This is a genomic window from Agromyces sp. C10 (assembly GCF_023217995.1).
GTDB lineage: Bacteria > Actinomycetota > Actinomycetes > Actinomycetales > Microbacteriaceae > Agromyces > Agromyces indicus.
Genome location: NZ_JALPSX010000010.1, coordinates 1 through 57,671 on the forward strand (window position 1 = coordinate 1; position 57,671 = coordinate 57,671).

The following is a 57,671-nucleotide window of genomic DNA, read 5'->3' on the forward strand; positions in this document are numbered from 1 at the left end:
CCGGGTCTCGGTACGCGCGCTTCGCGTCCTACTCGACCACCGGGCCGTCCGCGAGGCGCTCGAGCAGGGCGACGAGGGCGTCGAGCTCGGCGGCCGGCGGGGCGTCGACCCCGAGCTCGGGGTCCTGCCCGTGGAGCGCCGAGTCGTAGTACAGCCCGTCGCCGATGAGCGTGATCGCGAGCGCCACGGTCGGGTCCGCGACGTGCCGCCGCACCGCCTCGAGCCAGCGTTCGCGCACCGCGCGGATGGTGCGGGCGGCCGACTCGTGCCCGGCCTGGGCGAGCCGCGTCGCCGCGACGGCCGCGCGGTCGAGCGGGGATCCGACCGCCACCGACGACCGCACGTAGTAGGCGATCGCGCCTTCGGGGGCTCGCTCGAGCACGGCGATGTCGTCGTCGACGAGCCGGGCGAACCGCTCGAGGACCCCGTCGACGAGCGCCTCCCGGTTGGCGAAGTGGTAGAGCAGGCCGCCCTTGGAGACCCCGGCGGCCTTCGCGGTCGCGTCGAGCGTCGCCGCGCGCTCGCCCGCGTCGATGAGGATGCGCTCGAAGGCATCGATGACGGCGTCGCGGGCGGCGGGTGGGCGGCTCATGGCTCCGATGGTATCGAGCGACCCGTGTCGGCGGGATCTGATACTCTACCGTCCAGACGGTACAGTAATAGGAACCCTGAAATGACACACGAGACCAACGGCACGAGCACCATTCCCGCGCGAGCGGATGCCGCGGCATCCGTCGTCACCCGCGTCGACCCCGGCCGGCCGCGCGCGTCGCGCCGGCAGTGGCTCGCGCTCGCGGTGCTCATGCTGCCCGTCCTGCTCGTCTCGGTCGACAACACCGTCCTGAGCTTCGCGCTCCCGGCGATCGCGCGCGACCTCGGCCCCACGGGCGCCCAGCAGCTGTGGATCATCGACGCCTACCCGCTCGTGCTCGCCGCACTCCTCGTGGCCATGGGCAGTGCCGGTGACCGCTTCGGTCGCCGACGGATGCTGCTCATCGGCTCCGTCGGCTTCGCGCTGGTGTCGATCGCCGCCGCGTTCGCACCGACGGCCGAGGCGCTCATCGCCGCCCGCGCGGCGCTCGGGTTCTTCGGTGCGATGCTCATGCCCTCCACGCTCTCGCTGCTGCGCACCGTCTTCGCCGACCGCGAGCAGCGACGCCTCGCGATCGCGATCTGGGCCTCCGGCTTCGCCGCCGGCAGCGCGCTCGGACCCATCGTCGGCGGGGTGCTCCTCGAGCACTTCCACTGGGGGTCCGTGTTCCTCCTCGCCGTTCCGGTGCTCGTGCCGCTCGTCGTGCTCGTGCCGCTCCTGATCCCCGAGAGCCGCGACCCCGCGCCGGGCCCGATCGGCGTGCCGAGCATCCTGCTCTCGTTCGCCGCCATGGGCGCCGTCGTCTACGGCATCAAGCACGTCGCCACCGAGGGCATCGACGTCGTCGGCGTCGCCGCCGTGCTCGCGGGCGCCGCCCTGGCGATCTGGTTCGTGCGCCGGCAGCTGCGGGCGGCGACCCCGATGCTCGACATGCGGCTGTTCCGGCAGGGCTCGTTCGGCGGGGGCGTGCTCGTCAACCTGCTGAGCGTCATCGCGCTCGTCGGCTTCCTCTTCTTCGTGTCGCAGCACCTGCAGCTCATCGCGGGCCTGTCACCCGTGCAGGCGGGCCTCGCCCTCACCCCGGGCCTTGTCGCGATGATCGCCGCCGGGCTCTCGGTCGTGCCGATCGCCCGACGCGTGCACCCGCGCGTGCTGGTCCCGTCGGCCGTCGCGCTCTCCGCGGCGGGGTACCTCGTGATCGCCCTCACCGCCGGCGACGGCGTCGCGGGCGTCGCCATCGCGTTCGTCCTCCTCGGCATCGGCATCGGCGTGGCCGAGACGGTCTCGAACGAGCTGATCCTCTCGAGCGCGCCGCCGGCGAAGGCGGGCGCGGCATCGGCCGTGTCCGAGACCGCCTACGAGCTCGGCGCGGTGCTCGGGACCGCGGTCCTCGGCAGCATCCTCGCCGCCTGGTACCGCACCGCCATCGAGCTCCCGGCCGAACTGACGGCGGGGCAGGCGGATGCCGCGCGGGAGACGCTCGCTGGCGCGATGGCGCTCGCCGAGACGCTGCCCGCCTCCGTGGGCGCCGAGCTCGCGGCATCCGCTGCCACCGCGTTCGGCGGCGGCGTGACGGTCACCGCGTTCATCGGCATGCTGCTCATGGTCGGCGCGGGCGTCGTCGCCGCGACCACCCTGAACGAGCCGCGGGGCGCCGCCTCGGAGTGAGGTGGCGCCCCGCGGGGGTCGAGTTCGATGACCGTCAGAGCGTGGTGCCGTCGTCGGGCCGCGACGACTCGGCGCGCGTGACGCGCTCGCCGGTGGCAGGGTCGACCATCGTGCGCGACGTCGAGACGGAGCTCCGGCGCCGGGCGAGGAGGACGATGCCGAGGATGATGACCACCGCGCCGGCGATCATCAGGATGTAGCCGACCATCTGCAGGTTGATCCACTCCACGGAGACGTTGAGCGCGAACGCGAACACCGCGCCGATGGCGAAGAGGACGATTCCGAGACCGAGACTCATCTGGTAGTGCCTTTCACTCGGGCGGCGGCGAGCGCCGCACATGCGGGGGTGGGGTATACCGCTCCCTGAGGCCGAGTGTAGTGAGCGGCCACGTCGGCGGACAGTACTCTTGGAGGGCTGGCGGACGAAGGAGGCTTCATGGTAACGACGGTCAGGCTCGCGGTGATCCCGGGCGACGGCATCGGCCCCGAGGTGGTCGGTGAGGCGCTCAAGGTCCTCGACGCGGTCGCCGCCGACGCCGGCCTGGCCTTCGAGCGCACCGAGTTCTCGCTCGGTGCGGGTCGGTACCTCGAGACGGGCGACGTGCTGACCGTCGACGACCTCGAGGCGATCAAGGCGCACGACGCGATCCTGCTCGGCGCGGTCGGCGGCGTGCCCGGCGACCCGCGCCTCGCCGGCGCGAACATCGAGCGCGGCCTGCTGCTGAAGCTGCGGTTCGAGCTCGACCACTACGTCAACCTCCGTCCCTCCGTCCTGCACCCCGGCGTCGCGAGCCCGCTCGCGAACCCCGGCGACGTCGACTTCGTCGTGGTCCGCGAGGGCACCGAGGGCCCCTACGTCGGCAACGGCGGCGCCATCCGCGTGGGCACGCCGGCGGAGGTCGCGAACGAGGTGTCGGTGAACACCGCGTACGGGGTCGAGCGCGTCGTGCGGTACGCCTTCGCCGCGGCATCCGCTCGCGCCCGGAAGCGGCTCACGCTCGTGCACAAGACGAACGTGCTGGTCTTCGCGGGCTCGCTGTGGAAGCGGACCGTCGACGCCGTCTCGGCCGAGTACCCGGACGTCGCGGTGGACTACCTGCACGTCGACGCCGCGACGATCTTCCTGGTCACCGACCCTGCGAGATTCGACGTCATCGTCACGGACAACCTCTTCGGCGACATCCTCACCGATCTGGCCGGCGCGATCAGCGGCGGCATCGGACTCGCGGCCTCGGGCAACATCAACCCCGACGGCCGGTTCCCCAGCATGTTCGAGCCCGTGCACGGTTCGGCTCCGGACATCGCCGGGAAGGGCATCGCCGATCCCACCGCCGCGATCCTCTCGGTCGCGCTGCTCCTCGACCACCTCGGCCACGGGGCGGCAGCCGAGCGGGTGCGCGACGCGGTGGCCGCCGACGTCGCCGAGCGCGGCGACGCGAACCGGTCGACCACCGAGATCGGCGACGCCATCGCCGCCCGCCTCGGCGCCACCGTCGGCGCCCACTGACCCGCTTCGAAGGAGACCACCGTGACCACGACGAACCTCACCCTCCAGACGCCGTCCCCGGCCGGCCTGACCTGGCAGGTCACGCGCAACGAGGACGCGAAGTCCGACGCCGAGCGCGAGGCGATCCTCGCCGACCCCGGCTTCGGCAACCACTTCACCGACCACATGGTCGACCTGTGCTGGTCCGAGAAGGGCGGATGGCACCGGCCCCGCGTCTCGCCGTACGGTCCGATCCAGCTCGACCCCTCCGCCGCCGTGCTGCACTACGCGCAGGAGATCTTCGAGGGCCTCAAGGCGTACCGCCACGGCGACGGCTCGGTGTGGTCGTTCCGTCCCTACGAGAACGCCGCCCGCATGCAGCGCTCGGCGCGCCGGCTCGCCCTGCCCGAGCTGCCCACCGAGTACTTCATCGACTCGCTCAAGCAGCTCATCGCGCTGGATGCCGCGTGGGTGCCGTCCGCCCCCGAGACGAGCCTCTACCTGCGGCCCTTCATGTTCGCGAAGGAGGCGTTCCTCGGCGTGCGCCCCGCGAAGAAGGTCGCGTACTACCTCATCGCGAGCCCCGCGGGCGCGTACTTCCACGGTGGCGTGAAGCCCGTGTCGATCTGGCTGTCGACCAAGTACGCGCGGGCCGGCAAAGGCGGCACCGGCGCGGCGAAGACCGGCGGCAACTACGCCTCGAGCCTCCTGCCCCAGGCCGAGGCGGCCGAGCACGGCTGCCAGCAGGTGCTGTTCCTCGACGAGGGCACGTACCTCGAGGAGCTCGGCGGCATGAACGTCATCCTCGTGTACCGCGACGGCCGGCTCGTCACCCCCGAATCGGACTCGATCCTCGAGGGCATCACGCGCGACTCGGTGCTGCAGCTCGCGCGCGACCGCGGCCACGCGGTCGAGAGCCGGCGCGTGACCATCGACGAGTGGCGCGAGGGTGCGGCATCCGGCGAGATCGTCGGCGCCTTCGCGTGCGGCACCGCCGCGGTCATCACGCCCATCGGGCGCCTGCTCGCCGAGGACTTCGAGATCGTCCACAACGGACCCGAGGCGTCCGAGCTCGCCATGTCGCTGCGCGACGAGCTGACCGGCATCCAGTACGGACGCGTCGAGGACCGCCACGGCTGGATGCTCCGGCTCGACGCGTGACGGGCGCGGGCCCGCTCGGGTCCCCGCCCCGTCGGCGCCGTCCGCGCGGCGGCGCCGAATAGGCTGGGCGCATGAAGGTCGCGCGCTTCTCCCACGGTGAGTCCATCTCGTTCGGCATCGTCGACGAGGAGGAGCACGAACTCGTCGTGCTGAAGGCCGACCCGATGTTCGCCGGGTACGACCCGACGGGGGAGCGCGTGCCGCTCGCCGAGGCGAAGCTGCTCGCGCCGGTCATCCCGCGGTCGAAGGTCGTCGCGGTGGGCAAGAACTACCACGACCACGCTGCCGAGATGGGTGGCGAGGCGCCGACCGAACCGCTCCTCTTCTTGAAGCCGAACACCGCGGTGATCGGCCCGGGCGACTCGATCGTGCTGCCGCCGGAGAGCTCGCAGGTCGAGTTCGAGGGCGAGCTGGCGGTCGTGATCGGACGGATCGCGCGTCGCGTGAGCGAGGCCGACGCGGCATCCGTCGTGTTCGGCTACACGATCGCGAACGACGTCACGGCCCGCGACCTGCAGCGCAGCGACGGCCAGTGGACGCGAGCCAAGGGCTTCGACACCTTCTGCCCGCTCGGGCCGGTGATCGACACCGACCTCGACCTCGAGCGCGGCACCATCGAGACCAGCGTCAACGGCGAACGCCGACAGGAGGCGCGCCTCGCCGACATGGTGCACTCGATCCCGGCGATCATCGCCTACGCCTCGAACGTGTTCACGCTGCTGCCGGGCGACGTGATCCTCACCGGCACCCCGGCGGGCGTCGGGCCGATCACGACGGGCGACACCGTCGAGGTGAGTATCTCCGGGCTCGGCTCGCTCGCGAACCCCGTGCGCTCGGCCTGATCGTTCAGCGGCCGAGGGCGCGTGCGGCCAGGTCGACGTCCTCCGCGTCGTTCCAGAGGTGGAACGCGACGCGCGCCCGGCCGGCACGCCCGGACGCGGTGAGCCCGGCGGCGGTCAGCGCGGCGAGGTCACGGCCCTCCGCGTCCGGCCAGCTCACGATCGCGCTCGCCGACGGCGGCAGGCCGAGGCGCTCGCGGAACGCGTCGGCGAGGGACACGTCGTACCGGCGGACGGCCTCGAGGTCGAGCCCGGCGGCGAGCTCCAGCGCGGCTTCGGCCCCCGCCCACGCGTGCCATGCCGGCGAGACGTCGAACCGGCGAGCGCCCGCGGCGAGGTGCAGGTCCGGGCCGTAGCACGACGACCACGGATCCTCGCCGGAGTACCAGCCGGCGGTGATCGGCACGAGCTCGTCGAGCGCGCGATCGCTCACGGCCATGAACGCGGCCCCGCGCGGCGCCGAGAGCCACTTGTACGCGTGGCAGACGACCAGGTCGGCGTCGAGGTCGGCGGTCGGCATCCACCCCGTGGCCTGCGTGGTGTCGACGAGCACGAGCGCGCCGGCGGCGCGTGCGGCGGCGATGACGGATGCCGCGTCGGCGATCTCCCCGGTCGCGGACTGCACGAGCGAGAATGCGACGAGCCACGTCGACGGCGTGATCGCGTCGGCGAGGCGAGCGAGCGGCACCGGACGCACGTCGAGGTCGCCGCGGGCGAGGAACGGCGCGACGACCGAGCTGAAGTCGCCGTCGACGCAGGCGATGCGAGCGCCGGCCGGGGCGGACGCCGCGGCGAGGGCGACGAACGCGGACACCTGCGATCCGACCGCCACGCGGTCGGCGGCGGTGCCGAGCAGCGTTGCGGCGTGCCCGCGGGCGCGTTCGACGATCGCGCTGTACTCCGCGGCCGAGGCCTCGCCGGCGCGCCAGCGTTCGAGGTCCCGCGAGATCGCCTCCGCCGTCGCCGTCGCCGGGATGCCGAGCGTGCAGGCGGCCAGGTAGCCGCGTCCGGCGGTGAATCGCGGGTCGGGGAGGCCGAGGGTGCTCGCGGTCGATGCGAGGTCGATGGAGAGGGCCATGGCCTCAGCCTCGTCCGGTGCGAGCGATACGTCGAGAGCCGGTGTTGCATCCGATGCATAAGACGTGCTTATGCTCAGTCATGGACGCGATGCCCGAGCCCGATGCCGAGCCCGGGTCGCGCACCGCACCCGGCGACGACGCCGGCCCTGCCGGCCTGCCGAGCACGGTGGATGCCACGAGCCTGCTCGTCCTCCGGGCCATCGCCGACCACGGCTCCATCACGGCCGCGGCCTCCGCACTCGGGTTCAGCCAGCCCGCGCTCAGCCAGCAGGTGCGTCGCGCGGAGGCACGCGCGGGCACCCCGCTCGTCGAGCGGACGGGACGCGGCATCCGCCTCACCCCGGCCGGGCGCGTGCTCGCCCGGCACGGCGCGGCGGTCGCCACCGCGCTCGAGGCCGCGCGGGGTGAACTCGCCGACCTGCGCGGCCTGCGCTCCGGTCGCGTCCGGCTGACCGCGTTCCCCTCGGCCTCGCCGACGCTCGTGCCCGCGTTCATGGCCGGGATGGCGGAGCGCCATCCCGGCGTGCGCGTGAGCTTCGTCGAGGCGGAGCCGCCCGAGGCGGTCGCCGCCGTGCGCGAGGACCGCGCCGACCTCGCGCTCACCTTCAGCTACCCCGGCGACCGCAGCGACCCGCACCGGGCGAGCGCGCGCGGGCTCGAGGTGGCGACGATCGGCGGCGATGCCATGCACGTGGTGCTCCCGGCGCGGCATCCGCTCGCCGAGCACGAGGTCGTCGACCTCGCCGGCCTCTCGAGCGAGCCCTGGATCGCCGGCTGCCCGCGCTGCCGCGGGCACCTGCTGGAGCTCTGCGACGCCGCCGGGTTCGCGCCGCGCATCGCCGTCGAGACCGACAACTTCGTCGCCGTCGAGGAGATGGTGGCCTCCGGGCTCGGGGTCGCCGTGCTGCCGGGACTCGCCATCCAGTCGGCGGGGACCCGGGCCGGCGTCGCCGTGCGTCGCACCGCCAACGCCGACCGGCGGACCCTGCACCTCGTGACCGCGCGAGGCGGGCTCGGCGTGCCGGCCGTGGCCGTCGCGGCGGAGCTCCTGGCGGGCCTCGTCGCGCGACCGGACGAGGGATCCCGGGCCCGTAACATTGAGGGCGATGCCTGACACGACCCACCCCACCACGACCGCGACCGGCACCGACATCCGCGTGCGGTTCTGCCCGTCGCCCACCGGAACCCCGCACGTCGGCCTCGTGCGCACGGCCCTGTTCAACTGGGCGTACGCGCGCCACACCGGGGGCACCTTCGTCTTCCGCATCGAGGACACCGACGCGGCCCGCGACAGCGAGGAGAGCTACGCGCAGATCATCGACGCGCTCACCTGGCTCGGCCTCGGGTGGGACGAGGGCATCGACGTCGGCGGCCCCCACGGGCCGTATCGGCAGTCGCAGCGCGGCGGCATCTACGCCGACGTCATCGAGCGTCTGAAGGCCGCGGGCCACGTCTACGAGAGCTACTCGACCGCCGACGAGATCGACGCGCGCAACGAGGCCGCCGGGCGACCCAAGCAGCTCGGGTACGACAACTTCGACCGCGACCTCACCGACGAGCAGCGCGCCGCCTTCCGCGCCGAGGGCCGCGAGCCAGCCCTGCGCCTGCGCGTGCCCGACGTCGACCTCGGCTTCGACGACCTCGTGCGCGGCCGCATCGACTTCGCGGCCGGGTCCACCACCGACTTCGTCGTGGTGCGCCCGAACGGCGCCCCGCTGTACACGCTCGTGAACCCGGTCGACGACGCGCTCATGGGCATCACGCACGTGCTGCGCGGCGAGGACCTGCTGAGCTCGACGCCGCGCCAGATCGCGCTCTACCACGCCCTCATCGACATCGGCGTGACGACTTTCGTGCCGCGCTTCGGCCACCTGCCCTACGTCATGGGCGAGGGCAACAAGAAGCTCTCCAAGCGCGACCCCGAGTCGAACCTCTTCCACCACCGCGACCGGGGCTTCATCCCCGAGGGCCTCGTGAACTACCTGGCGCTGCTCGGCTGGGGGTTCTCGGCCGACCGCGACGTGTTCAGCCGCGACGAGCTGGTCGAGCGGTTCGACGTGGCCGACGTGAACCCCAACCCCGCGCGCTTCGACCTCAAGAAGGCCGAGGCGATCAACGGCGACCACCTGCGGCAGCTCGAGGTCGCCGACTTCGCCGCGCGCACGGTGCCGTACCTGCAGGCGGCGGGCGTCGTCGAGACGCCCATCGGTCCGGCGCACGAGGCGATCCTCGCCGAGGCTGCGCCGCTCGTGCAGGAGCGCATCGGCCTGCTGGGCGAGGCGCCCGCGATGCTCGGGTTCCTCTTCACGGATGCCGCGGAGCTCGAGTACGACGAGTCGGCGGTCGGGTCGCTGCCGGCCGACGCCCCGGCCGTGCTCGCCGCCGCGCGCGAGGCGCTCGAGCGCATCCCGGGGGAGTCGTGGACCCACGCCGAGATCGAGGAGGCGCTGCGCGACGCGCTCGTCGACGGGCTCGGCCTGAAGCCGCGCGTCGCGTTCGGACCGGTCCGCGTCGCGGTCTCCGGCCGGCGCGTCTCGCCGCCGCTGTTCGAGTCGATGCAGATCCTCGGCCGCGTCGAGTCGATCGAACGCATCGACCGCCTCGCGGCGCTCATCGGCTGACGCGCCCGGGCGGTCCCGCCGTTTTGGCGAGGATCGCCCCCCTAGGCTAGAGTTACATGTCGGCCCGGGAACCTCGGTTCACCGGCCTTGGGGTATGGTGTAATTGGCAACACGGCTGATTCTGGTTCAGTTGTTCTTGGTTCGAGTCCAGGTACCCCAGCAGTGAGACCCGCGAGAGATCGCGGGTCTTTTCGCATCTGCGGGCGCCGCCGCCCGCTCCGCAGGTCACGGGATGCCAACGCCGTGACGACAGCCCTTTACATCGCGAACCCGCTGAGGTTGCATTGACCCAGGCCGCTCGGCCCGGGACCGAACACCGGAGCATCCGAGGCGGTCCACCGGGAGATCGGGGGGTTCGTCGGTGGTGCATCGCAACCTGCGGAATCGCGACTTCGCCGAGACGCGCACGCCTCTCGGGGTCGTGGGGGGCCTGGCCGGCCTCGTCGCCGGCAGCGCCGCCGCCGCGATGCTCGTGACGGTCGCGGTGACGCCGGGGCTCGCCGCCGCCGGCGTGGCCGCGTCGAGCACGATCTCGATGTTCGAGAACCTGCCGAGCTACCTCGAGATCGGCGAGCTCAGCGAGAAGAGCAACATCTACGCCAAGCGCGCCAACGGCGACCGCGTCCTCCTCGCCTCCTTCTACGACCAGAACCGCGTGGAGGTGGGATGGGACCAGGTCAGCCAGTACGTGAAGGACGCCGCGATCGCCGGTGAGGACCCGCGGTTCTACGACCACAACGGCGTCGACCTCCAGGGCACCATCCGCGCCGCCGCGACGACCGCGACCGGGCGCGACACGCAGGGCGGCTCCTCGATCGCGCAGCAGTACGTCAAGAACGTCCGCGTCCAGGAGTGCGAGCGGCTCGCGGCCGACCAGGAGGAGCGGGACGGCTGCTACGACGCCGTCACCGAGACGACCATCGATCGGAAGCTCAAGGAGATGCGCCTCGCGATCGGCGTCGAGAAGCGCTACACCAAGAGCGAGATCCTGCTCGGCTACCTGAACATCGCCGGCTTCGGCGGAACCGTGTACGGCATCGAGGCCGCGTCGAGCTACTACTACAACACCACCGCGGCGAACGTGACCCTCGCGCAGGCCGCGTCGCTCATCGCGATCGTCAACAACCCCGGCAAGTTCCGGCTCGACCGACCCGACGATCCGGCCAACGGCGCCGAGAACGGGTACGCCGCCAACACCGCGCGGCGCGACTACATCCTTCGCGCGATGCTGACGGAGGAGAAGATCACGCAGGCCCAGTACGACGAGGCGGTCGCCACGCCCGTCGAGCCGGTCATCACCGAGCCCAGCACCGGATGCCAGACCGCGGGCGCGAGCGCCTACTTCTGCGACTACGTCAAGAACATCCTCCAGAACGATCCCATCTTCGGCGAGGACGAGGCCGAGCGGATGCTCAACTTCCGCCGGGGCGGGTACGAGGTCCACACGACGCTCGACCTCGACCTGCAGCTCGCGGCGTCCCAGGCGGTCACGACCCACGTGCCGGCCACGTTCCCGGGCTGGGACGTGGGCGGCGTCATCTCGTCGGTCGAGGTGGGCACCGGGCGGGTGCTCGCGATGGTGCAGAACCGCACGTACAGCCAGGACCCGGCGGTGCTCGCGAAGGGACCGCAGTACACGAGCATCAACTACAACACCGACTTCGCCTACGGCGGATCGCGTGGATTCCAGCCGGGATCGTCGTACAAGGTGTTCACGCTCGCCGAGTGGCTGAGCTCGGGTCGCGGACTGGGCGAGCGCGTCGACTCGCGACCGAAGAGCAACTGGGGCACGTTCCAGGACTCGTGCCTCGGCCCGCACTTCGCCGGCGACTGGAACCCCCGGAACGACGCCAACGAGTCCGGCTCCGCGTACAGCGCCATGGAGTCGACGATCGCGTCGATCAACACGGGCTTCATCGGCATGGCCAAGCAGCTCGACCTCTGCGGCATCCGCAAGCGTGCCGAGGCCTTCGGCGTGCACCGGGCCGACGGCAACGTGCTCGACCAGGGACCCGCGTCGGTCATCGGCACCAACGAGGTCGCGCCGCTCAGCATGGCCGTGGCCTTCGCCGGCATCGCGAACAACGGCGTGACCTGCTCGCCCATCGCGATCGACCGCATCATCGGCCGAGACGGCCAGGATGTCACGCCCCCGAAGTCGGAGTGCACGCAGTCGGTGGTCCCGGAGGTCGCGGCGGCGATGCACACCGCGATGGGCGCCGTGATGACGAGCGGTACGGCCCAGGCGTCGAACAACGCCACGCAGCCGTCCGTGCCCCTCATCGGCAAGACCGGCACGACCGATGGCGCGAAGGACACCTGGATGGTCGGGGCGAGCTCCAAGGTGGCCACCGCCGCGGCCGTGGTCAGCGTCAACGGCGACGCGAACCAGCGGGGGATCTCCTTCGCGACCGGGCAGGCGGCGACGGCGCGTCACCGGATGTGGCCCGCGGTGATGTCGGTGGCCGCGGCCAAGTACGGCGGCGACCCGTTCACGCAGGCGGGCATGGGTCCGGTCGTGCCGCGCGTGGACATCCCGGGCGTCGAACCGCCGCCGACACCCCGAGACGACTCTGGGCAGGATGCGAATGCCAATGCCTCGCCGCGACCGGCTCCGCAGCCGGAACCGGCCCAGGCGCCGCCCGCACCGGCCCCGCCGCCTCCACCGCCGGTACCCGAGCCGCAGCCGGTACCCGAGCCGCAACCGCAGCCGCCGCCGGGGTGGCCCTTCGATCCCGGGTCGGGGTGGCCGTTCGACACCGGTCCCGGCGGCTGACCTTCGCCGACCGCCGCGAACCGTCCCGCGACCCCGTCCTCAGACCGCGGCTCCGGGGAGGCGGCTGTGGCGGACGCGGTGAACCGCCCAGGCGGCCACCGCGGCGAGCGCGAGCGCCCCGAAGACCACCAGCCAGGGAAGCAGTGCGCCGGGCGCGACTCCTGCGGTCCCGGCCGCGAGCTGGGCTGACCCGGTCGCGAGGCGGGTGTTGCCGTCGCTGAGTTCGGCGGCCCCGCCGGCGAGGTCCCCGGCGCCCGAGGCGAGCACGATGCTGCCGTCGGCGAGGGTCTGCGTCCCGACCGAGAGGTCGCCCGCTCCGGTGGCGAGTTCGTCCAGCCCGGCGGCGAGGTCCATGGCGCCCTGCGAGAGGGTGCCGGTCCCGGCGGCGAGGTCGCCCGCTCCGGTCGAGACGCGCTGGGCGCCCGCTGCGAGCTCGTCCGACTTCGCGGCCAGCTCCTGCGTGCCCGACACGAGGGCGGCGACGCCGGCGTCGAGGGAGGTCGTCCCGTTGCTGACGGCGACCGCACCCGCGCTGACCTTCGCGGCGCCGCCGGAGACCTGCGCCGCGCCCTGTGCGACCCGGTCCGTGCCCTCGGCGAGGCGGGCGTTGGCGGTGGCGACCTGTCCGGCGCCGCCGGCGAGCTGCGTCGTGCCGTCGGCGAGGCGTGCCGACCCGGCGGACACGGCGGCGGCCCCCTGGGCGAGTGCCGCTGCGCCGTCGGCGAGGGAGCGGGATCCGATCGCGGCCGAGCTGATGCCGCCCGCGAGGTTCGCCATGCCCGCGCGGGTCGCCTCGGCACCGTCGGACACTCCGGCCGCGCCGACCGCCGTGCGGGCCGCGCCATCGGCGAGGGCGGCCGCCGCATCGCGCAGGGCCGTGGCCTGCGCGGCGAGTTCCGGGCTCGCGCCGCCGGCGACGAGCGCCGCCCGGAACTCCTCGAGCTTCGCCGCGAGGTGGGCGCTCCCGCCCGAGACGTTCGCGGCGCCCGCGCTGACGTCGGCGGCACCGGCGGCCAGCCCGGTCGCGCCCGTCACGAGGGCGCCCGCTCCGCGATCGGCGGCCGCGAGACCGGCCGCCAGGTCCTCGACCCCCTGTCCGACCCCGGATGCCCCGGCCGCGACTCCCGCGGTGCCCGCGGCCAGCTCGGCGGCGCCGGTGGCCGCGATCGACGCAGCCTGGCTGAGCCTGGCGGCCCCGTCCGCCGTGGCGGCGGCGCCGCCGGCCAGCGTCGCCGCGCCGCCCGCGACGTCCGTCGCCCCCGCCGCGGTCCGGCCGGCGCCGTCGGCGACGGCGGCCGCTCCGGCGTTCGCCCGTCCGATGCCGTCCGCGAGCGCGCCGGTGCCCCCGGCGATCCGCTCGGCGCCGTCCGACAGCCGGTTCGATCCGTCCGCGGCCCGGGCGGCGCCGGAGGAGAGCTCGGCGGCACCGGCGGCGGCCTTCGCCGCGCCCGTCTCGAGGCGCTCGGCACCGGCCGCGGCCGAGGTCGCGCCCGCGGAGACCCGGTCGGCGCCGTCGGCGGCGGCGGCCGCTCCGTCACGGAGTTCGCCGGATCCGTCGGCGATCCGCTCGGCGCCGGCGGCGAGTTCCGCCGAGCCCTCCCCGGCGAGTCCCGCGCCGTCGGACAGGCGTGCCGCGCCCGCGGAGATGGTGTTCGTCGTGAGCAGGAAGAACGCCGCGAGCGCGATGAGCGCCACGGTCACGGCGACGGCGGCGATGCGCACGCCGATCCCATGGCGGTGCACGGCAGGGTCGGTTCTCGTCATTGAGGCTCCTGTGTTCCGGGCGCGACGACGCGCCGAGGTTCGGGTGCGGTGCAGGACACCCGGCGCGCGGGAGGTGCGGGGGCGCCGGTGGTTCCGAGCGAGCACCGGCCGAGGGGTCGCATCGTCGCGACTCCGGCGCGACGTCGCGTCGAAAGTGGCCCGAATCTGTCAGGCGGACTGCGGTTCCGTCAACGGACAGCGCCGAAGTCGGGAGCTTCCCTCCAACGCGAGGTGGCGGCGCGAGGCCTCCCGTTGTCGCTCCGCCACAGCCGGGGGCCGACGCCGGGCCGCGGCATCCGCCGGGCGTTCAGAGATCGAACGAGTCGCCCGGTTCGAGCGCGAGGTACTCGCCGCCGCCCTGTTCGGTCGCCCACTGGAGGCGCGCATTGGACAGCGACTTGCCCGCTCGCGAGAGCACCATCTCGTGCGTGGGGAACGCACGACGCGGCTTCACGGCCATCACGTAGTCCATGGACTCGGCGATCTTCATCCACGGCGCCCCGGCGGGGGCGGCGAGCACGTCGACGTCGACGCCCTCGGGAATCGCGAACGAGTCGCCCGCGTAGTAGAGGGCGTCGTTCACGAGCACCCCGACGTTGTCGATCACCGGGATCGAGTCGTGGATCACGGCGTGGCGCCCGCCGAAGAACCGCAGCCGGAACGGCCCCACCTCGACCTCGTCGCCGGGCTCGACGCGCTCGACCTCGATGCCCGCCTCGCCGGCGGCCCGGACCACGCCCTCCGGGCCGAGCAGGCGCACGTCGGGGCTGCGGTCGCGGATGCGGCCGAGCTGCTCCGGCGTCCAGTGGTCGTCGTGCAGGTGGGTGATCACCACGGCTCGCGCGCCGGACGCCTCGGTGATCGGCGTCGTGAACTTGCCCGGGTCGACGAACAGGCGGTCGCCGGAGTGCTCGACGACGAGGGCGGCGTGTTCCAGCTTCGTGACGCGCATAGTTCGAGCCAACACCGTGTGCGCACGTCGTGCAACCGGTCGGGCTGCCACAATCGCACCATGAGTCACCGTTCCCCCCGGCGACTGCTGCTCGCAGTGAATCCGTCCGCGTCGTTCGGACGCAACCGCGCGGTCGGTCCGGCCGCCGCGCGACGCCTCGCCGATGCCGGGTACGAGGTGACGCTGCTGCGGGAGGCGAACTTCGAGCTGCTGCGACGTGAGACCCAGTCGGCGTTCGAGCAGGGAACCGACGGCCTCGTCGTCGTGGGCGGCGACGGCATGGTGTCGCTCGGCGTCAACATCGTCGCGCGGACCGGCGTCCCGCTCGGCGTCATCGCGGCCGGCACGGGGAACGACCTGGCCCGGGCCCTCGGGCTGCCGCACGACGACCCCGAGGCGGCCGTCGAGGCCCTGGTCGACGCGCTCGCCCGCCCGCCCCAGGTGGTCGACCTGGGCCTCGCCCGCCACGGCGAGCTCAGCACCTGGTTCGCGTGCGTGCTGTCGGCGGGATTCGACGCGGTCGTCAACGAGCGAGCCAACCGGATGACGCGGCCGCGAGGTCCGAGCCGCTACACGCTCGCGCTCCTGCGCGAGCTCGCCACGTTCCGCCCGCTGCGGTACCGGCTGACGCTGGACGGCTCCCCGCGCGAGCAGTCGGCCATGCTGGTGTCGGTGGCGAACACCCCGTCGCTGGGCGGCGGCATGCGCATCGTCCCGCACGCGGATCTCTCGGACGGCCTGCTCGACGTGTTCGTCGTGCATCCGCTGTCGCGGGTCGGGCTGCTCAGCGTGTTCCCGCGCGTGTTCGCGGGGGAACACGTCAACCACCCCGCCGTCGAGTTCGCGCCCGCGCGCCGTGTGCGCATCGAGGGCGAGGGCATCGTCGCCTACGCCGACGGCGAGCGGTTGGGGTCGCTTCCGGTGGAGGTGGAGGCCGTTCCCGGGGCGCTCGCCGTGTTCGTCTGAGGGCGCCGGCCGGTGCCATCCGCTCGATTTGGAATGCGCCGGAGACGTGTGCCATACTCTTCAAGTCGTCAACGAGGCCCCATCGTTTAGCGGCCTAGGACGCCGCCCTCTCACGGCGGTAGCGCGGGTTCAAATCCCGCTGGGGTCACCACGACCGTCGAACGCCCTCGCAGCATGCGGGGGCGTTCGTCGTTTCCCGGCACGGTGGCATTCGTCGGCACCGGTGCACCGGGTTCGGACGGTCCCGGCGCGGGCTCGCCCGACGCCCGCTAGACTCGTCCGAGCGAAGGGGAGTATCCCGCCGGGGCTTCGCGCCTCGGGCCACGATCGTCAATACGAGCGCCGTCGACGCCGCTCCGGGCGTGGCGGCGCACGCACGTGCTGCCGGGAGAGACTTTCGGATCTCCGTCGCACCCGATCGCACACCTCCCGAAAGGCGTCACGTGACCGCATTGCCCGTCTGGTTCGAAGTCGGCTCGCTCGTCGTGCTGACGCTGATCCTGGTCGCCGACCTGCTGCTCGTGATCAAGCGGCCGCACGTGCCCTCGTTCCGGGAGTCGACCCTCTGGGTCGTGTTCTACATCGTGCTCGCCCTGATCTTCGCCGGCCTCATGTTCGTCATCGGCGACGCCGAGCACGGTGCGCAGTTCCTCGCTGGCTGGCTCACCGAGTACAGCCTGTCGATCGACAACCTGTTCGTGTTCGTCATCATCATGGCCAGGTTCGCGGTGCCGAGGAAGTACCAGCAGGAGGTGCTCATGGTCGGCATCATCCTGGCGCTGATCCTGCGCGGCATCTTCATCCTGCTCGGCGCCCAGCTCATCGAGAACTTCAGCTGGGTGTTCTACATCTTCGGCGCGTTCCTGCTCTGGACCGCGTACAACCAGGCGTTCGGCGACCACGAGGAGGAGGGCGGCGACACGTTCCTCATCCGCATCCTGCGTCGCCGGCTCGCGATCACGAACGACTACGACGGCATCAAGCTGCGCACCACGATCGACGGCCGTCGGTTCTTCACGCCGATGCTCATCGTGTTCGTGGCGATCGGCACGACCGACCTCATCTTCGCCCTCGACTCGATCCCGGCGATCTTCGGCATCACGCAGAGCCCGTTCATCGTGTTCACGGCCAACGTGTTCGCCCTGATGGGCCTCCGCCAGCTCTACTTCCTCCTCGGCGGGCTCCTCGAGCGCCTCGAGTACCTCAAGTACGGGATCGCGTTCATCCTCGGGTTCATCGGCGTGAAGCTGGTCCTCCACGCCATGCACGAGAACGAGCTCCCCTTCATCAACGGCGGCGAGCACATCGAGTGGGCGCCGGAGATCTCGACGTGGGCCTCGCTCGGCGTGATCGTGGCCGCGATGGTCGTCGCCACCGTGGCGAGCGTCGCGAAGGCGAACCTCGACGCGCGCCGCCGTGGCCACACCCTCGGCGAGGAGATCCCGCACTTCACCGAGGAGGGCGACCGGGCCGAGCGCGACGAGTCCCGCGTCGAGCGCTGACCCCCGCCTCGATCGGCGGTCGCCGCGCACGACGGTCGCCGAGGGCTTGCTACCGTTGAGCCACCCGCGCCTCCGCGCCGCCCCTACCCCGCAGAGAGGACCCAGCCAGTGACGTCTGATGGCAGCGGTGTCGTCGAGATCCCGAGCGGATCCGCGCGCATCGCACACAGTGCACGAACGCACGTCGGCCGCGTCAGGTCGGTGAACGAGGACGCCCTCCTCGCCCACGCGCCCGTGTACGTCGTCGCCGACGGCATGGGCGGGCACGCGCGGGGGGATGCCGCGAGCCGGGCGGTGGTCGACACGTTCCGCCGCCACCTCGACACCGGCGCCCCGTCGCGGCCCGAGCAGGTGCTCGATGCCATCCACAGCTCGAACGAGGTCGTCCGGTCGCTCTCGACCGAGGGCGACGAGGGCACGGCGGTCGCCGGCACGACCGTCGCGGGCATCGCGCTGGTCGACGCGGGCGACGGTCGCGGCGTGCACTGGATGGTCTTCAACGTGGGCGACTCCCGCGTGTACCTGTGGGACGGCCGCCGCCTCGAGCAGGTCACGGTCGACCACTCCGCCGTGCAGGAGATGGTCGACGCCGGCCTGCTGCACGCCGACGACGCCGAGCGGCACCCCGATCGCAACGTGATCACCCGCGCCGTCGGCGCCGACGACGTGGTCGAGCCCGACGTCTGGCTCATCCCAGCGGCGGGGCGGCAGGTGTTCCTGCTCTGCTCCGACGGCCTCTCGAAGGAGGTCGGCGACGAGGCGATCGCGGAGATCCTCACCGGCGGATCGGCGCACGCCGCCGGGCTTGCCGGAGAGCTCGTCGAGGCGGCGCTCGCGGCGGGTGCGCGCGACAACGTGACGGCGGTGGTCGTCGAATCCGACCTGGGCGGCGACGCGGCCGATGACGACGAGGCGACGCGGGACCGCGATGACGCGCTCCCGCGCGCGGCGGAGCAGACGTGGCCCAGGGGAGCGGGGGATCAGGGTGGCGGACTACCGGCGTGACCCGAGCGGCGGCTGGCTGGCCGCGCTGCGGGCCGATGCGCTGCTCGTGCTCCCGGCCGACCGTGCCGACGATCTCGTGGGGCTGTGGCCGGCGCTCGGTGCAGCGGATGCCGCGGCCGTCGTCCTCGACCGGCTCACCGCCGGCGGGGTGACGTCGGCCCCGGGCTTCGCCCTCGTGGTCCGCGAACGCGGGTCGGTGCGCGTGGTCGCTCGCGGCCCCCTGACCGTCGAGGTCGGAGCCGACACGGTCTCCGGCGCGGGCGTGTCCACGTGGAGCGAGCGCGCCTTCGACGGCGCGCCCGACGTCCGCGTGACCGTCGCCGGGGATTCGGCGGATGCCGCGGAGCCCGTGCTGCCGATCGTCGAGGGCGTCGTGGCGGCATCCGCCGTCGACTGGCCGGGCGCCGCCGCTCGGACCGCGGCGTCGGAGGCCGCTGCGCCGGAGCCCGCTGCGCCGGAGCCTGCGTCACCGGAGCCAGCGGCGTCGGGGCCCGCCGCGCCACCGCCGACGGTCCGGATCGAGCCGGTGCCGGCGACGTCCCAGGGCGCCGCCGACGTCCCCGACGAGCGGACGATGGTACCCGACGAGGACACCGTCGTGGGATTCTCGCGCACCGAGCGCCCCCGCATCGACGTGTCCTCCGGAGACACAACGATCGTGCCGCCGCCCGGCCTCACCGACGCTCCCGTGCTCGGCGACCACGACGGGCTCACCGTCGCGGCCGCCGACATCCGCCAGCTCAGGGAGGCGCGCGACGCCGACCGCGCCGCGGCCGTCGCCGCGCAGCCGCCGCGTTCCGGTCGAGCCGACGACCGGCTCGCGCTGCGCATGCCCGACGGGTCGTTCGAGCCGATCACGGGCGAACTCGTCCTCGGCCGCGCTCCCGCGATCGGGCGGGTCACCGGTTCGCGCGTGCCGCGCCCCGTGGTGGTCGGCGCGGGCGACCCGGACATCTCCCGCACGCACCTCCGGGTCGCGGTCGAGGGCGGCACGGCGGTCGTGACCGACCTCGAGTCGCGCAACGGCACGCACGTGGTCGCTCCGGGACAGCCGCCCATGCGGTTGCGGCCGTCCGAGCCCACGCCCGTGCTGCCGGAGACCGTGATCGACCTCGGCGGCGGCTGGTCGATCCAGGTGGTGGTGCGCTGATGCGCCGCACGCCCTCGTCGCCGCCGGACCTGCCCGGCTACACGCCGCTCGGGCTGCTCGGCTCCGGCGGGTTCGCCGACGTGTTCCTCTACGAGCAGAAGCTCCCGCGCCGGAAGGTCGCGGTCAAGGTACTGCTCGCCGACGACATCGACCAGGGCACGCGCGCGCAGTTCGTCGCCGAGGCGAACCTCATGGCGCGACTCTCGGCGCACCCGTTCATCGTGACGATCTTCCACGCCGACGTCTCGGCCGACGGCCGGCCGTACTTCGTCATGGAGTACTGCTCGGGCCCCAGCCTGTCGGAGCGCTACAAGCGGCAGCCGCTCACCGTCGAGGACGCGCTCCGCACCGGCATCCGCCTGTCGGGCGCCGTCGCGACCGCGCATGCCGCCGGGATCCTGCACCGCGACATCAAGCCCGCCAACGTGCTCACCAACGACTACGGCTGGCCCGCGCTCAGCGACTTCGGGATCTCCTCCGACCTCGAGGGCGACCTGCCCGTCCACACCATGTCGTTCACCGCCGACCCCGCGGCGACGGGCTCTGGCACGGGGTCCGACCGCGCCGCGGTCGGCATGAGCGTGCCGTGGTCCCCGCCGGAACTGTTCGAGGACGACCCGCGCCCCGACACCCGGAGCGACGTGTTCGCGCTCGCCGCGACCGTGCACACCCTGCTCGCCGGGCGCACCCCGTTCGAGGTCCCGGGTCGGTCGAACGGCCCGCTCGACCTCATCGGCCGGATCGAACGCGGCCGGGTCACGCCGATCGACCGCGACGACGTGCCGCCGACCCTGCAGGCCGTCCTCGCCACCGGCATGGCCCCGCGACGCGAGGACCGCTACCAGAGCGCGGTCGAGTTCGGCCGCGCGCTGCAGCGCATCGAGCTCGAGCTGGGGTACTCGGTGACGGGGATCGAGGTGCCCGCGATTCCGGCGGCCGCGCCGTCCGACGCCGAGGCGACGGACGTCGCGAGCGAGGTCGCGCCCGGCCCGGACGCCGAGGCGGCGACGCGAGCACGCTCGGTCCGCGTCGTGCAGGCCGACGCGCCGGCGGCGCCGGCCGGACCCTGGTCGGCCGACGCCCCGCGGCCCGTGCCCGCGACCGGCGGGAGCAGCGACGACGCCACGCGCGCTCGCGGGGTGCGCGAAGTACGCGCCCAGGCGCCGGAGCCCGCCGCGCCCTCCGACCTCGTCGACGACGGCACGGTCCTCCGCGGCGCGTCGCCGGCCGCGCGCCGCGCCGAGCCCGCGGGCCACGCCCGCGTCGAGGCGGCCGAGCAGGGGGGTGCCGACGCCGTCGCGGCCGACGTCGACCCGGCCCCGCCGGGCGTCCGGCGGCGGCGCGTCGTCGCTGCCACCATCGGCGCCGCGGCATCCGTCGTCGTCGTCGCCGCGGTCGGCGCGGCCATCGCGCTCGGCGGCTCGCTGGGGAGCCCCGCCGAAGGCGTCGACGCCGGCCCCGGCACCGGGGAGGACGCCGTCGTGGCTGCGACCGTGCCGACGCCCGAGGTCGATCCGGGGGAGCCCGCCGGCGACGGCCGCGTGGTCTTCGGCGTGCGACACGACGGCGCCGAGGAGGGCGACCGCTACCGGTGGCGCAACGTCGACGGCACGGGCGGCACGGCGATCGCCGACGGCCCGGAGATCGTCGTCGACGGCGTGGCCGACGGCCGCCCCGTGTGCATCGAGGTCCAGGTGCAGCGCGGCAGCAAGACCTCCGAGCCCGTCACGGGATGCACGGCATGAGGCCGCTCCGGGTCGAGTACTGCGGCGAGTGGTACACCGTCGAGTCCGGCCGGACGTTCGGCATCGGCCGGGAGTCCGACCTCACCATCGACGACAACCCCTACCTGCACCGCACCTTCCTGACCCTCTCGAGCGAGTTCGGCCTGTGGTGGCTGTCGAACGTCGGACAGCTGCTGTCGGCGACGGTGTCGGATGCCACGGGCAGCGTGCAGGCGTGGGTCGCGCCGGGCGCGAAGCTGCCGCTCGTCTTCCAGACCGTGCATGTGATGTTCAGCGCGGGCGCCACGACGTACGACTTCACGGTGCACGCCGAGGAGGACTTCTACAACACGTCGCTCACCGCCCGCCCCGTCGACGGCGGGACGACCATCCTTCCCGTGACCCTCACGACGAGCCAGCGGCTGCTCGTGGTCGCGCTCGCCGAGCACGTGCTCGCGCAGCCCTCCGCCGGGCGGGCGACGGTGCCGAGCTCGGCCGAGGCGGCGGCGCGCCTGGGCTGGAGCATGACGACGTTCAACCGCAAGCTCGACAACGTGTGCGAGAAGCTCGACAAGATCGGCGTCGACGGGCTGCGCGGCGGGAGAGGCCGGCTCGCGACGAACCGCCGCGCGCGGCTCGTCGAGTACGCCGTGGCGACGAGGCTCGTGAGCGCCGACGACCTGCCGCTGCTCGACCGCGCGGCCGAGGAGCGTCCGGAAGCCTGACGACGCCCCGAATCGCCGTCGAGCGGACGCCCGGCTCGGCGGAGGGCGTTCTCCGATTCATGCGTCCGAATGGGCACCGCTCCCCATTCGGCGGCTCCGGAGGACCGTGTTAGCGTGATGCCCGGCCACCGGACTCGGGGGCCCGGGCCGCCGGTCTCCGGCGGCGACATCCGACGCCCTATCGACGGAACGCACGCGGGGAGACGAGCTTGGTCACGTTGAGGTCCTGGGTGCGCACGCGCCGCAAGACGGCCTCGGTCGTCGCGCTCGCCGTGCTCGCGGGCGTGCCCGTCGGGATCGCGGCACTCCATCAGGGCTTCCCGGTCACCGACCCCGACCTGCGGGCCCGCGAGGTCTGGGTGACGAACGCGGAGGAACTGCTCGCCGGCCGGCTGAACCGGCAGATCGAGGAACTCGACGCCGCGGTCGCCGCCGCGACCAACGACATCGACGTGTTCCAGCACGGCGACGACGCCTTCCTGTACGACCCCGGCGTCGGGTCGGTGGAGCGCATCGACCCGTCCTTCACGACGCTCGTCCAGCGCATCGACGTGCCACCCTCGTCGCAGCTCGCCTACGGCGGCGACGTCATCGCCGTGCTCTCGCCCGAAGGCGAGCTGTGGCGCGTGCCCGCCGCGGCGGACCTGGCCTTCGACTACCGGGGCACCGATCCGATCGCCGAGCTCGGCGACGACGCGCAGGTCGCCGTGAGCGGCGACGGCACCATCTTCGCCACGGCGCCGGGCGACCGCGAACTGGTCAGCATCCGACGCGACGCCGACGAGCCGCAGCGGACGGAGCTTCCCCGGCTCGGGCGGCACCAGATCGCCGCGGTCGGCGAGCGCGCGGTCGTCCTCGACGTCGAGGCCGACGTCGTCATCGCCGACGGCCGCGAGATCGACCTGCCGGAACCCGCGCTGCGGATCCAGCAGTCGGGACCCGAGCGGGACCGCGTGGCACTCGCCACGTCGACGGGCCTGCTCGACGTGCCGCTCGGAGGCGGCGACATCCGCGTCATCGACAGCGGCGCCGAGGTGCCGTCGGCCAACGCCGGCGAGGTCGCCGCGCCGGTGCGCCTCGGGTCCTGCCTCCACGGCGCGTGGGCGCCGGGGCAGCGCTACCTCGCGGCGTGCGACGACGCCGACCCCGAACCCCACTCCATCGACCAGCCGACCGCCGGGTCGCGGCTCGAGTTCCGGGTGAACCGCGACGTGATCGTGCTGAACGACCTCGCGAACGGCAACGCGTGGCTCGTCGACTCCGACCTGCGGCTCGTCGACAACTGGGAGGAGGTCACGCCGCCCGAGGAGTCCGACGAGCTCGAGGGCGACGAGAAGTCGTCGCAGCAGACGTTCGAGGACACGCTCGCCGAACGCACCGACGTGAACCGGCCGCCCGTCGCGCGCGACGACGACTACGGCGTGCGTCCCGAGCGGACGACGATCCTCGAGGTCCTCGAGAACGACACCGACCCCGACGGCGACGTGCTCACCATCGCCTCCGTCTCCGACGTGCCCGAGTCCGCCGGGCGGCTCGAGCTCATCGACGGCGGCCGGGCCCTGCAGTTCTCGCCCGCGGAGGGCGCCGCGGGCAGCGTGTCGTTCCGCTACGGGGTGAACGACGGACGCGGCGGGGTCTCCGAGGCGTCCGTGAACGTCCGCATCGTGCCCGACAGCGAGAACGCCGCACCCACGTCCATGCGCAGCGGCGCGATCAGCCTCGAGCAGGGCCGTCAGCTGTCGTACAACGTCCTCGCGGACTGGAACGACCCCGACGGCGACGACCTGTACCTCGTCAACGCATCGCCCACCGGCGGCGACACCGTGCGCTTCAGCCCCGACGGCTACGTCACCTTCGAGCACCGCTCGGCCGAGCTCGGCACCAAGGAGGTGCAGTTCACGGTCTCCGACGGGCGCACCACCGCGGCGGGGACCCTCACCGTGGAGGTCAAGCCGACGGGCACGCTCAACCCCATCGGCACGCCCGACTTCGCGCAGGCGTTCGTCGGCGAGACCGAGCTGATCGAACCCCTCGTGAACGACCTGTCGCCGTCCGGCGCCGGCCTCGAGCTGCTCGGCATCGTCGATCCGCCCGACGGGGCGACCATCACGCCGAACGTCGAGCGCGGCACGATCGCATTCTCCGCGAACGCCCCGGGGGAGTACGTCTTCCTCTACGACCTGGGCGCGGGCGCGGCCGTGAGCAAGGGCCTCATCCGGGTCCAGGTCGTCGATCCGCCCGGCGAGGCGCCGCCGCCCATCGCCGTGAAGGACACGGCCTACCTCCGCGCGGGGGAGCCGCTGACCGTCCCGGTGCTCGCGAACGACGTGTCCCCGTCCGGCCGCGTGCTCGCGGTGCAGTCGATGGACGACTCGGCAGCCGAGGGCCTGGTGTCGGTCGAGATCCTCACCAACACCGTGCTGCGCATCACCGCCTCGCAGGCGGTCGACGAGCAGCTGCAGGTCGCCTACACCGTCTCCGACGGCGTCAACGCCTCGACCGCCACCGTCACGATCGTGCCGGTGCCACCGCTCGTGAAGCACCAGCCGCCCGTGGCCGTCGACGACGGCGCCATCGTCCGGGCAGGCGACATCGTGACCGTGCCGGTGCTCGAGAACGACTACCACCCGGACGCGGCGAAGCTGCACGTCGAGCCGGAGCTGCTCGACGTCGAGGTCGGCGACGGGCTGGCGTTCGTCGACGGCGACACCGTCCGCTTCCAGGCACCCGAGGCGCCCGGCGCGTACAGCGCCGTGTACACGATCGGCGACGACCACGACCAGTCCGCTCGCGCGGCGGTGCGGTTCACGGTCGTCGCGCGCGACGCGGGCGAGAACCGCGACCCGCTGCCCACGCCGCTCACCTCGCGCACCTTCGCCGGCTCCGCCGTGACGGTCGACGTGCCGCTCGACCAGCTCGACCCCGACGGCGACTCCGTCACCCTCACCGGCATCCGCTCGGCCCCCACCCTCGGGCGGATCATCGAGCGGACCAGCACGTCGTTCACCTACGAGGCCCTCTCCGGCTCCGCGGGCACCGACAGCTTCACGTACGAGGTGCGCGACACGTTCGGCGCGACCGCCGAGGGCACCATCCGGATCGGCGTCATCCCGCGCCCGGCCGTGCAGCTGCCGCCCAAGGCCGTCGACGACGTGATCGAGATGAAGCCGGGCCGCACCGCCTCCGTCGAGGTGCTGCTCAACGACTCCGACCCGAGCGGGTACCGGCTGCGCGTGGTCGACCTGCCCGAGGTCGACGACGGCATCGAGGCCGAGATCCGCGACCGTCGACGGATCGTGGTCACCGCACCCGAGCAGGAGGCGGCGTACACGATTCGCTACGAGATCTCCAACGGCCGCGGCGGCGCCGACACCGCGTTCCTCCAGGTGGCCGTGACGGACGACGCGGTGATCGACCCGCCCACCGCGAAGGATCAGGTCATCGAGCCCGAGCAGGTGGTGGACGGCGAGTCCGTCACGGTCGATCCGCTCGCCGACGCGACGAACCCGGGCGGGCTCGTCGACGACCTCGAGGTGACGCTCGAGGGCCCGAACGCGGGGCGCGCCGAGGTGGCATCCGACGGCACCATCGACGTCGAGCCGGGACGCGAGCGCTACGCCGTCGCCTACAAGCTCACCAACACCCTCGACGACCTGTCGGCCACGGCGTTCGTCATCGTGCCCCCGGTCCCGTCGGGCGACGACACCGTCGAGGAGACCCAGCGACCCAAGACGCCGGAGGAGCTGCTCGCGGAGGAGAAGGCCAAGTTCCCGGCGCCGTACCTCAAGGAGCTCGGCGAGATCATCGTGCCCATGAACGGGCGCATCAGCTGGAACGTCGACGACCTCGTCGTCGTGCCGTCGGGCAACCCGGCCACGATCCTGTCCGCCTCGGCGACGAACTCCGGCGAGGCGCCATTCGTGAGCGGCACCGCGCTCCAGTTCGTGCCCGCGCGCGACTACCGCGGACCGGCGTCGGTGACGTTCGAGGTCACCGACGGCAAGGGCGCCGACGACCCGGTCGGCCGCAACGCGATCCTCACCATCCCGATCACCGTCGGCGATCCGAACTTCAACGACGCGCCGCCGGCGTTCACGCCCCGCAGCGAGACCATCGAGGCGGGCGAGGCGCCGCTCACGGTCGACCTGCGCTCGTCGACCGACCACCCGAACCGCGACAACATCGAGCGGGTGTCGTACCAGAACCTGTCGGGTTCGACCGCCGACATCCGCGGCGAGCTCGTCGAGGGTTCCCTGCTGCGGCTCTCCGCTCCGCTGGGCGTCCAGCCGGGCACGAAGACCCGCATCACGTTCGACGTGGTGTTCAACGAGTTCCGCGTGCCGGGCTACGTCGACGTCGCCGTCGTGTCGTCGACGCGCGCCATGCCGAAGGCGAACGACGACGGTCCGGTCGAGATGGTCCGCAGCGAGACGCGCACGATCGACGTGCTCGCCAACGACTTCAACCCCTTCGCCCCCGACGCGCCGCTCCGCATCGTCGCGGCGCAGATCGACCAGGCGGATGTCGGCGCGAACGCGTCCGTGAGCCACACCGCCTCCGACGTGACGGTGCGCACCGGCGCCGCGTTCACGGGCACGCTCAGCGTGATCTACCGCATCCAGGACGGCACTCGCGATCCCGCGCGCGAGTCGCAGGGGCGCGTGACGGTCGTCGTGCGCGACCGGCCCGACCGCCCCGCCGCGCCGGCGATCATCGGCTCGGGCGACCGCACCGTGACGATCCGCTGGGCGGCACCGGCGAACAACAACTCGCCGATCACCGCCTACCAGGTCGACGTCAACGGGCAGGCGCGCGACTTCGGCGCGAACGCCGCGGGCGTGAACCAGCAGATCGGCAACCTGACCAACGGCACCGCCTACCGGTTCATGGTGCGCGCACAGAACGCCAAGGGGTGGAGCGAGTGGTCGCCGGTGTCGGCGTCGGCGACGCCGTACGGCACGCCGACGGCACCGCGGAACGTGAACGCCCAGGTCAACGGGAACGCGCCGACGAGCGTCGACGTGTCGTGGGCGGCGCCGAGCGACACGGGCGGGGGCAGCGTCCGATACGAGGTGCGCCTCGACTCGGGGAGCTGGACGAACTCGGGAACCGACCGCGCCCACCGATTCACGGGCGTCGGCGCCGGCAGCCACACCGTGCACGTTCGCGCGGTGAACGAGGGCAGCAACAAGACCGGTCCGGCCGAGTCGCGGAACTTCACCGTGCAGGACCCGCCGCCGCCGCAGGCGGGCGCGACGGTGCGCAAGGGCGGTCCCGCCCCGTACTGCAACGGATGCCGCTACGTCATCGGCGACTACCAGAACTTCCAGCCCGGCAACTACCAGATCACCGTGCAGTACAAGGAGTGGAACACCGACGCCGCCTGGCAGAACCTGTCGACGTCGTCGTACAACCTCTCCGCGAACGGGAGCGTGCAGACGCTGAGCGGCCTCGGCACCGCGAACCCCGACCAGTACCCCGCCGTCCGCATCCGCTTCGTCGGACCGAGCGGCACCGTCTACAGCCAGGTCGCCCACTGGGGCCGGCTCTGACCCACCACCATCACGAGGACGACACACCATGACCGTGACCCAAGACCAGGCCCTGTGGTTCCAGGACGCCTTCTCGAAGCTCGTCGACAACGTCGACCGCGCCATCCTCGGCAAGCGCGAGGTCATCGAACTCGTCGTGACCGCGATGCTCTCCGACGGGCACGTGCTGCTCGAGGACTTCCCGGGCACCGGCAAGACCGTGCTCGCGAAGGCGCTCGCGAACACGCTCGACGGCACGCACTCCCGCATCCAGTTCACGCCGGACCTGCTCCCGTCGGATGTCACGGGGGTGACGATCTACGACCAGGGCAAGGGACAGTTCGAGTTCCACCGCGGGCCGATCTTCGCCTCGATCGTGCTCGCCGACGAGATCAACCGCGCGAGCCCGAAGACCCAGTCGGCGCTGCTCGAGGTCATGGAGGAGGGCCGGGTCACGGTCGACGGCGTGAGCTACGAGGTCGGCAGCCCGTTCATGGTCATCGCCACGCAGAACCCCGTCGAGCAGGCCGGCACGTACTCGCTGCCCGAGGCGCAGCTCGACCGGTTCCTCGTCAAGACCTCGCTCGGCTACCCCGACCACGACACGGCCGTGACGCTCCTGCTCGACTCGGCCAACCGCGCGCGCGCCTCGAAGGTGTCGCCGATCATCGCCTCGAGCTCGGTCACCACCATGGCGCACCTCGCCTCAGAGGTGCACGTCGACGCCGCCGTGCTGTCGTACCTCAACCAGATCGTGTCGGCGACGCGCGAGCACGCCGACTCCGCCCTCGGCGTGAGCATGCGCGGCGCCCTCGCGCTCGCCCGCACCGCGAAGACGTGGGCCATCTCGCGGGGCCGCACGTACGTCACGCCAGACGACGTGCGCGAGCTCGCCGTGCCCGTCCTCGCCCACCGCATCATCGTCGACCCCGAGTCGGAGTTCTCCGGCGTCACCGCGGAGGACATCGTCACGCGCGTGGTCGCCGACGTCGCGCCCCCGGCGTACCGGGCGGCATGACGGCCGGAACCGGCGCGCCCCCGGCACCGAAGGTCCCGTCGCAGGCGCGCATCGCTCTGCGGTCCGTGCGGCGCTCGGCCGCGGCATCCGTCGCCTCGACCGCCGCCCGGCTGCGTCGCCTCGGCGCGCGCGCAGCCGCGTTCGCCGAACCCGTCACGAGCGTCGTCTCGGCGACCGGATGGCTCGTGCTCGCCGTCGCCGCCGCCTCGTTCGCAGTCGCGTGGGCGCTCGGCTGGATCGAGCTCGCGTTCGTCGGTGCGACGCTGCTCGCCGCACTGCTCGTCGCGATCCCGTTCGTGTTCGGGCGCGTGCGCTACCGCGTCGGCGTCGAACTCCAGCCGCGCCGCGTCGTCGCCGGCGAGCGCGCCCTCGGGCGGCTGGTCGTCGAGAACATCTGCGAGGCGCCGTCGGTGCCGTCGCAGCTCGAGCTGCCGGTCGGCGCCGGGCTCGCCGAGTTCGTCATCCCCGCCATCGGTCCGGGCGACGAGCACGAGGAACTGTTCGCCGTGCCCACGCAGCGTCGCGCGGTGATCGTCGCCGGCCCCGCGGCATCCGTTCGCGGCGACCAGCTCGGACTGCTGCGCCGCGAGGTGCGCTGGACCGACCCGGTCGAGCTGTTCGTGCACCCCGCGACCGCGCGGCTGCGCCCCTCGGCGGCCGGCCTCGTGCGCGACCTCGAAGGCGAGATCACCAAGACCATCACGAACAACGACATCTCGTTCCACGCGCTGCGCGCGTACGAGCCGGGCGACGCGCTGCGCAACGTGCACTGGCGCACGTCGGCCCGCACCGGCCAGCTCATGGTGCGGCAGTACGAGGAGACGCGGCGCTCCCAGCTGCTGCTCGTGCAGGCCACCCGCGCCGACCACTACGCGTCCGAGGAGGAGTTCGAGCTCGCGGTGTCGGTGCTCGCGTCGCTGGGCGTGCAGGTGATCCGCGACGCCACGCGCCTCGCCGTCGCCACCGACCGGCTGACGCTGAACACGGCGACGCCCACGGCGCTCCTCGACGACACGAGCCGGATCGAATCGGCCGCCGCCGTCGGGGAGTCGCCCGCGGTCGGCCTCGCGCCCGCGGCGTCGCTGCGCGACCTCGTCCGCGAGGCGGCGCGCCGCGTGCCGGTGCCGAGCGTCGTGATCGTCGTCGGCGGGTCGCTGGCGCCGCTCGCGGAGTTCCGCGCGGTCGAGACCGTCTTCGGCTCCGACACCCAGGTCATCGCGTTCCGGGCCGAGGTCGGCGCGGCCTCGCGCATCGCGCGCGTGGGGGAGTCGACCGTCGTCACCGTCGGCGCGCTCGACGAACTGTCGCGCCTCGTCCGGAGGGTGCGCCCGTGACCCGCCCGCCCCGCTCCGCCCTCGTCGACCTCGGCGTGCTGTCGCTGCTGTCGCTACTCGGTGTCATCGGCTACGAGACGAGCTTCGGCGGGCTCGACTTCCTGGCCGCGGCGCTCGCCGGCATCGCGGTGGGCACGCTCGCGGCGGTCGCCGGGACGATGCTGCGGCTCGACGTCCTCACGACCGTGCTCCTCGGCATCGTGCTGTACTTCCTCGTCGGCACGCCGTTCGCCATGCCCGGCGCGGCCTTCCTCGGGGTGCTCCCCACGCTCGAGTCCCTCGCCGGGCTCGCGGTCGGCGCGGTGCACGGCTGGGCCGACATCCTCACCATCCAGGCCCCCGTCGAAGCCCCGGCGTACGTCGCCGTCGTGCCCTACGCCGCCGCCACCGTGGTGTCGCTCGTCGGCGGACTGCTGGTGCTGCGGTGGCTGCCGTCGAAGCGCACGCCGCTGCGCGCGGCCGTCGTGCTCATCGGCCCCGCCCTGCTGCTGCTGTCCGGGATCCTGCTCGGCACCGACGAGGCGTTCCTCGCGGCGGTGCGCGGGGTCGCGTTCGCCGCGATCGCGCTCACTTGGATCGCGTGGCGTCGCGGGGCGACCGTCGAGGCGTCCGGCGAGGGCGCCGCGCGTCTGCGGCGCCGGCGGCTCACCGGCGCGACCGCGGTCGTCGCCGGTGCGGTCGCCGTGGGCGCCGTCGCCGGGCTCGCCCTCGCCCCCGTCGCCCCCGACCGCTTCGTCCTCCGCGACGAGGTCGTGCCGCCCTTCGATCCGCTGGAGTTCCCGAGCCCACTGGCCGGGTACCGCACGTACACCAAGGACCTCGCCGAGGAGCCGCTCTTCCGCGTCTCCGGCCTGCAGCCCGGCGACACGCTGCGCCTCGCCGCGATGGACTCGTACTCCGGGCGGCTCTGGAACGTCGCGGGACCCGACGAGGCAGCCGGCGACGGCGGGTACTCGATCGTGGGCCGCACGCTGCCGCCGCCCGCGCTCGCCGACCTCGGCAGCGCCCGCGCGGTCGACGTCGAGGTGCTCGGGTACGACGACGTGTGGCTGCCGACCGTCGGGTACGGCTCAGAGCTGGAGCTCCGGGGCGACGCCGCGACGTCCAGCGCCGGCGACCTCCGCTACAACGCCGACGCCGGCACGGCCGTGCTGACGAGCGGGGTCGGTCCGGGCACGGCGTACCGGCTCGAGTCGCGCATCCAGCGCGAGCCCGACGACTCGGCCCTCGTGGACGTTCCGGTCGCGCAGCTCACGCTGCCCGTCGTCGAGAACCTGCCCGACGTCGTCGCCGCGAAGGCCGAGGAGTACGCCGGCGATGCGGCGAGCCCGATCGAGCAGCTGCGCGCGATCGAGCGGGGCCTGAAGACCAACGGCTTCCTCAGCCACGGCCTCGCGAGCGACGCGGTGCCCTCGCGGGCCGGCCACGGCGCCGACCGCCTCATCGAGCTGTTCACCCGCACGCAGATGGTCGGCGACGAGGAGCAGTACGCCGCCGCGATGGCGCTCATGGCCCGCCACCTGGGGTACCCGGCCCGCGTCGTGATGGGCTATGCGCCGGAGGTCGGCGAGGGCGGCGACGAGGTCGAGGTCGTCGGGTCCGACGTGACCGCCTGGGTCGAAGTGCCGTTCGAGGGCGTCGGCTGGGTCCCGTTCCGCCCCACCCCCGACAACATCGACGTGCCCCAGGAGCAGACGCCGAAGCCCAAGTCCGAGCCGCAGCCGCAGGTGCGCCAGCCGCCGCGAGCCGAGCAGGCCGACGACGAGCTGCTCACGACCGTCGAGATCGACGACACCGACGACGAGGACCGCGATCGTCCGTTCCAGCTGCCGGCCTGGGCGTGGATCGTCATCGCGAGCGTGGGCATCCCGGCGGCCGCGCTGCTGCTGCCGATGCTCGTCGCGATGCTCGCCCGCCGCCGACGCCGTCGGCTCCGCCGCAGCGGGCCGACGGATCGGCAGGCGGCCGGAGCCTGGGAGGAGCTCGTCGACCGCTACGCCGAGCTCGGGTTCGACCCGCCGGAGCGCGCGTCGCGGCTCCAGACCGCACGCGACCTCGAGCGCCAGCTCGACGAGCAGGGCCTCGGGTCGGTCCGGCTCGCCGACGACGGCGTGCGGCTCACGTCGCTCGCCGCGACGGTCGACCGCGACGTGTTCGGCGGCGGCGACGTCGAGTCGGGTGCGGTCGAGCGTCGGTGGTCCGAAGCGGATGCCGCGGCCGCGGCCGTCGCGGCGGCGGCCGGCCGACTGCGACGCCTGATCGCCCGCTACCGGGTGCACCGACGGCGCTGAGCGTGGTTAAGGTGGGGGCGTGAGCGACTTCATCGTGCCCCCGCCGGGACTCGTGCCCGACGCGCCCGCGCCGGCCGAGCCCGAGCGCACGGTGCGGGTGCCCGATCGGATCCCCGCCTTCCGGCCGCCCGCGCCGGCCACACCGGTCCCGAGCGCGCCGCCGGGCGCCGCCGCGCCGCCCCCGGTGCCGGCCCCGCCGATCCGCCCGCACGGGCCGCGGACGGCCTGGCGCCTCCGGTCGGACGGCGGCCACGACGTCACGGTGCGGGGCCGCGTCGTGGTCGGCCGCGACCCGAGGGCGACGGATGCCGCGGCCGGGGCCGAGCCGGTCGCGATCGACGACGCGGCCCGGTCGCTGTCGAAGACGCACGCGCTGCTGGAGGTCGTGGACGACCGGCTCCTCGCCACCGACCTCGCCTCGACCAACGGCGTCCGCATCTGGCCCGAGGGCGAGGACGCCGTCGAACTCGAGCCGGGCCGGCCCACGTCCGTGCCCGAGGGAGCCGTGCTCCTGCTCGGCGACGTCGCGTTCCTCGTGAACCGGGCCCCCGACGCGACGGTGTAACCTGAGGATCGTGCGCGTACCGTTCCGCCTCCTCCTTCGGTGCCGCGACGGGGCCTAGTTCGACCGGCCGCCCCCGTCGCGGAGTCCGTCGTCGGCTGATCCCCCACGATCCGAGAGAGACGTTCATCGATGAATCCGCCCACTGAGCCGCAGGCCCGCCCGCGCACCCTCGCCGAGAAGGTCTGGGATGCGCACCTCGTCGCGAAGGGCGAGGACGGCACCCCCGACCTCATCTACATCGACCTGCACCTCGTGCACGAGGTCACCAGCCCGCAGGCCTTCGACGGCCTCCGGCTGGCCGGTCGCCCGGTCCGCCGTCCCGACCTGACGATCGCGACCGAGGACCACAACACGCCCACGCTGAACATCGACCGGCCGATCGCCGACCCGACCAGCCGCACGCAGATCGAGACGCTGCGCCGCAACGCGGAGGAGTTCGGCATCCGCCTGCACTCCCTCGGCGACGTCGAGCAGGGCATCGTGCACGTCGTCGGCCCGCAGCTCGGCCTCACCATGCCGGGCATCACGGTCGTCTGCGGCGACAGCCACACGTCGACCCACGGCGCGTTCGGCGCGATGGCGTTCGGCATCGGCACGAGCGAGGTCGAGCACGTGCTCGCCACCCAGACGCTGCCGCTGAAGCCGTTCAAGACGATGGCGATCAACGTCGAGGGCACGCTCCGGCCCGGCGTCACGGCCAAGGACATCATCCTCGCCGTGATCGCGAAGATCGGCACCGGCGGCGGACAGGGCTACGTGCTCGAGTACCGGGGCAGCGCCATCCGCTCGCTGTCGATGGACGGCCGCATGACGATCTGCAACATGTCGATCGAGGCGGGCGCACGGGCCGGCATGGTCGCCCCCGACGAGACGACGTTCGCCTACCTGCAGGGCCGCCCGCACGCCCCGCGCGGCGCCGACTGGGACGCCGCGGTCGACTACTGGAAGACGCTGCCCACCGACGAGGGCGCGACCTTCGACGCCGAGGTGTTCATCGACGCCGACGCGCTCGAACCGTTCGTGACCTGGGGCACGAACCCCGGCCAGGGCGTCTCCCTCAGCGACGTCGTGCCCGACCCGGCGTCGATCGACGACCAGCACGAGCGCGCCGCCGCCGAGCGCGCCCTCGAGTACATGGACCTCGAGCCGGGCACGCCGTTGAAGCAGATCCCGGTCGACGCGGTCTTCATGGGGTCGTGCACCAACAGCCGCATCGAGGACCTGCGGGCCTTCGCGTCGATCATCCAGGGTCGGAAGAAGGCCGACGGCGTGCGCGTCATGGTCGTGCCCGGGTCGGCGCGGGTGCGCCTCGAGGCCGAGGCCGAGGGGCTCGACAAGGTGTTCGAGGAGTTCGGCGCCGAGTGGCGCTTCGCCGGCTGCTCGATGTGCCTCGGCATGAACCCCGACCAGCTCGCCCCCGGCGAACGGTGCGCGTCGACCTCGAACCGCAACTTCGAGGGCCGCCAGGGCAAGGGCGGCCGCACGCACCTCGTGTCGCCGCTCGTCGCCGCCGCGACGGCCGTCCGCGGCACCCTCTCGAGCCCGTGGGACCTCGAGCAGGAGGGAGCGGCCGGGTCCGACACGGCCGTACCGGCGTACTCGACCGGCGGAGCGAAGGGGAACTGACGATGGAGAAGATCAGCACCGTCACGGGCGTCGCCGCACCGCTGCGCCGGTCCAACGTCGACACCGACCAGATCATCCCCGCGGTCTTCCTCAAGCGCGTCACCAAGACGGGCTTCGAGGACGCCCTGTTCCACGGCTGGCGCCAGGACCCCGAGTTCGTGCTCAACGACCCCGCCTACGCGGGCGCGGCGATCCTCATCGCGGGCCCGGACTTCGGCACGGGCTCGAGCCGCGAGCACGCCGTCTGGGCGCTTCGCGACTTCGGCTTCCGCGTCGTGATCTCGAGCCGCTTCGGCGACATCTTCCGCGGCAACGCCGGCAAGCAGGGTCTGCTCGCCGCGCAGGTCGCCTACGAGGACGTCGAGCGCCTCTGGGCGGCGATCGAGGACCAGCCGGGAATAGCGGCGACCGTCGATCTGGTTGAGCGTACGGTGAGCATCGGCTCGCTCACGGTTTCATTCGACATCGACGATTACACTCGGTGGCGGCTCTTGGAGGGACTCGACGACATCGGGCTCACCCTCCGGGACGAGCCGGCCATCGCCGAGTTCGAGTCGCACCGTGAGGCGTGGCGGCCGACCACGCTCCCGATCCGGGAGCCGGCAGAGACAGGGAACTGAGTGAACACACTCGTGAATGACGCGAAGCAGCACGGAACGGCGGTGGGCCTCCAGGTCGACCGCATCACGATCAACGGGGGCAAGCCGCTTCGGGGTCGGATCGAGCTGAAGGGCGCCAAGAACCTCGTCACCAAGGCGATGGTCGCGGCGATCCTCGGCGACACCCCGAGCGTCCTGAAGGACGTCCCGAACATCAGCGACGTGCGCATCGTCCGCGGCCTGCTCGAGGTGCACGGCGTGACCGTGACCGAGGGCGCCGACGAGGGCGACCTCGTCCTCGACCCGTCCGCCGTCGAGACGGCGCACATGGCCGAGGTCGACGCCCACGCGGGTTCGAGCCGCATCCCGATCCTGTTCTGCGGTCCGCTGCTGCACCGGCTCGGCGAGGCGTTCATCCCCGACCTCGGCGGATGCCGCATCGGCGACCGCCCGATCGACTACCACCTCGAGGTCCTGCGCAACTTCGGCGCGATCGTCGAGAAGCTCCCGAGCGGCATCCGGATGTCGGCCCCCAACGGGCTGCACGGCGCGAAGGTGTCGCTGCCGTACCCGAGCGTGGGCGCGACCGAGCAGGTGCTGCTCACCGCGGTGCTCGCCGACGGCATCACCGAGCTGTCCGGCGCGGCGATCGAGCCCGAGATCATGGACCTCATCAACATCCTCCAGAAGATGGGCGCCATCATCTCGGTCGACACCGACCGCGTCATCCGCATCGAGGGCGTCGAGAAGCTCCAGGGCTACACCCACCGCGCGCTCTTCGACCGCAACGAGGCCGCCAGCTGGGCCGCCGCGGCGCTCGCGACCGAGGGCGACATCTTCGTCGGCGGTGCGCGCCAGGCCGAGATGCTCATGTTCCTCAACGTCTTCCGCAAGGTCGGCGGCGCGTTCGACATCGCCGAGGACGGCATCCGCTTCTACCACCCGGGTGGCGAGCTGAAGCCCGTCATCATCGAGACCGACGTGCACCCCGGGTTCATGACCGACTGGCAGCAGCCCCTCGTCGTGGCCCTCACCAAGGCCAAGGGTGTGTCGATCGTGCACGAGACCGTCTACGAGCAGCGCTTCGGCTTCGTCGACGCGCTCGTCGAGATGGGCGCGTCGATCGAGGTGCACAAGGAGTGCCTCGGCGGTCGCCCGTGCCGGTTCGGCCAGCGCAACTTCAAGCACTCCGCGGTGATCTCGGGCCCGGCGCAGCTGCACGGCGCCGACATCGAGGTGCCCGACCTGCGCGGCGGCTTCAGCCACCTCATCGCGGCGCTCACCGCCGAGGGGCGTTCGACCGTGTCGAACGTCGGCATCATCGCGCGCGGGTACGAGAACTTCATCACCAAGCTCGAGCTGCTCGGGGCGGACTTCGCGCTCGAAGGATAATGGGTCAGTGCCACATCAAGACCCCGCATCCGCGCCGGCCGCGAAGCCCGGTTCCGAGAAGCGTCGACCCTCGTTCTTCTGGGTCCTCGCCGTCCTGATCCTCCCGCTGTGGAGCCTCGGGGTGAAGTACCGCTTCCACCACGGCGAGCGGATGCCGCAGACCGGGCCGGTCGTGCTCTCGCCGAACCACTACAGCGAGGTCGACCCGCTCGTCATGGGCGTCGCCGCGTGGCACCTCGGCCGCGCGCCGCGCTTCCTCGCGAAGGCGTCGCTGTTCAAGAACCCGGTGCTCGGCTGGTTCCTGCGCACCTCGGGGCAGATCCCCGTCGAACGCGCCGGCAGCCAGAGCCACGCGGCGATCCGGGCCGCGGAGCAGCTGGTCGAGAAGGGGCGCATGGTCATCGTGTACCCCGAGGGTTCGCTCACGCGCGACCCCGACCTGTGGCCCATGCGCGGCAAGACCGGCGCCGTCCGCATCGCGCTCGAGCGCGACATCCCGCTGGTGCCCGCCGCGCACTGGGGCACGCAGGCGATCCTGCCCCGGTACGGCAAGAAGCTCAGCCTGTTCCCGCGCAAGACCGTCGACGTGATCATCGGCGAGCCCCTCGACCTCTCCGCCTACCGCGGCAAGCCGCTCGACCAGGCGACGCTGCTCAAGGCGACCGACGAGCTCATGAACGCGATCGCCGCGCTCCTCGGCGAGCTCCGCGGCGAGATTCCGCCGGCCGAGCGCTGGGACCCGGCCAAGCACGGCCAGAAGGAGACGGGACGCCTTGAAGGCTAGGACGCCGCGCCGGGGCCCGGGCAAGCGCGTGGCCGTCCTCGGCGCCGGCAGCTGGGGCACCACGTTCGCCAAGATCCTCGCCGACGGCGGGGCCGACGTCGTCCTCTGGGCGCGCCGCCCCGAGCTCGCGCGGGAGATCCAGGAGGGCAAGCGCAACAGCGACTACCTCCCCGGCGTGAACCTGCCCATCGGCCTCCGCTCGACGAGCCGGCTCGACCTCGCGCTCGCGGGCGCCGAGCAGGTGTACGTGTGCGTGCCGAGCCAGACGCTGCGCCAGAACCTGATCGAGGCCGAGCCGCACCTGCACGCGGAGGCGATCGTCGTCTCGCTCATGAAGGGCGTCGAGAAGTCGACGGGCCACCGCATGAGCGAGGTCATCGCCGAGGTCCTGCCCATCGCCGAGTCGAAGATCGCCGTGATCTCCGGGCCGAACCTGGCGCTCGAGATCGCGAAGGAGCAGCCCACGGCCGCGGTCGTCTCGTCGACGAGCCTCGAGACGGCGCAGGCCGTGGCATCCGTGGCCCGCAACCCGTACTTCCACTCGTTCGTGAACACGGATGTCATCGGCACCGAGTTCGGCGGCGTGCTGAAGAACCTCATCGCGGTCGCGATCGGCATCGTCGACGGTGCGGGCTACGGCGAGAACACCAAGGCCTCGATCATCACCCGCGGCCTCGTGGAGATGACCGACTTCGCCGTCGCGCACGGCGCGCACCCCGACACCCTGTCGGGCCTCGCGGGCCTCGGCGACCTGATCGCGACGTGCCAGTCGCCGCTGTCGCGCAACAACACCGCCGGGCGCCTGCTCGGCCAGGGCTACAAGCTGCCCGAGGTCGTCAACCAGATGCAGCAGACCACCGAGGGGCTCGCGTCGGTCGGGCCGATCCTCGAGCTCGCGCGCGCGAAGGGCGTGGAGATGCCCATCGTCGAGCAGGTCCGGCAGGTGCTCGCCGGCACGCTCGCCCCGAAGGACATCGCGCCGCACCTCACGACCGACGACGAGCCCCAGGGCGAAAGGACGATGGATGGACAAGCTCAGGGTGGTACTGCTCTTCGGCGGGCGCTCCAGCGAGCATTCGATCAGCTGCGCAACGGCGGCCGGAGTGCTGCAGGCGATCGACCGTGACCGCTACGAGCTGATCCCCGTCGGCATCACCCGCGCGGGCGCCTTCGTGCTCGAGGCCGACGACCCGTCGCGGTTCGCGCTCGACCCCGAGCGGCTTCCGGAGGTGCACGACAACGGGACGCGAGTGCGGTGGCCCGACAGCTCTGCCTCGCGCGAGCTGCGCGTGACGACCGCGAGCGGCGAGGAGTCCTCGCTCGGCGACATCGACCTGGTGTTCCCGATCCTCCACGGCCCGTTCGGCGAGGACGGCACCATCCAGGGCCTGTTCGAGCTGCTCGGCCTCCCGTACGTCGGCTCGGGCGTGCTCGCGAGCGCGCTCGGCATGCACAAGCACTTCACCAAGACCGCGCTGCAGGGCGCGGGCATCCCGGTCGCGCCGTGGCGCACGGTCACCGCGCGCGAGTGGGCCGACGACTCCGAGCGCGTGCGCGCCGATGCGGCCGCCCTCGGCCTGCCCCAGTTCGTCAAGCCCGCGCGTGCGGGATCGAGCGTGGGCGTCAGCCGGGTGGCCGAGGCGGGCGATCTCGACGCGGCCCTCGAGGTGGCGTTCGCCGAGGACGACACGGTGCTCATCGAGGCCGCCATGGTCGGCCGCGAGGTCGAGATCGCCGTGCTCGGCGGCGCGCCGGGGGAGCGGCCGCGTGCGTCGGTCGCGGGCGAGATCGTGCTCACCGGCGACGGCTTCTACGACTTCGCCGCGAAGTACCTCGATGCCCCGGGCGTCGACCTGGTCTGCCCGGCCGACCTCGGCGAGGGCCGGCTGGAGGAGATGCGCGACCTCGCGATCCGCGCCTTCGAGGCGATCGGGGCCGAGGGCCTCGCACGCGTCGACTTCTTCCTCACCGAAGACGGGTTCGTCGTCAACGAGTTGAACACGATGCCGGGCTTCACGCCGATCTCGATGTTCCCCCGCTGCTGGCAGGAGTCCGGGGTGACTTACCCCGAGCTGGTCGACGAGCTCATCCGCGTCGGCCTCGCGCGAGGCGTCCGGCTCGGCTGAGCCGACGCTCCGCGGCGGCGGGCCGGCTCGGCGGGGGATCACCCCTCCGGCGCGAGGTCCTCGAGGTCGGTGCATCCGCCGTCGGCCTCGATGACCGACACCGCGGACGACACGTCGGCGATCGCGGTCGTCCCCGCCACCACGTCGTTGTCGACGACGACCTCGACGGCGGGCGTGCGCCCGTAGGTCGTGAACCGGTAGCGCGGCGCGTCGGACTCGTCGATGATCCAGTCGACCTCGTCGACGCTCACGCACCGCAGCGTCGTGGGTCCGGGCGGTTCGACGCCGCAGCGCAGCAGGACCGACGCCGGCGTGCCCCACGCGCCGGTGCCCTGCGCATCGGTCTCGCGGGCCTCCTGCCCGGCGACGACGTCGGGCAGTCGCACGATCACCGCGGCGCAGTCGGGGTCGACGGCGTCGGGCGCGGCCTCGAACGGCACTGGTCGTGCGCACGAGGCGAGCAGCGGCAGGGCGACGACGGCCACGGATGCCGCGGCGACGAGCCGCGGCAGCGTGCGTCGGGGGCGGCGGGGGCGGGGAGCGGGCATCGCCATCAGGCTACCGTGGGAGCCATGGAGCCCCCTGCACACGAGCCGTCGACCGCGATCGGCGACCTCGGCGAATCGGCGGTGCTCGCACGCATCCTGCCGCGCCTCGCCCCGGGCGACGCGGCGCACCTGGGCGCGGGCGACGACGCCGCCGTGGTCGCGGCACCCGACGGCCGGTTCGTCGTGACGACCGACCTGATGGTGCACGGCCCCGACTTCCGGCTCGCCTGGTCCACGCCCTTCGACCTCGGCTGGAAGGCCGCCGCGACGAACCTCACCGACGTCGCCGCCATGGGTGCGAGGCCGACGGCCCTGGTCGTGGCGATCGCGGCGCCCCCATCGCTCGACGTCGGGGTGCTCGAGGGCATCGCCGACGGGCTGCGCGAGGGGCTCGCCGCGCTCGCACCCGGCGCGGGCGTGGTCGGCGGCGACCTGTCGGCGTCATCCGTGCTCATGATCTCGGTGACCGCGTTCGGCGACCTCGAGGGCCGTGCACCGGTCCTGCGATCGGGTGCACGGCCGGGCGACGTGATCGCCCACGCCGGCGGCCGGGGCGATGCCGCCCGCGGACTCGCGCTGCTCTTCGCCCGGGCCAGCGACGAGCGGGGCGAACCGGATGCCGCGGCCGCCGCCGCACTGCGCACCGAGCATCCACGGCTGGTCGCCGCCCAGCTCGCGCCGACGCCCCCGGTGTCGGCTGGCGTCGTCGCCGCCGAGGCGGGCGCGACGGCGATGCTGGACGTGAGCGACGGACTCGCCCGCGACGCCCGGCGGATCGCCGAAGCGAGCGGCATCGGCATCGACTTCCGATCCGTGGCGCTCGGACCCGACCCGCTGACGGCGCTCGCGGGGGCCGAGGACCACGGGCTGCTCGCGGCGTTCCCGGCGGACGTGCCGCCGCCGCATCCGTTCGAGGTCATCGGCGTGGCGACGGCCGAGGCGGGCGTGCTCACGCTCGACGGGGCGCCCGTCGACACCGCCGGGTGGGATCCCTACGCGGGCTGGGACGGCGTCGGGGGCTGATCGCCGCCGGCGTCGGGCGCGCTCGCGGACGCCCACCAGAGGGTCGTCTCGCCGTAGTCGCGTCGCCGCTCGGGGTCGATCCCGGCCGGCCAGGCGGGCTCCGGGGAGCGGGAGCTGCGCTCGACGACCACCGTCGCCTCCGGCGCGAGCAGGCCGGCGAGGAGCTCGAGGTCGCGCGCGAGCTCGCGCTCGCCGAGGTCGTACGGCGGGTCGATGAAGGCCAGGTCGACCCCGCCCGGCGCGGACTCGAGGTACGTCGCGACGCTGCGCGCCTCGACGCGGATGCGCGGTCCCGATCCGCGCGCGGCGCGGGCGACGGCGGCCGCGTTGCGACGGCACACCTCGGCGGCCGGGCGGGCCTTCTCGACGAGCACCACCTCGCTCGCGCCCCGGCTCGCCGCCTCGAGGCCGAGCGCGCCCGAACCCGCGTACAGGTCGAGCACGACCGCGCCGTCGACCGCGTCGCGCGCCTCCAGCGCCGAGAAGATCGCCTCGCGCACGCGGTCGCTCGTGGGCCGCGTGCCCGACCGGGGCACGGCGAGCGTGAGCGACCCGGCGAACCCGGCGATGATGCGCGTCATGTCTCGGGAGCATAACGGGCGCCTCCGGCGCGCTGCCATGATGGAGGGGTGGAAGACACGACCGACGCCCTGCACGCCGATCCGTCCCGCCACCGGGAAGACGAACAGCAGACCATCGACCGACTCTGGGACTTCGCCGACCCCGCGACGAGCGAGCAGCGGTTCCGCGCGGTCGCCGACGACGAGGCCGTGCCGACGCACGAGCGCGCCGTGATGACCACCCAGCTCGCGCGGGCCATCGGCATCCAGCGCCGCGACGACGAGGCGCTCGCACTGCTCGACGACCTCGAGGCGGCCGGACGCGCCGACGAGACGCCCGAGGAGGCGGCCGAGCTGCGTGCGCGCATCGCCCTCGAACGCGGGCGCATCGCGGCGACCGCCGAGCGGTTCGACGAGGCCGTGCCGCTGTTCACGAAAGCCGTCCGCGAGGCGGCGCTCGCGGGCTCGACCTTCCTGGTCCTCGACGCCCTCCACATGCTCGCCCTGAACGACGCCGGACACGAGGAGGAGTGGGCCACCGAGGGCTTCGACATCCTCGAGGGGGTGCGCGACCGCCGACTGAAGCGCTGGGGCGTCGCCCTGCACAACAACTTGGGCTGGACCAAGCACGACGCGGGCGACGCGGTCGCCGCGCTCCACCACTTCGAGCGCGCCGTCGAGGCCGCCGACCAGTACGGGACGGCCGGCCAGCAGCACGTCGCCCGGTGGTCGGTGGGTCGGGCGCTCCGCACGCTCGGCCGTACCGACGAGGCGCTCGAGCTGCAGCGCGAACTGGCCCGGGCCCGGCCCGACGACACCTACGTGCAGGCCGAGATCGAGGCGCTCACGGCCGAGGTGACGGAGGCGGAGCCTACGATCGAGGCATGACGGCCGATCGCTCGGTCGAGGGTGCCGCGACCCTCGACACCAAGCTGTCCGGCCTGCTCGGCGGTCCCACGGCGAAGGCGATGGAGCGCGCGTGGGGGCTCGTCACGGTCGGCGACCTGCTCGGTCACTATCCGCGGCGGTACCAGCCGCGCGGCGAGCTCACGGCGCTCGACCGGCTCCCGCGCGACGAGAACGTGACGATCGTCGCGGAGGTCCTCGAGGTGCGCGAGCGGACCATGCGCTCGCGTCGCGGGTCCATCCTCGAGGCGAAGATCTCCGACGGCAGGGGCGTGCTCACCCTGACGTTCTTCAACCAGGCGTGGCGTGCGCGGGAGCTGAAGCCCGGGGTGCGCGGCATGTTCGCCGGCAAGGTCTCCGACTACCGGGGCGCGCTGCAGCTCGCGCACCCCGACTACGAGCTCTTCGAGGACGAGACCCGCACCGACACGGGGCCGGATGCCGCGGCCCTGCGCTGGGCCACCGCGCCCATCCCGATCTACCCGGCCACCGCGACCCTCTCGAGCTGGAAGCTGCAGCGCGCGGTCGCGCTCGTGCTCGATGCGCTCGGCCCGGTCGACGACCCGCTGCCCGAGTCCGTGCGCCGGGCTCGAGGGCTGCTGGCGCACCGCGAGGCGCTCGAGCTCGTGCACCGGCCGGAGCGCGACGCCGACTGGAAGGCCGCGCAGCGCACGCTGCGATTCACCGAGGCGTTCGTGCTCCAGTCCGTCCTGCTCGAGCGGCGCGCCGCCGCCCGGGCGCACGAGGCGGTCCGGCGCACGCCCGCGCCCGGCGGGCTCCTCGAGCGGTTCGAGGCGTCGCTGCCGTTCGAGCTCACCGACGACCAGCTCGCGGTCGGCGTGCAGATCCACGCCGACCTCGCCGAACCGGTGCCCATGAACCGGCTCGTCCAGGGCGAGGTCGGCTCGGGCAAGACCGTCGTCGCCCTGCGGGCCATGCTCGCGGTCGCCGAGTCGGGCGGCCAGGCGGCCCTCCTCGCGCCCACCGAGGTGCTCGCGGCGCAGCACCTGAGGTCGATCGCCGACATGCTGGGTCCCGAGCTGGCGGCCGAGGTGATGCCCACCCTCATCACCGGCCAGCTCCCCGCCGCCGACCGCCGACGGGCGGCGCTCCGCGTCGCAGCCGGCCAGGCGCGCATCGTGGTCGGCACGCACGCCCTCCTCGGCGACACGACCTCGTTCGCCGACCTGGGCCTCGTGGTCGTCGACGAGCAGCACCGCTTCGGCGTCGAGCAGCGCGAGGCGCTGCGGCTCAAGGGGCGGCATCCGCACGTGCTCGTGCTCACGGCGACGCCGATCCCGCGCACCGTCGCCATGACCGTGTTCGGCGACCTCGACGTGTCGACGATCCGGCAGCTCCCCGCCGGCCGTGCGGGCATCACGACCCACGTCGTCCCGCTGGCGGAGCGTCCGCACTGGCGACCGCGCGTGTGGGAGCGGCTCGCCGAGGAGCTCGAGCAGGGACGCCAGGCGTTCGTCGTGAGCCCGGCGATCGAGCCGAAGGTCGTGGAGGACGGCCTCGAGCCCGCCGACCCCGACGGCGACGCCGCCCCCGCGGCATCCGTCGCCTCGGTGCTCGCCGAGCTGCGCGCCCACCCGCGCCTGGCGGAGGTCCGCATCGCGCCGCTGCACGGTCGGATGAGCGCCGACGAGAAGGACGCCACCATGCGCGCGTTCGCCGCGGGCGAGCTCGACGTGCTCGTCGCGACCACCGTCATCGAGGTCGGCGTCGACGTGCCCAACGCGAGCACCATGGTCGTCGTGGACGCCGACCGGTTCGGGGTCTCGCAGCTGCACCAGCTCCGCGGCCGGGTCGGCCGCGGCTCCGTGCCCGGCCTGTGCCTGCTCGTGACCCGCGTCGAGGCGGAGACCGTCGCGCGGGAACGACTCGACGCGGTGGCCGGCACGCTCGACGGCTTCGAGCTCGCGCGCGTCGACCTCGAGCTCCGCCAGGAGGGCGACGTCCTCGGCGCCATCCAGTCCGGACGGCGGACCTCCCTCAAGCTGCTCCGGGTGACGCGCCACGGCGACGTCATCGCCGACGCGCGCGAGGCCGCCGCCGAGGTGCTCCGCGACGACCCGGACCTGGCCGCCCACCCCGCACTCGCGGCGGCCGTGCGACGCCGCCTCGACGACGACTCGAGCGAGTACCTGAGCAGGGGCTGAGACTCCCGGGCAGCGGTCCACGGCGCCGGATCCCGCACTACGCTGGCACGTATGCAGCGGATCGCCGTCGTTCCCGGATCGTTCGACCCCGTCACCCGGGGGCATCTCGACGTGATCGGCCGTGCCGCTGGCCTCTACGACCAGTTGCACGTCGTCGTGGTGCACAACCCCGACAAGTCGGCGCTCCTGCCGATCGCGCAGCGGGTCTCGCTCATCGAGCAGTCGATCGAGGAGGCCGGCATCGTCGGCGACATCGTCGTCGCGTCCTGGAGCATGGGCCTGCTCGTCGACTACTGCACCGACGTGGGCGCGTCGGTCCTCGTCAAGGGCATCCGCTCGCAGGTCGACGTGGCCTACGAGACGCCGATGGCGATCGTGAACCGGCACCTCGCCGGGGTCGAGACGGTGTTCCTGCTGCCCGACCCCGCGAACGCCCACGTGTCGAGTTCGCTCGTCCGCCAGGTGTCGGCGCTCGGCGGCGACGTGAGCCCGTACGTGCCCGAGCCCGTGGCGCAGTACCTGCAGGGGGCGATGACCTCATGAGCGAGGTCTCGGCGCCGCAGGTCGGGGCGATGGCCGCACCCGCGATGGGCATCGACGAGGTCGGCGCCGGCGCGGCGCGCATCGTCCGCAACGTCGAGGAGGTGATCGCCGGCAAGCGCGATGCGGTGACCGCCGCCCTCACCGTGCTGCTCGCCGAGGGGCACCTGCTCATCGAGGACGTGCCGGGCGTCGGCAAGACGATGCTGGCCAAGGCGCTCGCGCGCTCGGTCGACTGCACGGTCAGCCGCATCCAGTTCACGCCCGACCTGCTGCCGAGCGACGTGACGGGCGTCTCGGTGTTCGACCAGTCGTCGCGGCGGTTCGAGTTCAAGCACGGTCCGGTGTTCGCGAACATCGTGATCGGCGACGAGATCAACCGCGCGAGCCCCAAGACCCAGTCGGCCCTCCTCGAGTGCATGGAGGAGCGGCAGGTGACCGCCGACGGCACGACGTATCGGCTCGAGCAGCCCTTCACGGTCGTCGCGACCCAGAACCCGGTCGAGATGGAGGGCACCTACCCGCTCCCGGAGGCGCAGCGCGACCGGTTCATGGCGCGCATCTCGATGGGGTACCCGGCACCGGGCGACGAGCTCGCGATGCTCGCGCAGCGCGAGACGGCGAGCCCGCTCGACGCGCTGGAGCCGGTCGTCTCGATCGACGAGCTGCGCGCGATGATCGCCGCCGTCCACCACGTCTACACGTCCCAGGCGGTCAAGGAGTACGCCGTCGAGCTGGCACGGGCCACGCGCGACGACCGCCAGCTGCGGCTCGGCGCGAGCCCGCGTGCGACCCTGCAGCTCATCCGCGCGGCGAAGGCGCACGCGGCGATGCACGGGCGCGACTTCGTCCTGCCCGACGACGTCGACGCGCTCGCGGTGCCGGTGCTCGCGCACCGGCTGGTCCCCACGAGCCGCGCGGTCGGCGGGCACGACCGCGACGGCGGCCCGCTCATCGACGCCATCGTGCGACGCGTCGTCGCCGAAACGCCGGTGCCGGTGGGCAGCGCCCGGAGGGAGTGAGCGGATGCCGCGCACCCGCGCCGCGCGCGTTCCGCCGCGTCCACGCCTCACGGGGCGGGGGATGGCGCTGGTCGCCGCCGGCGCGGCGCTGTTCCTCGTCGCAGCATGGTTCGACCTGCGCGACATCATGCTGCTCGCGGCCGTCGGGCTCGCGATGCCGGTCGCATCCCTCGGGTTCCTCGCCGTGCGGGCGCCGCGGCTCGCGGTGACCCGCGCGTTCGAACCGCACGTGGTGCGGGCGGGGGAGTCGGCGGCCGTGCGCCTGCGCGTGCAGAACCGCGACCGTCGCGCGTTCGACGGCGCGCACTGGCGCGACCTCGCGCACCCGGCGCTGCACCCGCCCGGCGAGGCGGTGCTCCCGGCCATCGGCCGGCACGAGACCGCCATGCCGTCCGGCGACGACACCGTGCGCCTCGAGTACCGGCTCCGGACGCCGCGGCGCGGCGTGTTCGACGTCGGACCGCTCCGGATCGCAGTGACGGATCCCTTCGGCCTCGCGCGGCTCGACCGGGCGGCGGGCCTGCCGCGCGAGCTCGTGGTGACGCCGCGCGTCACCCCGCTGGAGCCCGCGGCGGGCGTCGTGGCGAGCGTCGACGGCGCCGTCCACGCCCTCCAGCGGCGCACCCACCCCAACAGCGACGAGCTCATCGCCCGCGAGTACCGGTACGGCGACCCGCTGCGCCGCGTCCACTGGGCCGCGACGGCCCGGCGCGGCGAGCTCATGGTCCGCGAGGAGGAGCAGCGCGGCGATCCCGAGGTCCGCATCCTGCTCGACACGGCGCTCGGCGGCCGCGCGCACCACCCGTCGTCGGCCGCGCGCGACGCGGGCTCCACGCTCGACCCGGCCTTCGAGCTCGGCGTGGAGCTCGCCGCGTCGATCGGCGTGCACCTCCTCGAGAACGGGTTCCGCGTGCGGGTCGAACCGGTCGACGACCCCGACGACCCCGCTGCGCCGATCTCCGCCGATCCCGGCGGCTACCGCGCGGCCGGCGGCGACCTGGTCCTCCTCGAGGACCTCGCACGCCTCGAGCCGCCGCGACGGGACGGACCAGCCGCGCCGACGCGCGACCGTCCCCGCGACCCGTCGCGGGTCGCGTCGCCCTCGACGGCGCGCCGCGACACGCGCATGCCCGGCATCGCCGTGCTCGTCGCGCCCTCGCACGCCGCGGTCGACGCCCTCGTGGCGCTGCGCCCCGTGCTCGAACCGGCGATCGCCTTCGCCGCCGACGGCATCGCCGCCGACGCCGTGGAGCGACTGGAGCACGCCGACTGGCGCGTGGTGCCGGTCCGCCGTGCGGCGGACCTCCCCGCGGCCTGGGGCGAGGCCTGGCGGTCGGCACGCGAATCCGTCCGGAGCGGGGGCCGCGATGCGACCTGAGCGGATGCCGCTGACGACGCGCCAGAGCGTCGCCCTCTCCGGGGCGACCCTGCTGCTCCTGCTCGTCGCGACCTCGGCGCTCGCGCCGCTCATCGCCGGCGCCGCGTGGTGGTGGGCGACGGCGTTCACGGCCGTCGCCGTGCTCGGTGCGGGCGCCGGCCTGCGCGCCCTGCGCACGCCGCCGTCGCTCGTGCCGCCGCTCGAGGTGGTGGCGCTGCTCCTGGCCCTGACGCTGCTGTTCGGCGGTGCGACGAGCTTCGCCCTCGTCATCCCCACGCTGGACACGTTCGACGAGTTCCTCGGGCTCGCCGAGGGCGCCGTGCGCACGATCGAGCAGCAGTCCGTGCCCGCGATCCCGGTCCCGGCCCTCGTGTTCGCCCTCGCGGTCGGCGTCGGGCTCGTCGCCGTGCTCCTCGACCTCGTCGTGCAGACCGTCCGACTGCCCGCGCTCGCCGCGGTCCCGGTGCTCGTTCCCGTCCTCGTGCCCGGCCTGTTCGTCGAATCCGGCGCCGACGCGATCGCCCTCGTCCTCACGGCTGCGGCGTACCTCCTGCTGCTCCGCGTCGACGTGCGGGTGCGGCGCAGCGCGGAGCTCGCACAGGAGGACGAACGGCCGGACTCCGCGCTGGTGACCGCCCCGCGGCGACGCCCGATCGTGTCGACCGCGGGCGCGTCGATGGGACTGGCCGCGATCGGCCTCGTCGCGGCATCCGTCGTCACGGCCGTCACGCCCAGCGTCTCGAGCAGCTTCCTGCTCGGCGCCGGCGGGCCCGGCACGATGTTCGCCCGCGGCGTCAGCCCCTACGTCGAGCTCGGTCGCGACCTCCGCCGGCCCGACCCCGTGCCGGCGTTCAGCTACGTCTCGCCCGACGCCGACCGCCCGTACTTCACGCTGCTCAACGTCGAGCGGCTCGAGGGCGACCTGTGGACCGCCGAGGAGCGCGCCGTCGACGGCGACCACACCATCGACACCATGCCCCGCCCCGACGGCCTCGCCGAGGACGTGCTCGTCGAGCCGCGCGAGCTCACGGTGCAGATCGGCCAGGTCCGGACCGCGTGGCTGCCGCTGCCGTACCCGACGGCCGAGGTCCGCGGGCTGCGCGGCTCGTGGTTCTGGGACGACGGCTCGCTGACGGTCCGCAGTGTCGACGCCACGACCCTCGGGCAGCGCTACGACGTGACGCGACTCGCGGTGCAGCCCACGGTCGACCAGCTCCGTGCGGCGGTCGAGCCGCCCGCCGGTTCCGTGGCTCCGGCCACCCGCGAGCTGCCCGAGGACCTGCCCGCGATCATCGGCGAAACCGCCGCGACGGTCACCCAGGGGGCGCGCACCCGGTACGACGCGGCCGTCGCCATCCAGGCCTACCTGCGAAGCTCCGAGTTCGAGTACTCGGAGGAGGCGCCCGTCGACGACGGCTACGACGGCGGCGGGTTCGACGTGATCGCCGAGTTCCTCGAGCAACGGGCGGGGTACTGCGTGCACTTCTCCTCGACCATGGCGGTCATGGCCCGTGAGGTCGGCATCCCGTCGCGCATCGCGGTGGGCTACACGGCCGGCACGCCGAGCAACCAGCGCGTCGACGGGATGGTGCGCGTCGACGTCGACTCGCACGACCTGCACGCCTGGCCCGAGCTGTACTTCGAGGGCGTCGGCTGGGTCCCGTTCGAGCCCACGCCGGGGCGCGGCACCGTGCCCGCCTACTCGCGTCCGAACGCGGGGGAGCAGGCGCCCGGCGTCGTGCCCACCGCGCCCGTGGCGACGCCCGAGGCGACCGGGCGGCCCGACGGCGACCCGGACCGCTCGCTCGCGGGGCCGACCGGGGGCGCCGGGGCGGTCGGGCCCGGATGGCTCGGCGGCGCCGGGCTCGTCGTGCTGGCCCTCCTCGTGGTCCTGCTCCCGGCGGCGATCCGGGTGGGCCTGCGAGCGGCGCGTCGCCGCGGCATCCGCTCGGGGCCGTCGCCGGCGGATGCCGCATGGCGCGAGCTCACGGCCACCGCGGTCGACCTCGGCGTGGACGTGGACGAGCGCCGCACGGCGCGCGCCCTCGCGGCGGAACTCGGCGCTCGGCCGGCCTTCGCGGAGGACGGCGACGGCGCCGGGGCCCTGCTCCGCCTCCGGGACGCGGTGGAACGCGAGCGCTACGGCCGCGTGCGGCACTCGACCGCGTCGGCGGACGCACCGGACGGCGACCGCGACGGACCGCGCCGGGACGCGCTCGCCGCGGACCTCGCTACGGCGTCGCGCGCGCTCGCGGCGGACGCGCCGGCCGCGCGCCGCGTCGAGGCGATCCTGCTGCCGCGGTCGCTGCGCGCCGCCGGACGTGCCCTCGTCGGGCGGTCGGTGCCGCGCGGCGCGTAGAATCGTCGATCGTGGCCGTCCAGCATTCACCCTTCAGCGTCAACGTGCGCGATCTCGTCAACCGTCCCGGCGAGATGCGCGAGCAGCGCCTCGACGTCCCCGCGCCCGAGCAGTACGGCGAGGGGCTCGTCGCCGTCCGGCAGGGCTCCGAGGTCGCGGTCGACGTGCGCCTGGAGTCCGTGCACGAGGGCATCCTGGCCTCGGCGGAGGTCGATGCGACGGCCGAGGGCGAGTGCGGACGGTGCCTCACCGACATCGCGCTGCCGGTCGAAGTCGAGTTCCAGGAGCTTTTCGCGTATCATTCCGGAGAAGCTTTCGAGTATGAGGTTCAAGACGACCACGTGGATCTTGAACCGCTCATCCGAGATGCGGTGGTGCTGGCACTGCCGTTCCAGCCGGTATGCCGGCCGGACTGCCCGGGTCTCGACCCCGTGACCGGGTTGCGCCTGGCTGATCATCCGGAACTCGTCACCCCTGAGCAGACCGACCCGCGTTGGGCTGCGCTCGCGGGGTTCACGGCTTCCGAAGACGAGGGCACGGTGCCGTCCGCATCCGATGCCGACCAGAAGAGAGATTGAGAGAGAGTCATGGCTGTTCCCAAGCGGAAGAAGTCACGCGCCAACACCCACGCGCGCCGTTCGCAGTGGAAGGCCGAGGTGCCCACGCTCGTCAAGACGGTCGAGAACGGCAAGGTCACCTACAGCCTCCCGCACCGCGCTCGCGTGGTCGAGGACTCGGCGGGCACCCCGCTGTTCCTCGAGTACAAGGGCCGCAAGGTCGCCGACGTCTAGTCGGCACGAGACTCCTGAACGACCGGTCGTGAGGCGCGTCGAGCAGACGGACACCGGGGCCCCCGAGCTGGCCGAGCTGCAGCGGATGCTGCAGGTCGAGCTCGATCCCGAGCTCCTGCTCCTCGCCCTCACGCACCGGTCGTTCGCGTACGAGAACGGCGGCATCCCGACCAACGAGCGCCTCGAGTTCCTCGGCGACTCGATCCTCGGGCAGGCCGTCACGGTCCGGCTCTTCACCGACCACCCCGAGCTCGACGAGGGCGAGCTGGCCAAGCGCCGGGCGAGCCTCGTCTCGAGTGCGGCGCTGGCCGAGGTCGCGCGCACGATCGGCCTCGGGCGGTTCATCCGCCTCGGTCGCGGCGAGACGATGACGGGCGGTGCCGACAAGCCGTCGATCCTCGCCGACACCGTCGAGGCGATCATCGGCGCGGTCTACCTCGATCGCGGCGGCGACGTCGCCACCGAGTTCGTCCTGCGCCTCATCGGCCCCCTCATGGCCGACACCGAGCGGTTCGGCGCGGCCATGGACCCGAAGACGAGCCTGCAGGAGATCGCGGCCCGTCGCGGTGCGACGGCGCCCGTCTACACGGTCGCCGAGAGCGGCCCCGACCACAGCAAGCACTTCGTCGCCACGGTCACGGTGGGCGACCTGGTGAGTGCGTCGGGCGAGGGGTCCAGCAAGAAGCAGGCCGAGATGGCGGCCGCCCTCGAGGCGTGGACCGCCCTGAACGACCGCTGACGTGCCCGAGCTGCCCGAGGTCGAGGTCGTCCGGGCCGGGCTCGCGCCCGCGGTCACCGGAGCGCGCATCGCCGGCGTCGAGGTGCTCGACGCCCGTTCGCTGAAGCGCCACGAGGCGGCATCCGGCGACTTCGAAGCGCTGCTGACGGGCGATCGGATCGAGGCGGCCGTGCGCCGGGGCAAGTTCCTGTGGATGCCGCTCGCCTCCGGAGCGGCGCTCGTCGGCCATCTCGGCATGAGCGGCCAGCTCCTGCTGCGCACGCCCGACCACCCCGGCGACGACCGGCACGCCCGCATCCGCCTGCACCTCGAGCATCCCGACCACGGTGAACTGCGGGTCGACTTCGTCGACCAGCGCATCTTCGGCTCCATGGCGGTCGATCGGATGGTCCCGACCGATGACGGCGAGGTCGCCGGCCACTCCGCCGACGTGACCGGCCCGTGGGCGCGCTCGATCCCCACCCAGGTGGCGCACATCGCGCGCGACCCGCTCGATCCCGCGTTCGACGACGGCGCATTCGCCGCCGCGCTCGCCCGCCGCGGTTCGGGCGTGAAGCGCGTGCTGCTCGACCAGGGGCTCGTGTCGGGCATCGGGAACATCTACGCCGACGAGGCGCTCTGGGCCGTCCGGATGCACGGCGAGCAGCCCGCCTCGAGCCTCAGCCGGCGCCGCGTCCGCGAGCTGCTGCAGGCGGTGCGCGAGGTGCTGCAGAAGGCGCTCGCCGAGGGGGGAACGAGCTTCGACGCGCAGTACGTCAACGTCAACGGGGCGTCCGGCTACTTCGCGCACTCCCTCAACGCGTACGGGCGGACCGGTCGGCCCTGCCCGCGGTGCGGCACGCCGATCGTGCGCGAGGCGTTCATGAACCGGTCGTCGCACCGCTGCCCGCGGTGCCAGCGCCTCCGGATGCCGCGGACCGCCCCGCCGGCGGCATCCGCCTGAGACCGAACGGCCCGCGCACGGCGAGCGCGACGGGGGCGGCGCCGATCGTCGGTTACCGTAGTCCGCAGCGCTCGGCAGTCGGAAGGGTGGTCGTGTACCTCAAGAGCCTCACCCTCAAGGGCTTCAAGTCCTTCGCGCAGCCGACCACCTTCGCGTTCGAGCCCGGCGTCACCTGCATCGTCGGCCCGAACGGCTCGGGCAAGTCCAACGTCGTCGACGCGCTCGCCTGGGTGATGGGCGAGCAGGGCGCGAAGACGCTCCGCGGCGGCAAGATGGAGGACGTCATCTTCGCCGGCACCTCCACGCGCGGCCCGCTCGGCCGCGCCGAGGTGAGCCTCACGATCGACAACTCGGATGGCGCCCTGCCCATCGAGTACAGCGAGGTCACGATCTCGCGCACGCTGTTCCGCAACGGCGGCAGCGAGTACGCCATCAACGGCGAGCAGTGCCGCCTGCTCGACGTGCAGGAGCTGCTCAGCGACTCCGGCCTCGGCCGCGAGATGCACGTCATCGTCGGGCAGGGCCAGCTCGACCAGGTGCTGCACGCGAGTCCCGAGGACCGCCGCGGGTTCATCGAGGAGGCCGCCGGCATCCTGAAGCACCGGCGCCGCAAGGAGAAGACGCTCCGCAAGCTCGACGCCATGCAGGCGAACCTCACGCGTCTCACCGACCTCGCCGCGGAACTGCGCCGTCAGCTGAAGCCGCTCGGACGCCAGGCCGAGGTCGCGCGCGAGGCGGCGGGGATCGCCGCGGTGGTGCGCGACGCGAAGGCGCGGCTCGTGGCCGACGAGGTGGTCGAGTTGCGTCGCGCGCTCGAGTCCGCCGGCCGGACCGAGCACGAGCGGCACGCGGAGCGCCTGGTGCTCCAGCAGGAGCTCGAGCGCCACCAGGCCCACATCGAGCGGCTCGAGCAGGCGTCGGGCGGCGACGAGGTCGACCGGGCGCGGGCGGTGAGCTTCGCGCTGGAGCAGTCCGAGGCGCGCCTGCGCTCCCTCGACTCGCTCGCGCGGCAGCGCATCGCGCTGCTGTCGGCGGCCGACGAGGGCACGGATGCCGCACCCACGCTCACCCGCGCGGACATCGATGCCGCCCGCGCCGAACTCGAGGGCATCCGCGGCGGCGTCGGCGACGCGGCATCCGCTCTCGAGCAGGCCACGTCGGCGATGCGCGACGCGCGTTCGGCACTCGACGCCGTCGACGAGGAGATCGCGGCGCAGGCGGCCCGCGTGAGCGAGTACGACCTGCGGGCGTCGCAACTGGCCGGTCGCGCCGACGCGGCGGCGTCGAAGCTCGCCGCCGTGCGCGGCGAGGTGCTCCGGCACCGCAACGCCCTCGACGCCGCACAGGTACGCCGCGAGACGGCCGCGGCCGAACTCGCGCGCGTCGAGGCCGAGTCCGACGCCGACCCCACCGCGGAGACCGACCTCGACGAGGCGTACGAGCTCGCCCAGGCGGCGGTGTTCGAGGCCGAGGGCGAGATCGAGCGGCTCCGCGAGGCCCTGCACGACCGGGAGCGCGAACGCGACGCCCTCGGCGCCCGCGTGAGCGCGCTGTCGCTCGCCCTCGACCAGAAGGACGGCTCGGCCGCCCTCGCCCGATCGGGCACCGCCGGAGTCCGCGGCCTGCTCGCGGAGCACCTCCGCGTCGAACCCGGGTACGAGGCGGCGGTCGCCGCGGCGCTCGGGTCGCTCGCCGAGTCGGTCCTCGTCGACGACCGCGCCGCCGCGCTTCGGGCCGTGGCGGTCGCCGCCGACGACGACCTCGGCCGCGTCGCCCTCACGATCGCCGAACCGGGCGCCGCCCCCGCGACCCCGCACGCCGTGGCCGGGCTCGTGGCCGCCGCCGACGTCGTGACCGCCCCGCCGGGCGTGCTGGGCCTGTTCGGCGAGGTGCTCATCGCCGACGACCTCGACGCCGTGCACGCCGCCGAGGCGGCGCTCGCCGCGCTCGAGCGTCCGGCGACGGTCATCACCCGCGACGGGACCGTGGTCGGTCGCTACGTCGTCCGCGGCGGATCGGGCCGCACGCAGAGCCGCATCGAGCTGCTCGCCGAGCGCGATCGGGCCGAGGCCCGGCTCGAGGAGGTGCGCGCCGACATCGAGCGCGCCCGCTTCGACCTCGACGAGCAGCGCGGCATCGCCGAGCACGCGAAGTCGCAGTCCAAGCAGGCGCTCGCCGCCCTCCGCGAGTTCGACGCGAAGCTCGCCCAGCGCACCGAGGCGCTGAATCGCGCTCGCGTGCAGGCCGAGGCGGCGGCGGGGGAGACCGAGCGGCTGGCGGAGGCCCTCCGCACGGCGGAGGAGCGCATCGCCGAGGCCGAGCAGGCCGCCGCCGACGCGAAATCGGAGCTGGAGGCCGCGCGAGCCGAGCCGCGCCCCGTGCTCGAGGCCGATCGCCGCGACGGTGCCCTCGTGGCGCTCGAACGCGCCCGCGAGGGCGAGGTCGAGGCGCGCCTGCGCCTGGAGACGGCGCGCGAGCGCGTGCGGGCCGAGGAGGCGCGCATCGCCGCGATGGAGCGCCAGCACGAGGCCGAGCGGCGCGCCGCGGACGAGGCGGCCCGCCGCGCGGTGGTCCGCCGGGCCCAGCTCGAGGCCGCGAGCCGCGTCGCCGAGGTGCTGCCGCCCGTGCTCGCTTCCGTCGGCGCGTCCGTGGCCGAGGCGCGGGTCGCGCTCGCCGCCGCGGAAGCCGAGCGAGCCAGCCGGAACGAGCAGGTGCACGCGGCCCGCCGGGCCGAGGCATCCGTCCGCGAGCGCCTGCACGCGGTCACCGAGGACGTGCACGGGCTCGAGCTGCGCATCTACGAGAAGAAGCTGCACGTCGCCTCGCTCGTCGAGCGAGCCGAGAGCGAGCTCGGCCTCGGCGAGGCCGTCCTGGTCGCCGAGTACGGGCCCGAGCAGCCCATCCCCGTCGACGGCGACCCGGACGCCGAGCCGCGCCCGTTCGACCGCGCGGAGCAGCAGAAGCGGCTGCAGGCCGCCGAGCGCAAGCTCGCCCAGCTCGGCCGTGTCAACCCGCTCGCGCTCGAGGAGTTCGCGGCGCTCGAGCAGCGGCACCAGTTCCTCACCGAACAGCTCACCGACCTGGCGAACACGCGCAAGGACCTCCTCACGATCATCGAGGAGATCGACGGCCGCATGGAGTCGATCTTCCGGTCGGCGTTCGACGACACGCGCGAGGCGTTCGCCGAGGTGTTCCCGATCCTCTTCCCCGGCGGGGAGGGGCGCATCGCGCTCACGAACCCCGACGACCTGCTCACGACCGGCATCGAGGTGAGCGTGAAGCCCGCCGGCAAGAAGATCGAGCGCCTCTCGCTGCTCTCGGGCGGTGAGCGCTCGCTCGCGGCGGTCGCCCTGCTGCTCGCGATCTTCAAGGCCAGGCCGAGCCCGTTCTACATCATGGACGAGGTCGAGGCGGCGCTCGACGACGCCAACCTCGGCCGCCTCCTCACCACGTTCGAGGACCTCCGCGAGTCGAGCCAGCTCATCGTCATCACCCACCAGAAGCGCACGATGGAGATCGCCGACGCGCTGTACGGCGTCTCCATGCGCCAGGACGGCGTCTCGGCGGTGGTCGGCCAGCGCGTGCGCGACGAGGTCGAGGCGAAGGCGAGCTGAGCCCGCCCACGCCCGTCGTGCTCAGGTGAGGCGGCGGTCGCCCGGTGCGAGGATCCGGAACCAGCGGTACCCGTACGCGTCGAGCTGCACCTCGGCCCGGCCGCGGTCGTCGAGCTCGTCGACGGCGGTCTCGAACAGGTCGGAGAGCACGGCGCCCTCCGGCACGTCGCCGAACTCGAGCGTCACCGTGACCGGTCGCGGCGCGAAGTTGTGCACGGCCGCGAAGCGCAGGTGGTCGGCGGTGATGCGATGCGCGATGACCGCCGGCTCGCCCGTGTCGAGCAGCTCGAAGCGCCCCCACCCGATCTCGGGCGAGCTGCGGTACCGCGCGACGAACCCCTTGATGGTCGACAGCAGCGAGTCGGGGTCGTGCATCTGCGCCTCGACGTTGACGTGCTCCGGTGCGTACCCGTCCGACGGGGGCGTCGCGACGAGGCTCCGCGGCGCGGCGCGCGAGAACCCGCCGTTCTCGCCCGCCGACCACTGCATGGGCGTGCGGACCGCCTGACGCTTCTCCTGCTCGCCGTTCTCGCCCATGCCGATCTCCTCGCCGTAGAACAGCACTGGCGTGCCCGGCAGCGAGAACATGAGGCTGTAGACCATGCGGATGCGGCGCGGGTCGCCCTCGAGCATCGGGGGCAGCCGCCGCACGATGCCGCGGCCGTACACGCGCATCCACTCCTCCGGGGCGAAGGCCTCGAAGACCTCCTCGCGCTCCGGATCGCTGAGCTTGTCGAGCGTGAGCTCGTCGTGGTTGCGGACGAAGTTCGCCCACTGCTTCTCGGGGGCCAGCTGCGGCCTGCGGGCGAGCGTCTCGACGAGCGGCGTCGCGTCGTGGCGGGCGAGCGCGAGGTAGAGCCGCTGCATGGCCTCGAAGTCGAACTGCAGCGTCAGCTCCTCGGGGTCGCCGTCGCGGCCGAAGTAGTCGAGCTGCTCCTCGTACGTGAGGTTGACCTCGCCGAGCAGGATCGCCTCGCTCGCACGTCGCTGGAGGTAGCGGCGGAGGTCGCGCATGAGCTCGTGCGGATCGCCGACCTCCTCGCCGTCGGGCGGTTCGATGAGGAACGGCACGGCGTCGACGCGGAACCCGGAGATGCCGAGCTGCAGCCAGAATCCGACGGTCTTCGCGATCTCGTCGCGCACCACCGGGTTCGCGATGTTGAGGTCGGGCTGGTGCTTGTAGAACGAGTGCAGGTAGTACTGGCCGGTCGGCTCGTGCCACTCCCAGACACCCTCCTCCTCGCCGGGGAAGACGCTCTCGGGCGGGTCCGGCGGCACCTCGTCGCGCCAGACGTAGTAGTCGCGGTAGGGCGAGTTCCGGCTGCGCTTGGCCGACGCGAACCACGGATGCCGCTCCGAGGTGTGGTTCATGACGAGGTCCATGATGACCCGCATCCCGCGGTCCCGCGCGGCGCGGATGACTGCGACCACGTCGCCGAGGGAGCCGAACCGGGGGTCGACGTTGTAGAAGTCGGCGATGTCGTAGCCGTCATCGAGGTCGGGCGACGGCTGGAACGGCATGAGCCAGATGCACGTGACGCCGAGCTCGGCGAGGTGGTCGAGCCGTTGCGCGAGCCCGTCGAAGTCGCCGCAGCCGTCGTCGTTCCAGTCCATGAAGGTCTCGATGTCGAGGCAGTAGACGACGGCGGTCTTCCACCAGAGGTCCCCGCGGTCGGTGGCGCGCGCGATCAGCCCACCGCGCCCGCGCCGACGCCGGCCTTCGACAGCTCCGGCAGCACGTGCTCGCCGAACGCGTCGATGAACCCGCGCTGCTCCTGGCCGACGTGGTGCAGGTAGATGCGGTCGA

The 57,671-nt window shown here is 73.3% G+C and carries 45 protein-coding genes and 2 tRNA genes (1 of these 47 running past the window's edge); 38 read left to right on the forward strand and 9 right to left on the reverse strand.

Annotation, left to right across the window (positions count from 1 at the left end; genetic code table 11):
• Positions 1-28: 28 nt before the first annotated feature.
• Positions 29-592, reverse strand: a complete 564-nt coding sequence (locus M1L56_RS12070; RefSeq protein ID WP_248599438.1) for a TetR/AcrR family transcriptional regulator — start codon at positions 590-592, stop codon at positions 29-31.
• 81 nt (positions 593-673) lie between these two features.
• Between M1L56_RS12070 and M1L56_RS12075 the strand changes: the two genes are divergently transcribed.
• Positions 674-2,260, forward strand: a complete 1,587-nt coding sequence (locus M1L56_RS12075; RefSeq protein WP_248599439.1) for an MFS transporter — start codon at positions 674-676, stop codon at positions 2,258-2,260.
• Positions 2,261-2,294: 34 nt separating this feature from the next.
• Here M1L56_RS12075 and M1L56_RS12080 read toward each other — a convergent pair whose 3' ends face one another.
• A complete protein-coding gene (locus M1L56_RS12080) occupies positions 2,295-2,558 on the reverse strand; it encodes a DUF6458 family protein (protein WP_067946624.1) in 264 nt (87 codons plus the stop codon).
• Between the two features lie 138 nt (positions 2,559-2,696).
• Between M1L56_RS12080 and M1L56_RS12085 the strand changes: the two genes are divergently transcribed.
• The 3 genes from M1L56_RS12085 (at position 2,697) to M1L56_RS12095 (ending at position 5,749) form a co-directional block, all read left to right on the forward strand.
• Complete coding sequence (locus M1L56_RS12085; RefSeq protein WP_248599440.1) at positions 2,697-3,767, forward strand: 3-isopropylmalate dehydrogenase; 1,071 nt, start codon at positions 2,697-2,699, stop codon at positions 3,765-3,767.
• A 21-nt stretch (positions 3,768-3,788) separates the two neighbouring features.
• Positions 3,789-4,907 carry a branched-chain amino acid aminotransferase gene (locus tag M1L56_RS12090; protein ID WP_248599441.1) on the forward strand — a complete coding sequence of 373 codons (1,119 nt, stop codon included), beginning with the start codon at positions 3,789-3,791 and terminating at the stop codon, positions 4,905-4,907.
• Positions 4,908-4,978: 71 nt separating this feature from the next.
• On the forward strand, positions 4,979-5,749 hold the full coding sequence (locus M1L56_RS12095) for a fumarylacetoacetate hydrolase family protein (RefSeq protein ID WP_248599442.1): 771 nt from the start codon (positions 4,979-4,981) through the stop codon (positions 5,747-5,749).
• 4 nt (positions 5,750-5,753) lie between these two features.
• On the opposite strand, the gene M1L56_RS12100 is transcribed toward M1L56_RS12095, so the two are convergent.
• Positions 5,754-6,824, reverse strand: coding sequence for an aminotransferase class V-fold PLP-dependent enzyme (locus M1L56_RS12100; protein WP_082847002.1), 1,071 nt, complete (start codon positions 6,822-6,824; stop codon positions 5,754-5,756).
• 89 nt (positions 6,825-6,913) lie between these two features.
• Here M1L56_RS12100 and M1L56_RS12105 point away from each other — a divergent pair, with 89 nt between their 5' ends.
• The 4 genes from M1L56_RS12105 (at position 6,914) to M1L56_RS12120 (ending at position 12,222) form a co-directional block, all read left to right on the forward strand.
• Complete coding sequence (locus M1L56_RS12105; protein ID WP_374256743.1) at positions 6,914-7,939, forward strand: LysR family transcriptional regulator; 1,026 nt, start codon at positions 6,914-6,916, stop codon at positions 7,937-7,939.
• A complete protein-coding gene (gene gltX / locus M1L56_RS12110) occupies positions 7,932-9,446 on the forward strand; it encodes a glutamate--tRNA ligase (RefSeq protein ID WP_248599444.1) in 1,515 nt (504 codons plus the stop codon). Before M1L56_RS12105 ends, gltX begins: the two co-directional genes overlap by 8 nt.
• Before the next feature lie 88 nt (positions 9,447-9,534).
• Positions 9,535-9,606 (forward strand) — tRNA-Gln (locus tag M1L56_RS12115).
• 201 nt (positions 9,607-9,807) lie between these two features.
• A complete protein-coding gene (locus M1L56_RS12120) occupies positions 9,808-12,222 on the forward strand; it encodes a transglycosylase domain-containing protein (protein WP_308198866.1) in 2,415 nt (804 codons plus the stop codon).
• Between the two features lie 39 nt (positions 12,223-12,261).
• Here the strand turns inward: M1L56_RS12120 and M1L56_RS12125 are convergent, their stop codons facing one another.
• Both M1L56_RS12125 and M1L56_RS12130 read right to left on the reverse strand, forming a co-directional pair.
• On the reverse strand, positions 12,262-13,986 hold the full coding sequence (locus tag M1L56_RS12125; protein ID WP_248599445.1) for a hypothetical protein: 1,725 nt from the start codon (positions 13,984-13,986) through the stop codon (positions 12,262-12,264).
• A 307-nt stretch (positions 13,987-14,293) separates the two neighbouring features.
• On the reverse strand, positions 14,294-14,938 hold the full coding sequence (locus tag M1L56_RS12130) for an MBL fold metallo-hydrolase (RefSeq protein WP_248599446.1): 645 nt from the start codon (positions 14,936-14,938) through the stop codon (positions 14,294-14,296).
• A gap of 60 nt (positions 14,939-14,998) precedes the next feature.
• Between M1L56_RS12130 and M1L56_RS12135 the strand changes: the two genes are divergently transcribed.
• From M1L56_RS12135 to M1L56_RS12220, 18 genes are all read left to right on the forward strand, one after another.
• A complete protein-coding gene (locus tag M1L56_RS12135; RefSeq protein ID WP_248599447.1) occupies positions 14,999-15,904 on the forward strand; it encodes a diacylglycerol kinase family protein in 906 nt (301 codons plus the stop codon).
• A gap of 75 nt (positions 15,905-15,979) precedes the next feature.
• Positions 15,980-16,055, forward strand: a tRNA-Glu gene (locus M1L56_RS12140).
• A 292-nt stretch (positions 16,056-16,347) separates the two neighbouring features.
• A complete protein-coding gene (locus M1L56_RS12145) occupies positions 16,348-17,406 on the forward strand; it encodes a TerC family protein (RefSeq protein ID WP_067947861.1) in 1,059 nt (352 codons plus the stop codon).
• Positions 17,407-17,607: 201 nt separating this feature from the next.
• Positions 17,608-18,411 (forward strand): PP2C family serine/threonine-protein phosphatase, encoded by an 804-nt coding sequence (locus M1L56_RS12150; protein WP_231878579.1) that lies wholly within the window; start codon positions 17,608-17,610, stop codon positions 18,409-18,411.
• Positions 18,392-19,561, forward strand: a complete 1,170-nt coding sequence (locus M1L56_RS16120) for an FHA domain-containing protein (protein ID WP_248599448.1) — start codon at positions 18,392-18,394, stop codon at positions 19,559-19,561. Before M1L56_RS12150 ends, M1L56_RS16120 begins: the two co-directional genes overlap by 20 nt.
• Positions 19,561-21,306 carry a serine/threonine-protein kinase gene (locus tag M1L56_RS12160; RefSeq protein ID WP_248599449.1) on the forward strand — a complete coding sequence of 582 codons (1,746 nt, stop codon included), beginning with the start codon at positions 19,561-19,563 and terminating at the stop codon, positions 21,304-21,306. The genes M1L56_RS16120 and M1L56_RS12160 overlap by 1 nt, the downstream gene beginning before the upstream one ends.
• Positions 21,303-22,010 (forward strand): hypothetical protein, encoded by a 708-nt coding sequence (locus M1L56_RS12165; protein WP_248599450.1) that lies wholly within the window; start codon positions 21,303-21,305, stop codon positions 22,008-22,010. The genes M1L56_RS12160 and M1L56_RS12165 overlap by 4 nt, the downstream gene beginning before the upstream one ends.
• Before the next feature lie 209 nt (positions 22,011-22,219).
• A complete protein-coding gene (locus M1L56_RS12170) occupies positions 22,220-27,562 on the forward strand; it encodes an Ig-like domain-containing protein (RefSeq protein ID WP_248599451.1) in 5,343 nt (1,780 codons plus the stop codon).
• Between the two features lie 28 nt (positions 27,563-27,590).
• Positions 27,591-28,559: a MoxR family ATPase gene (locus M1L56_RS12175; RefSeq protein ID WP_248599452.1), complete on the forward strand. Its 969-nt coding sequence runs from the start codon at positions 27,591-27,593 to the stop codon at positions 28,557-28,559.
• Positions 28,556-29,893: a DUF58 domain-containing protein gene (locus tag M1L56_RS12180; RefSeq protein ID WP_248599453.1), complete on the forward strand. Its 1,338-nt coding sequence runs from the start codon at positions 28,556-28,558 to the stop codon at positions 29,891-29,893. The genes M1L56_RS12175 and M1L56_RS12180 overlap by 4 nt, the downstream gene beginning before the upstream one ends.
• Positions 29,890-32,184 carry a transglutaminase-like domain-containing protein gene (locus M1L56_RS12185; protein ID WP_248599454.1) on the forward strand — a complete coding sequence of 765 codons (2,295 nt, stop codon included), beginning with the start codon at positions 29,890-29,892 and terminating at the stop codon, positions 32,182-32,184. The genes M1L56_RS12180 and M1L56_RS12185 overlap by 4 nt, the downstream gene beginning before the upstream one ends.
• 19 nt (positions 32,185-32,203) lie before the next feature.
• Positions 32,204-32,749, forward strand: a complete 546-nt coding sequence (locus M1L56_RS16125) for an FHA domain-containing protein (RefSeq protein WP_248599455.1) — start codon at positions 32,204-32,206, stop codon at positions 32,747-32,749.
• A gap of 129 nt (positions 32,750-32,878) precedes the next feature.
• A complete protein-coding gene (gene leuC / locus M1L56_RS12195) occupies positions 32,879-34,375 on the forward strand; it encodes a 3-isopropylmalate dehydratase large subunit (protein WP_248599456.1) in 1,497 nt (498 codons plus the stop codon).
• Between the two features lie 2 nt (positions 34,376-34,377).
• The gene (gene leuD, locus M1L56_RS12200; protein ID WP_067949371.1) at positions 34,378-34,995 is read left to right on the forward strand and encodes a 3-isopropylmalate dehydratase small subunit; all 618 of its coding nucleotides are present in this window, start codon (positions 34,378-34,380) and stop codon (positions 34,993-34,995) included.
• Entirely contained in the window at positions 34,996-36,366 is a 1,371-nt protein-coding gene (gene murA, locus M1L56_RS12205) for a UDP-N-acetylglucosamine 1-carboxyvinyltransferase (RefSeq protein WP_197467017.1), read from the forward strand.
• A 7-nt stretch (positions 36,367-36,373) separates the two neighbouring features.
• On the forward strand, positions 36,374-37,150 hold the full coding sequence (locus M1L56_RS12210; protein ID WP_067949370.1) for a 1-acyl-sn-glycerol-3-phosphate acyltransferase: 777 nt from the start codon (positions 36,374-36,376) through the stop codon (positions 37,148-37,150).
• Positions 37,140-38,276, forward strand: a complete 1,137-nt coding sequence (locus M1L56_RS12215) for an NAD(P)H-dependent glycerol-3-phosphate dehydrogenase (protein ID WP_067949368.1) — start codon at positions 37,140-37,142, stop codon at positions 38,274-38,276. The genes M1L56_RS12210 and M1L56_RS12215 overlap by 11 nt, the downstream gene beginning before the upstream one ends.
• Positions 38,176-39,276 carry a D-alanine--D-alanine ligase family protein gene (locus M1L56_RS12220; protein WP_248599457.1) on the forward strand — a complete coding sequence of 367 codons (1,101 nt, stop codon included), beginning with the start codon at positions 38,176-38,178 and terminating at the stop codon, positions 39,274-39,276. The genes M1L56_RS12215 and M1L56_RS12220 overlap by 101 nt, the downstream gene beginning before the upstream one ends.
• A 38-nt stretch (positions 39,277-39,314) precedes the next feature.
• Here the strand turns inward: M1L56_RS12220 and M1L56_RS12225 are convergent, their stop codons facing one another.
• Complete coding sequence (locus M1L56_RS12225) at positions 39,315-39,824, reverse strand: DUF3515 family protein (RefSeq protein ID WP_067949377.1); 510 nt, start codon at positions 39,822-39,824, stop codon at positions 39,315-39,317.
• Between the two features lie 24 nt (positions 39,825-39,848).
• Between M1L56_RS12225 and thiL the strand changes: the two genes are divergently transcribed.
• Positions 39,849-40,847 (forward strand): thiamine-phosphate kinase, encoded by a 999-nt coding sequence (thiL, locus tag M1L56_RS12230; protein ID WP_248599458.1) that lies wholly within the window; start codon positions 39,849-39,851, stop codon positions 40,845-40,847.
• Here thiL and M1L56_RS12235 read toward each other — a convergent pair.
• Positions 40,817-41,428, reverse strand: coding sequence for an RsmD family RNA methyltransferase (locus tag M1L56_RS12235; protein ID WP_067949362.1), 612 nt, complete (start codon positions 41,426-41,428; stop codon positions 40,817-40,819). The two genes, thiL and M1L56_RS12235, sit on opposite strands and share 31 nt — an antisense overlap.
• A 48-nt stretch (positions 41,429-41,476) precedes the next feature.
• Between M1L56_RS12235 and M1L56_RS12240 the strand changes: the two genes are divergently transcribed.
• The 11 genes from M1L56_RS12240 (at position 41,477) to smc (ending at position 55,864) form a co-directional block, all read left to right on the forward strand.
• Complete coding sequence (locus M1L56_RS12240; RefSeq protein ID WP_067949360.1) at positions 41,477-42,295, forward strand: hypothetical protein; 819 nt, start codon at positions 41,477-41,479, stop codon at positions 42,293-42,295.
• Complete coding sequence (locus M1L56_RS12245; protein WP_248599459.1) at positions 42,292-44,478, forward strand: ATP-dependent DNA helicase RecG; 2,187 nt, start codon at positions 42,292-42,294, stop codon at positions 44,476-44,478. The genes M1L56_RS12240 and M1L56_RS12245 overlap by 4 nt, the downstream gene beginning before the upstream one ends.
• Positions 44,479-44,529: 51 nt before the next feature.
• Positions 44,530-45,021: a pantetheine-phosphate adenylyltransferase gene (gene coaD, locus M1L56_RS12250; protein ID WP_067949356.1), complete on the forward strand. Its 492-nt coding sequence runs from the start codon at positions 44,530-44,532 to the stop codon at positions 45,019-45,021.
• Positions 45,018-46,040: an AAA family ATPase gene (locus M1L56_RS12255; protein ID WP_374256688.1), complete on the forward strand. Its 1,023-nt coding sequence runs from the start codon at positions 45,018-45,020 to the stop codon at positions 46,038-46,040. The genes coaD and M1L56_RS12255 overlap by 4 nt, the downstream gene beginning before the upstream one ends.
• A 61-nt stretch (positions 46,041-46,101) precedes the next feature.
• Positions 46,102-47,418, forward strand: a complete 1,317-nt coding sequence (locus M1L56_RS12260) for a DUF58 domain-containing protein (protein WP_248599460.1) — start codon at positions 46,102-46,104, stop codon at positions 47,416-47,418.
• 4 nt (positions 47,419-47,422) lie between these two features.
• The gene (locus M1L56_RS12265) at positions 47,423-49,777 is read left to right on the forward strand and encodes a DUF3488 and transglutaminase-like domain-containing protein (RefSeq protein ID WP_248599461.1); all 2,355 of its coding nucleotides are present in this window, start codon (positions 47,423-47,425) and stop codon (positions 49,775-49,777) included.
• An 11-nt stretch (positions 49,778-49,788) separates the two neighbouring features.
• A complete protein-coding gene (locus M1L56_RS12270; RefSeq protein WP_231878658.1) occupies positions 49,789-50,355 on the forward strand; it encodes a DUF177 domain-containing protein in 567 nt (188 codons plus the stop codon).
• A gap of 9 nt (positions 50,356-50,364) precedes the next feature.
• Positions 50,365-50,568 carry a 50S ribosomal protein L32 gene (gene rpmF, locus M1L56_RS12275; protein ID WP_067950558.1) on the forward strand — a complete coding sequence of 68 codons (204 nt, stop codon included), beginning with the start codon at positions 50,365-50,367 and terminating at the stop codon, positions 50,566-50,568.
• A gap of 85 nt (positions 50,569-50,653) precedes the next feature.
• Complete coding sequence (gene rnc, locus M1L56_RS12280) at positions 50,654-51,307, forward strand: ribonuclease III (RefSeq protein WP_248599537.1); 654 nt, start codon at positions 50,654-50,656, stop codon at positions 51,305-51,307.
• A 1-nt stretch (position 51,308) separates the two neighbouring features.
• Positions 51,309-52,250 carry a bifunctional DNA-formamidopyrimidine glycosylase/DNA-(apurinic or apyrimidinic site) lyase gene (gene mutM / locus M1L56_RS12285; RefSeq protein WP_067950556.1) on the forward strand — a complete coding sequence of 314 codons (942 nt, stop codon included), beginning with the start codon at positions 51,309-51,311 and terminating at the stop codon, positions 52,248-52,250.
• A 92-nt stretch (positions 52,251-52,342) separates the two neighbouring features.
• Positions 52,343-55,864 (forward strand): chromosome segregation protein SMC, encoded by a 3,522-nt coding sequence (smc, locus tag M1L56_RS12290; protein ID WP_248599462.1) that lies wholly within the window; start codon positions 52,343-52,345, stop codon positions 55,862-55,864.
• A gap of 21 nt (positions 55,865-55,885) precedes the next feature.
• On the opposite strand, the gene M1L56_RS12295 is transcribed toward smc, so the two are convergent.
• Both M1L56_RS12295 and M1L56_RS12300 read right to left on the reverse strand, forming a co-directional pair.
• Complete coding sequence (locus tag M1L56_RS12295; protein ID WP_248599463.1) at positions 55,886-57,478, reverse strand: alpha-amylase family protein; 1,593 nt, start codon at positions 57,476-57,478, stop codon at positions 55,886-55,888.
• Positions 57,479-57,552: 74 nt separating this feature from the next.
• Positions 57,553-57,671, reverse strand: the 3' portion of a protein-coding gene (locus M1L56_RS12300) for a TIGR03885 family FMN-dependent LLM class oxidoreductase (RefSeq protein WP_248599464.1). The gene runs 868 nt beyond the window's last position; only the last 119 of its 987 coding nucleotides appear in the window; its start codon lies off the right edge, out of view — the gene reads right to left on this strand; the stop codon is at positions 57,553-57,555.

What these genes read in the sequence shown, in the direction of transcription:
- M1L56_RS12070 (WP_248599438.1), bottom strand. Translation starts at nt 592, where the DNA reads ATGAGCCGCCCACCCGCCGCCCGCGACGCCGTCATCGATGCCTTCGAG.
- M1L56_RS12075 (WP_248599439.1), top strand. Translation starts at nt 674, where the DNA reads ATGACACACGAGACCAACGGCACGAGCACCATTCCCGCGCGAGCGGAT.
- M1L56_RS12080 (WP_067946624.1), bottom strand. Translation starts at nt 2,558, where the DNA reads ATGAGTCTCGGTCTCGGAATCGTCCTCTTCGCCATCGGCGCGGTGTTC.
- M1L56_RS12085 (WP_248599440.1), top strand. Translation starts at nt 2,697, where the DNA reads ATGGTAACGACGGTCAGGCTCGCGGTGATCCCGGGCGACGGCATCGGC.
- M1L56_RS12095 (WP_248599442.1), top strand. Translation starts at nt 4,979, where the DNA reads ATGAAGGTCGCGCGCTTCTCCCACGGTGAGTCCATCTCGTTCGGCATC.
- M1L56_RS12100 (WP_082847002.1), bottom strand. Translation starts at nt 6,824, where the DNA reads ATGGCCCTCTCCATCGACCTCGCATCGACCGCGAGCACCCTCGGCCTC.
- M1L56_RS12105 (WP_374256743.1), top strand. Translation starts at nt 6,914, where the DNA reads ATGCCCGAGCCCGATGCCGAGCCCGGGTCGCGCACCGCACCCGGCGAC.
- gltX (WP_248599444.1), top strand. Translation starts at nt 7,932, where the DNA reads ATGCCTGACACGACCCACCCCACCACGACCGCGACCGGCACCGACATC.
- M1L56_RS12125 (WP_248599445.1), bottom strand. Translation starts at nt 13,986, where the DNA reads ATGACGAGAACCGACCCTGCCGTGCACCGCCATGGGATCGGCGTGCGC.
- M1L56_RS12130 (WP_248599446.1), bottom strand. Translation starts at nt 14,938, where the DNA reads ATGCGCGTCACGAAGCTGGAACACGCCGCCCTCGTCGTCGAGCACTCC.
- M1L56_RS12135 (WP_248599447.1), top strand. Translation starts at nt 14,999, where the DNA reads ATGAGTCACCGTTCCCCCCGGCGACTGCTGCTCGCAGTGAATCCGTCC.
- M1L56_RS12160 (WP_248599449.1), top strand. Translation starts at nt 19,561, where the DNA reads ATGCGCCGCACGCCCTCGTCGCCGCCGGACCTGCCCGGCTACACGCCG.
- M1L56_RS12165 (WP_248599450.1), top strand. Translation starts at nt 21,303, where the DNA reads ATGAGGCCGCTCCGGGTCGAGTACTGCGGCGAGTGGTACACCGTCGAG.
- M1L56_RS12175 (WP_248599452.1), top strand. Translation starts at nt 27,591, where the DNA reads ATGACCGTGACCCAAGACCAGGCCCTGTGGTTCCAGGACGCCTTCTCG.
- M1L56_RS12180 (WP_248599453.1), top strand. Translation starts at nt 28,556, where the DNA reads ATGACGGCCGGAACCGGCGCGCCCCCGGCACCGAAGGTCCCGTCGCAG.
- leuC (WP_248599456.1), top strand. Translation starts at nt 32,879, where the DNA reads ATGAATCCGCCCACTGAGCCGCAGGCCCGCCCGCGCACCCTCGCCGAG.
- leuD (WP_067949371.1), top strand. Translation starts at nt 34,378, where the DNA reads ATGGAGAAGATCAGCACCGTCACGGGCGTCGCCGCACCGCTGCGCCGG.
- M1L56_RS12220 (WP_248599457.1), top strand. Translation starts at nt 38,176, where the DNA reads ATGGACAAGCTCAGGGTGGTACTGCTCTTCGGCGGGCGCTCCAGCGAG.
- M1L56_RS12225 (WP_067949377.1), bottom strand. Translation starts at nt 39,824, where the DNA reads ATGCCCGCTCCCCGCCCCCGCCGCCCCCGACGCACGCTGCCGCGGCTC.
- thiL (WP_248599458.1), top strand. Translation starts at nt 39,849, where the DNA reads ATGGAGCCCCCTGCACACGAGCCGTCGACCGCGATCGGCGACCTCGGC.
- M1L56_RS12235 (WP_067949362.1), bottom strand. Translation starts at nt 41,428, where the DNA reads ATGACGCGCATCATCGCCGGGTTCGCCGGGTCGCTCACGCTCGCCGTG.
- M1L56_RS12245 (WP_248599459.1), top strand. Translation starts at nt 42,292, where the DNA reads ATGACGGCCGATCGCTCGGTCGAGGGTGCCGCGACCCTCGACACCAAG.
- coaD (WP_067949356.1), top strand. Translation starts at nt 44,530, where the DNA reads ATGCAGCGGATCGCCGTCGTTCCCGGATCGTTCGACCCCGTCACCCGG.
- M1L56_RS12255 (WP_374256688.1), top strand. Translation starts at nt 45,018, where the DNA reads ATGAGCGAGGTCTCGGCGCCGCAGGTCGGGGCGATGGCCGCACCCGCG.
- M1L56_RS12260 (WP_248599460.1), top strand. Translation starts at nt 46,102, where the DNA reads ATGGCGCTGGTCGCCGCCGGCGCGGCGCTGTTCCTCGTCGCAGCATGG.
- M1L56_RS12265 (WP_248599461.1), top strand. Translation starts at nt 47,423, where the DNA reads ATGCCGCTGACGACGCGCCAGAGCGTCGCCCTCTCCGGGGCGACCCTG.
- rpmF (WP_067950558.1), top strand. Translation starts at nt 50,365, where the DNA reads ATGGCTGTTCCCAAGCGGAAGAAGTCACGCGCCAACACCCACGCGCGC.
- rnc (WP_248599537.1), top strand. Translation starts at nt 50,654, where the DNA reads ATGCTGCAGGTCGAGCTCGATCCCGAGCTCCTGCTCCTCGCCCTCACG.
- M1L56_RS12295 (WP_248599463.1), bottom strand. Translation starts at nt 57,478, where the DNA reads ATGGACTGGAACGACGACGGCTGCGGCGACTTCGACGGGCTCGCGCAA.